The sequence below is a fragment of the Cellulomonas sp. PS-H5 genome, from assembly GCF_019265565.1.
Taxonomy (GTDB): Bacteria; Actinomycetota; Actinomycetes; order Actinomycetales; family Cellulomonadaceae; genus Cellulomonas.
This window is the reverse complement of the sequence record NZ_JAHVCI010000028.1, coordinates 1-53,201: the sequence shown is the minus strand read 5'-3', so window position 1 is coordinate 53,201 and position 53,201 is coordinate 1. Positions and strand designations below refer to the sequence as shown.

Genomic DNA, 53,201 nt, shown 5'->3' with positions numbered 1-53,201 from the left:
GGCGAGGGCGAGTCGGCCCCGGCCGCTCCCGCGGAGGCCTGAGCCTCCCGACGCACGACGACGAGGGCGCCCCGGCCACCCGGCAGGGGCGCCCTCGCACGTCCCGGGCGAGGTCGAGGGTTTCCGGGCGAGGTCGAGGGTTTCCGGGCGAGGTCGAGGGGTTCTCCGGGGGTCTGAGCAGCAAACACTCGACCTCGGCGCGCGCAGCGCGGCGCGTACGCAGCGCGGCGCGTACGCAGCGCGGCGGCGTCAGGCCGCGGCGTCCGCCGTCGGCGGGGCCGGGGTGGTCGCCAGGGCCCAGCGGATCAGCCGGGTGATGGCGTGCCCGCCCGCCGGCGCCAGCGTCGCGTCCAGCCACGGCACGTCCGGCAGCCCCAGCGGGGCCCGCGCCGCCCGCGGCAGGCCGGCGATCGCCGCCGCCGCGAGCACCCCGTACGGCAGCCGGACCGGCACGGGCAGGGGCGGGTCGGCGAGCAGGAACTCCGCGGCCTCCCGCGCCGCCGGCGTCCCGCGGAGCTCCGGCAGGTACGAGTCGAGCGCCGCGTGCAGCCCCGCGGCCGTCTCGGGCAGGTCCTCGGCGCCGAGCGCCCGCCCCACCCGCGCCGACTGCGCCACGTAGGCGTCGCAGCCCGCGGCGTCGAGCGGCCGCGCCCCGTACCGCTGGTGCGCGGTGAGGAACGCGTGCGCCTCCGTGATGTGCACCCAGCGCAGCAGGTGCGGGTCCGCGGCGGCGTACGGCTCGCCGTCCTCGGTGACGCCGGTGATCCGGTCGTGGATCGCCCGCACGGTCGCGACCGCCTGCGCCGCGTGCTCCGCGGTGCCGAACGTCGTGACCGCGAGGAACGTGCTGGTGCGCTGCAGCCGGCCCCAGGGGTCGCCGCGGTACCCGGAGTGCGCCGCGACGGCGGCCATCGCCAGCGGGTGCCAGGACTGCAGCAGCAGCGCGGTCAGCCCGCCGACGAACATCGACGCGTCGCCGTGCACCCGCCGGATCGCGTCGTCCGGGCCGAACCAGCGCGGCCCCGGGGTCAGGTGGATGCGGTCGCGCACCTGCGGGCCGCGCGGGCCGGCGACTCTGGCGAACAGCTCGTCGCCGAGCCGCCCGCGGAGGGAGGGAGTGCTCACGCGCCGATCCTCGCCCCGCGAGCCCCGCACGGCGACCCCGGCGCCGCACCGCCCGCGTCCGCGCCGCACCGAGCGAGCAACCGACGCGTCGAGGGAGTAGTCGGCGCGTACTCGTTCGACGTGTCGGTTACCCGCTCGACGGCCCGGCAGCACGGCGCCGGGCAGCGCGACAGCCCGGCAGCGCGACAGTGCGGCCGCGCGCTACGCCGCCTTGACGAACGCCGTCACCGCGTCCGCCACCAGCTGGACCGCGATCGCGGCCAGCAGCAGGCCCGCGATCCGCGTCACCAGCGTCGTGCCCGAGTCGCCCAGCAGCCGGTGGATGAACCCCGCGAACCGCATGGCCAGCCAGAGGCACACGTGCACCAGCACGATGCCGACCGCGATCGCCACCCAGTCGGCGAGGGTCCCGTCGCTCTGCTGCACGAACACCATCACCGCGACGATCGCGCCCGGCCCCGCGAGCAGCGGCGTCCCGAGCGGCACCAGCGCCACGTTGACCTTCGAGTTCCCGGACGGCTGCGGCTCCTCGGACTTGCCGGTCAGCAGCTCCATCGCGACGAGGAGCAGCAGCAGGCCGCCGGACGCCTGGAGCGCCGGGAGCGAGATGTGCATGTACGACAGCAGGCTCTGCCCGAACACCGCGAACGCGAGCACGACGCCGAAGGCCACGAAGATCGCCTGCCGGGCTGCCCGGTTCCGCTGCTGCCGGGTCATCGCGCCGGTCAGGCCGAGGAAGATCGGCACCGTCCCGGGCGGGTCCATGATGACGAACAGGGTGATGAAGACCTCGGACAGCAGCCGCCAGTCGAGCACCGCGCTCATCCGCGCACCACCGCCGTGCGGCCCCGGCGCTCGATCTCCGCGAGCACCTCCGGTGCCGTCGTGTTCTCGCCGAGCACGTTGTCCTTCCCCGTCCCGTGGTAGTCGCTCGACCCCGTGACCAGCAGGCCCAGCCGGTCGGCGAGCGCCGTCAGCCGCGCGCGCTGCTCGGGGGTGTGGTCCCGGTGGTGCACCTCGAGCCCCGCAAGGCCCGCCTCCGCCAGCTCCTCGATGTCCGAGTCCGGCACCACCCGGCCGCGGCCGTCGGCGCCGGGGTGCGCGAACACCGGCACCCCGCCGGACGCCAGGACCGCCTCGACGGCCTCGACCGCCTCCGGCGCGTAGTAGGGCACGTAGTACCGGCCGCGCGCGGACAGCAGGTCCGCGAACGCGGCCGTCCGGTCCGGCACGACACCCAGCGCGACCAGCGCGTCCGCGATGTGCGGCCGGCCGACGACCGTGCCGGGCGACTGCTGCGCGAGCACGTCGTCCCAGGTGATCGGCAGGTCCTCCGACAGCCGCTCGACGATCGCCCGGCCGCGGTGCAGCCGCGCGTCCCGGGTCTGCGCGACCACGTCCGCGAGCGCCGGGTGCGCCGGGTCCTGCAGGTACGACAGCAGGTGCACGCTGACGCCGCGCGACAGGGCGGACACCTCGGTGCCGGGGACGAGGGCGACACCGAGCCGGCGGGCGGCGTCGGACGCCTCGGCCCAGCCGGCCGTCGTGTCGTGGTCGGTCAGCGCGACGACGTCGAGTCCGGCCGCGGCGGCCGAGGCGACCAGCTCCCCCGGGGTCTCGGTGCCGTCGGAGACCGACGAGTGGGTGTGGAGGTCGATGCGCACCGCGCAAGGCTACTCACCGGTACCGGCGGCCTGCGCCGTCCGCCCCCTGGTCCCGCCCGCGGTGCCAGACTGGGCGCATGGCCACCGACCCCACGCCCGAGACCCCCGCGCCCGCCCTGTCCGAGCCCGCCGAGGGCGAGCAGACCCTCGCCGACCGCGGCTCGAACCGCAGCCAGCGCCCCCAGTCGGCCGCGTTCCTCGACTGGGTGACCTCCGGCTGGGCCGAGCGCCCGGCGAGCACCGCGGTCGCGGGCCCGGCGGCCCCGTTCACCGCCGCACGCCGCGCGCGCCTGGCCGCCGCCTTCCCGGGCGAGCGCCTCGTGGTCCCGGCCGGCTCCTACAAGGTGCGGTCGAACGACACCGACTACCGGTTCCGCCCGCACTCCGCGTTCGCCCACCTCACCGGGCTGGGCGCCGAGCAGGAGCCCGACGCGGTCCTGGTGCTGCACCCTGCCGCGGACGGCGAGGGCGACGAGCTGCCCGGCGGCGGCCGGTCGACGCACCGCGCCGTGCTGTACATGCGCCCGCTCGCGGGCCGGGACACCGAGGAGTTCTTCTCCGACGCGCGGTACGGCGAGTTCTGGGTCGGCCCGCGCCCGACGCTCGAGGACATGGCGACGGTCACCGGCATCGCGACCGCGCACAGCGACGACCTGCGCGACGCCCTGGCCAAGGACGCGGGCGCCGACGGCGTCCGGGTGCTGCTGGTCCCGGGCGTGGACGAGGCCGTCGAGGCCGTCGTCGAGGAGATCCGCGCGACGGAGGACGCCGGGGAGCGCGACGCCGCGCTGGTCGAGGCGCTGTCGGAGCTGCGGCTGGTCAAGGACGAGCACGAGGTCGCCGAGCTGCGCAGCGCCGTCGCCGCGACCGCCGAGGGCTTCGCGGAGGTCGTCCGCCGGCTGCCCGAGGCCGTGGCGCACCGCCGCGGCGAGCGCGTCATCGAGGGGACGTTCCTGTCCCAGGCGCGCGTCGAGGGCAACTACGTCGGCTACGAGACGATCGCCGCCGCCGGCCCGCACGCCACCACCCTGCACTGGACGGACAACGACGGGCAGGTCCGCGAGGGCGAGCTCGTGCTGATCGACGCGGGCGTCGAGGTCGACTCGCTCTACACCGCGGACGTGACGCGCACCCTGCCGGTCGACGGCACGTTCACCGACGCGCAGCGCCGGGTCTACCAGGCGGTGCTCGACGCCGCGGACGCCGCGTTCGCGGTCGCCGTGCCGGGCAACCGGTTCCGGGACGTGCACGCCGCCGCGATGGACGTGATCGCCGACCGGCTGGGCGCGTGGGGCATGCTGCCCGTCTCCGTGGAGGAGTCGCTGAGCCCCGAGGGCCAGCAGCACCGGCGCTGGATGGTGCACGGCACGAGCCACCACCTCGGGCTGGACGTGCACGACTGCGCGCAGGCCCGCCGGGAGATGTACCTGGACGCGGTGATCGAGCCGGGCATGGTGTTCACGATCGAGCCGGGCCTGTACTTCCAGGTCGACGACCTCCGGGTCCCGGAGGAGCTGCGCGGCATCGGCGTGCGGATCGAGGACGACGTGCTCGTGACGGCCGACGGCAACGAGAACCTGTCGGCCGCGCTCCCCCGCACCCCGGAGGACGTCGAGGCGTGGATGGCGGGGCTGCTCCCCCGCTGACGCCACGGTCCCGGCAGCACGACGGCCCGGTCCCCCTCCGCGCGAGGGGGACCGGGCCGTCGGTCGTCAGTCCTGCTTCTCGGCACCCGGCTGGGCATCGGGGGCGCCCGACGGCGGAGCGGCCGGCGGCTGGGGCGCGAGCTGCCCGTAGCGCGGCTCGGCCGGGGGCTGCGGCGCGAGCTGGCCGTACCGCGGCTGCGCCGGCGGCTGGCCGGGGGCGACCGGCGGCTGGCCCGGCGCGGGCTGCCCCGGCGCTGCCTGCGGGTACGCGGCGGTCGGGTCGGAGGGTCGCGCGCCCATCGGGTGCGCCGGCGGCACGGGAGTCGCCGCGCCCACCCGCACGCCGCCGACCTCGCGCAGCATCTGCCGCGCCTCGTGCGCGCGCTCGGCCCGGCACAGCACCGCGTACTGGGCGGCGACGATCTGGCTCTGGGACGTGAAGTCCCGCTTCCCGCGGCTGGTCGCGTAGACGAGCACCGCGAGCAGCAGGCCCGCCGCGCCGCCGAACAGCACGGCCGCGAACAGGATCCCGGAGGAGCCGCCGGACAGCAGGAACAGCAGGCCGATGAACACGCCGAACCACGCGCCCGACCCGAACCCGCCCATGGCGACGCGGGCGTAGGTCAGGCGGCCGGTGACCCGCTCGACCATGCGCAGGTCGGTGCCGACGATCGTCACCATCTGGACCGGGAACTGGTGGTCCGAGAGGTGGTCGACGGCCTTCTGCGCCTCGAGGTACGTGCCGTAGGACGCGACCGTCTCGCCCTGGGGCAGGGTGGGCGTCTGGGGGATGCGGGCACCGCCGGTGAACGACATGCGTCCATCCTCGCCCCCCGGGGGGTCGCGGCGCCAGGCGGCACGGCCGATACGCAGGGGTTTCATGGTCCGCGTCCAGGCTCCGGCCAGGGTCGCCCGGGCTCCGGGACCACCCGCGTCGCGGCGCGCCGCACGGCCGGGCGCCGTCTACGCTGACCACCGTGAGCGGCACCGGGACCCGAGTCTTCGTCGCGCGCCTCGCCGGCACCAACGTCTTCGACCCCATCGGCGACCAGGTCGGGCGGGTCCGCGACGTCGTCGTGCTGCTCCGCCCCAAGGGCGCCCCGCGCGCGGTCGGGCTGGTCGTCGAGGTCCCGGGCAAGCGCCGCGTGTTCGTGCCGCTGACCCGGGTGACCGCGATCGACGCCGGCCAGGTCATCTCGACCGGCCTGGTGAACATGCGCCGGTTCGAGCAGCGCCCGTTCGAGACCCTGGTGGTCGGCGAGCTGTTCGACCGCACGGTGCAGCTCGCCGACGGCTCCGGCTCGGCGACGGTCGAGGACGTCGCGATCGAGCGCCAGCGCAACGGCGACTGGCTGGTCGCCAAGGTGTTCGTCCGCAAGCACACGGGGCGCGGCGGGCTGCTGCGCCGCCGCGGGGTGCCCGAGCTGCTCGACATCGAGGAGATCGCCGGGCTCGCCCGCACGGCCGCCGACGCGCAGGGCGCCGCGCTGCTGCTCGCGCAGTACGACGAGCTGAAGCCCGCCGACCTCGCCGACGTGCTGCACGACATGGGCTCGACCCGGCGGATGGAGGTGGCGGCGGCGCTGGACGACGAGCGCCTCGCCGACGTGCTCGAGGAGCTGCCCGAGGACGACCAGGTCGCGATCCTGTCCCACCTCGAGCGCACCCGCGCCGCCGACGTGCTCGAGGCGATGCAGCCCGACGACGCCGCCGACCTGCTCGGCGAGCTCCCCGACGACCAGCAGGCCGAGCTGCTGGCCCTCATGGAGCCCGAGGAGGCGCGGGACGTCCGCCGGCTGCTCGCGTACGAGGACAACACCGCGGGCGGCCTGATGACGACCGAGCCGGTCGTCCTGGGCCCCGAGACGCCGATCGCCGCCGCGCTCGCCCACGTGCGCCGCAAGGACCTCACCCCCGCCCTGGCGTCGATGGTGTTCGTCGTCCGCCCGCCGCTGGAGACGCCCACCGGGCGGTTCATCGGCGTCGTGCACCTGCAGCGCCTGCTGCGCGAGCCGCCGCACGAGGCGATCGGCGCCCTGGTCGACACCGACATCGACCCCGTGCCCGCCGACGCGCCGCTGCTCGCGGTCACCCGCCGGCTGGCGACCTACGACCTGCTCGCGATCCCCGTCGTCGACGACGACCGCCGGCTGCTCGGCGCCGTCAGCGTCGACGACGTGCTCGACCACCTGCTGCCCGAGGACTGGCGCGAGACCGACGAGGAGGTGCAGCCCGTCCCGACGGGCGAGGTGCCCGCCGTCGGCGCCCGCGGCTCCCGCCCCGCGGCACGCCCGACCCCGAGGGGAGGCCGCCGTGGCTGACCGTCTCGACACCCCGAAGACCGCGCGCCGCAGCCTGCTGCCCAAGCTCGAGGACGACGCGTTCGGCAAGGTCTCCGAGGGCATCGCCCGCTTCATGGGCACGCCGAAGTTCCTGCTCTGGCTCAGCCTGTTCTGCGCCGCCTGGCTGGTCTGGAACTCCTGGGGCCCGGAGCACCTGCGGTTCGACAAGGCCGCCAACGGGTTCACCGCCCTCACGCTCATGCTGTCGCTGCAGGCGTCGTACTCCGCGCCGCTGATCCTGCTCGCGCAGAACCGGCAGACCGACCGCGACCGGGTGCAGGCCGAGCAGGACCGGCAGCGCGCCGAGCGGAACCTGGCGGACACCGAGTTCCTCGCCCGGGAGATGGCGGCCCTGCGCATCGCCCTGTCCGAGGTCGCCACGCGCGACTTCGTCCGGTCCGAGCTGCGGAACCTGCTGGAGGAGCTGGTCGAGGAGCGCGAGGCGGCCGCCGAGCGCGAGACCGGCGACGACCCCGCCGGTCCCCGCGAGCGCGAGCGGGACCGCGCGACGCCCTAGTCGCCAGGTCCCGGCGGGTCGACCCGCGGGCGCACCTACGATGGACGGCATGTCGCCCGCGCTGGACACCCGTGACCCCGAGGCCGTCGCCGCCGCCGTGCGGGAGGCCCTCACCCGGGTGCTCGACCCGGAGATCCGGCGGCCGATCACCGACCTCGGCATGGTCCGGTCGGTCGACGTCGACACCACCCCGGCGGCGGGCGCGGTCGTCACCGTCGGCATCGACCTGACGACCGCCGGGTGCCCGCTGCGGGACACGATCACGAAGGACGTCACCGCGGCCGTGCGGACCGTCGAGGGCGTCGCGGACGTCCGGATGGCGCTCGGGGTGATGAGCCCCGAGCAGCGCGCGGCCCTCACCGAGCGGCTGCGGGGCGGCGCGGAGCCCGTGATCCCGTTCAGCAAGCCGACCTCGCTGACCAAGGTGTTCGCCGTCGCGTCCGGCAAGGGCGGCGTCGGCAAGTCGTCGGTCACCGCCAACCTCGCCGTCGCGATGGCGCAGCAGGGGCTGCGGGTCGGCGTCGTCGACGCGGACATCTACGGCTTCTCGATCCCGCGGATGCTCGGCGTGACCCAGCCGCCGACCCGGGTCGACGAGATGCTGCTCCCGCCGATCGCGCACGAGGTCAAGGTCATCTCGATCGGCATGTTCGTCCCGCCGGGCCAGCCGGTGGTGTGGCGCGGGCCGATGCTGCACCGCGCGCTCCAGCAGTTCCTCGCGGACGTGTTCTGGGGCGACCTCGACGTGCTGCTGCTCGACCTGCCGCCCGGGACCGGCGACATCGCGATCTCGGTCGCGCAGCTGCTGCCGGGCTCGGAGCTCGTGGTCGTGACGACCCCGCAGCTCGCGGCGGCGGAGGTCGCCGAGCGCGCCGGCTCCATCGCCACCCAGACCCGGCAGGGCGTCGTCGGCGTCGTCGAGAACATGGCGTGGCTGGAGCAGCCGGACGGCTCCCGGCTCGAGCTGTTCGGGTCCGGCGGCGGCGCGCGGGTGGCCGAGGGGCTGTCCCGGTCGACCGGCACGACCGTCCCGGTCCTCGGCCAGGTGCCGCTCGACATCCGGCTGCGCGAGGCGGGCGACGGCGGCACGCCGGTCGTGCTGACCGACCCGGACGCCCCCGCCGCCGTCGCACTGCGCGGGGTGGCGACGACGCTCACGGCGCGGTCGCGGGGCCTCGCGGGGAAGTCGCTGGGCCTCACGCCCGTCGGCCGCTGACTGCACCGGGCGCTCCCCGGGCGTCCCGTCCGCGACCGGGGTCCGTCCCCGGTCGCGGCCGCGCGCACGCCCCCGGTCGGACGGCCGTGGCCGCGCGCCCCGGCGCCGTCCCCCCGCGGACGGACCCCGCTCGTCCGCGCGGGCGACCCGCGGCCGGCGCGGCGGGGCGGCCCGCGTCGCCCGTCCGGCCGACCCCGGTCCCGGCGATCTCAGGGGCGGTCCCGGGTCGTCCCCCGATGTGCCGCACCCCCGCTCCCCGGCAGTGTTCTCGGCATCGCAACCGACCGGAGGAGAGATGACGATGAACGGGATCTACGGCTTCATGTGGCGGCACGGCCTGGTCCGGCCGCGGGAGGGCCGGGTGCTCGGCGGGGTGTGCGCCGGGCTCGCCCGCCGGGTGGGCATCGGCGACTGGCCGATGCGCTGGCTCGCGCTGATCGTGCTGGTGGTGCTGCCGGGCACCCCGGTGCTCCTGTACCCGCTGCTCTGGGTCCTCCTGCCGCACCAGTCGTGGCTCGAGCGGTGGCACGGTCCCGAGGCGTACTCCCGGGCGTTCCCGCTCGCGCCGGCCGCGGCCGCCTGAGCCGGCGGCGCACCGCGGGCGTCCCTCCGGCCCGCGGTGCGCCGCCACCCCGGTCCGCGCACGTCGGCATGTTGGTTCGTGTGCGGTCCTGGTGGATACTGTCGCGGTGCTCGCCAGCCAGCGTCAGGACCGCATCCTCGCGGAGGTGCGCGCCCGCGGGGCCGTCCGGGTCGCCGACCTGGTCGAGCAGCTCGACGTCTCCGAGATGACCGTCCGCCGGGACATCACCGAGCTCGACCGCGCCGGCCTGGTGCGCCGGGTGCACGGCGGTGCCGTGGCGGCGGACGGCGGGGCCGGCCGACCGACCGACGAGCCCGGCTTCGCCGAGAAGAGCACCTGGGCCACCGCCGAGAAGCGGGACATCGCCGCGCTCGCCGCCCGCACCATCGAGCCCGGCCAGGCCGTCGCGCTGTCGGCCGGGTCGACCGTGCACCTGCTCGCGCAGCAGATCGCCGCCGACCCCGCGCTGCGGCCGCTGACGGTGGTCACCAACTCGCTGCCGGTCGCCCGGACGCTGCACGAGGCGGCGGGCGCGGCGGGCGGCGCGCTCGACGTGATCCTCACCGGCGGCAGCCGCACCCCGTCCGACGCCCTCGTCGGCCCCGTCGCCGACACCGCGCTCGCGACGCTGCGGGTCGACCGGCTGTTCCTCGGCGTGCACGGGCTCGACGAGTCGGGTCTGATGACCCCGAACCTCGCCGAGGCCGCCACCGACCGCGCGCTGCTGCGGTGCGCGGCCGCGGTGACGGTGCTCGCGGACCACACGAAGTGGGGCGTGGTCGGGCTCGCCCGGATCGCGTCCCTGGAGGAGGTGGACGTCGTCGTCACCGACGCAGGCCTCCCCGAACCCGCCCGGGCGGTGCTGGCCGACTCCGGCTGCGCGCTGCTCACCCCGACCGACCACCAGCCCGAGGAGCGATGACGCGCATGGAGCAGCAGCACGAGGACACCCCGGTGTGGGTCGGGGCCTGGGAGCCCGCCGCGGGGGCCGAGCGCGTCCGCGCGCTGTTCGCCGACCGGTTCGGCGCCGAGCCCGACGGCACCTGGTCCGCGCCGGGCCGGGTGAACCTCATCGGCGAGCACACGGACTACAACGGCGGCCTCTGCCTGCCGTTCGCGCTCCCCCACCGCACCTACGTCGCCGTGCGCCGCACCGACGGCGACACCGTGCGCCTGGTGTCGGCGCAGGAGAGCACCGGCGTCCGCGAGGTCGCGCTGCCCGAGGTCGCGCCCGGCGCGGTGAGCGGCTGGCCCGCCTACGTCGTCGGCGTCGCCTGGGCCCTGCGCGAGGCCGGCCACGAGGTCGGCGGCTTCGAGATCGCGGTCGACTCGTGCGTCCCGTACGGCGCGGGCCTGTCCTCGTCCGCGGCGCTCGAGTGCGCGGCGGCCGTCGCCCTCGACGCCCTGTACGGCCTCGGGCTCGCGGGCACCGCCGACGCGCCGGACGACGCCGGGCGCGCCGCGCTGGCCGACGCCTGCATCCGCGCGGAGAACGAGATCGCCGGCGCGAGCACGGGCGGCATGGACCAGGCGGTGTCGCTGCGCGCACGCGCCGGCCACGCCCTGCTGCTCGACTGCCGCGACGGGTCGACCCGGCACGTGCCGTTCGACCTGTCCGCGCACGACCTCGCGCTGCTCGTCATCGACACCAAGGCGGAGCACGCGCTCGTCGACGGCCAGTACGCCGCTCGCCGCGCCGCGTGCGAGGAGGCCGCGTCCCGCCTCGGGATCGCGACCCTGCGCGAGATCGACCTGGACGGGCTCGGCGACGCGCTGGCCGCGCTGGCGCACGGCACCGGGCCGGTCGGCGAGGGCCGCGACGAGGTCGAGGTGCTGGTGCGCCGGGTCCGGCACGTCGTGACCGAGATCGCGCGCGTGGAGGAGTTCGTCGGGCTGCTCGACGACGACCGCGTCGAGGAGGTCGGGTCGGCGATGGACGCCTCGCACGCCTCGCTGCGCGACGACTACGAGGTGTCCTGCCGCGAGCTCGACGTCGCGGTCGAGTCCGCGCGGGAGGCCGGCGCGCTCGGCGCCCGGATGACCGGCGGCGGGTTCGGCGGCTCGGCGATCGCGCTGGTGCGCGCCGACGCGGTGGACGCCGTGGCGGCCGCCGTCGCGGCGGCGTTCGCGGCCGAGGGCCTGCACGCGCCGGCGTTCCTGGTGGCCACGGCGAGCGCCCCGGCGGCCTGACCCCACGCCGGGCGTTCGCCGAGATCGGTGCTTCTCGCCGAGATCGGTGCTCCGGACCACCGATCTCGGCCCGGAGCACCGATCTCGGCGCCCGACGGCGCGGGCCGCGGGCGCCCGGTTCGTGCTCGTGGGAAGTCGGTGGCCGAAACCCGCCCCGGTAGTCCGCTTCGCGCGGTAGCGTTCGCCGCGAGATAGCGTGCGGCACCCCGGACCGCGCGCGTGGACCGGAGGAGGCGCCGTGGGCGTCACGCGCCGGATCGTGTTCCCCGCGATCCGCATCGTCCTGTGGGCGGTCATCGCCGTCGCCCTCGCGAAGATCGCGTTCGCGGGCGCCGACCGGGTGTCCGCGGCGGAGGACCCGCTGCAGCCGTCCGCCCAGGTCACCGAGCCGCAGGTGCAGGTCACCACCGGCACCGTCACCAACGCCGTGACCGTGTCCGCGTCGGTGGTCGCGGACGCCCCGAAGCCGGTGCGGGCGACGCTCGCCGGCACGGTGCACCGGCTGCTCGCGGAGGACGGGCAGGCGGTCGCCGCCGACACCCCGGTGCTCGAGCTGCGCTCGGAGACCCCGGTCGACCCCACGGTGACGACCGACCCGGAGACCGGGATGCAGACCGTCACCGAGAACAAGCCGAAGGTCACCCGGCAGACGGTGGTCGCGGGCACGGCCGGGACCCTGCGCCTCTCCGTGCTGAAGGACCAGGTCGTGGCCGTGGGCGACTCCGTCGGCAGCGTCACCCCGGGCACCCTGTCCGTCCAGGGCACGCTGACCCCGGACCAGCAGTACCGGCTGGTCGACGCGCCGGGCGAGGCCACCGTCACGCTCAAGGGCGGCCCCGCGCCGTTCACCTGCACCGGGCTGCGGATCGGCGCGGCCGCGCAGGACGAGCCCGCGGACCCGCAGACCCCCGACGCCGGCGCCTCCACCTCCGGGACCGTCTCGTGCGCGGTGCCGGCCGAGGTCACCGCGTTCCCGGGGCTGGGCGCGGACATCGAGATCGTGAACGGCACCGCCGAGGGCGCGCTCGTCGTGCCGGTGACGGCCGTGCAGGGCTCCGTGCAGAACGGCAACGTGTGGGTCGTCGGCGCGGACGGCGCGAGCGAGCAGCGCGCGGTGGTCCTGGGCCTCACCGACGGCAAGCAGGTGCAGATCGCCGAGGGGCTGGCCGAGGGCGACACCGTCCTGGAGTACGCCCCGGTGTCGAGCCTGACCGACGTCGACTGCACCGACCCCGCCACCGCTGACCCGAACGTGTGCGGCGGATGAGCCTCCTGGAGCTGACGGACGTCACCCGGTCCGTGCGGCTGGCCGACGACCGGGTGCTGCACATCCTGCGCGGCGTCACGCTGAGCGTGGACGCCGGCGAGCACGTCGCCGTCGTGGGGCGCTCCGGCACCGGGAAGTCGACGCTGCTCAACCTGCTCGGGCTGCTCGACTCCCCCACCGAGGGCGAGTACCTGCTCGACGGCACCTCGACCCGGCGGCTGTCCGGCCGCCGGCGGGCGCGGCTGCGCGGGGCGTCATTCGGGTTCGTGTTCCAGCAGTTCAACCTGCTGACCGGCCGGACCGTGCTGGAGAACGTCGCCGCGCCGCTGCTGTACGCGCGGGGCCGGCAGTTCTGGTCCCGGAACCGGCTCGCGGCCGAGATGCTCGAGCGCGTCGGGCTGGGCGACCGGCTGGACGACCTGCCCGACAGGCTGTCCGGCGGCGAGCAGCAGCGCGTCGCGATCGCCCGGGCGCTGGTCCGCCGGCCCCGGGTGATCCTCGCCGACGAGCCGACCGGCGCCCTCGACGTCGACACCGGTGGCGCGGTGATGACGCTGCTGGACGACATCGCCCGGGAGTCCGGTGCGGCGCTCGTGACGATCACGCACGACCTCGCCGTCGCCGCGCGGTCCAGCCGGCACTACCGGCTGGCGGACGGCGTGCTGGTGCCGGTGACCCTGGTGGCCCCCGACCGGCCCGGGTCGCTCGCCGAGTGGGTGGGCGACGTCCCGACGCTCGGCGCGACCGCCGACGGGACGCCGGCCGCCGTCGGCGCCAGCCCCGACCGCCCCGCGCTCCCCGGCGGCGCCGCGTGACCGGGCTGGCCGGCGCGCTCGTCGAGGCCTGGGACGAGCTGCGGGTCCACAAGCTGCGGGTGCTGCTGTCGCTGATCGGCGTCGCGGCGGCGGTCACCGCGATCACCGGCGTCACCGCCGCCGTCGACATGCTCGGCCAGGCGATGCGGGAGCAGACCGAGCGGTGGAACGGCCGGGAGACCACGATCAGCGTCTCCGCGTGGTCGATGACCGGCACGGCCGACGGCTCGGCCGCGTCCGCCGCGATGCTCGACGTCGTCGACCGGTACGCCGTCACCTACGCGTCGCGCACCACCTGGGGCCAGGTCGCCGCGGAGCTGCCGGGCGGCGCGCAAGTGCTGAACGGCCAGATGGTCGACCCCGCGTACGGGATCATCCACCGCATCACGCCCGCCGAGGGCCGGTACTTCGTGCCGGGCGACGCGGACCGGCTCTCGCCGACGCTCGTCGTCAACGAGGCGTTCCTCGCCGCGCTCGGCGCGGACGACCTGTCCGGGCACCCGACCGTCGTCCTGCAGGGCCAGCAGCCCGTCACGGCCGAGGTCATCGGGGTGGTGCCGAACCAGTACACCGACGAGCCGCCGACGTACACGGTGCTGTTCGACCAGGCCGACCGCTGGGGCCTGGCGGTCGACCCCTGGGGCCAGGGCTCCCAGCCGCCGACCCTCGAGCTGTGGGTGCCGCCCGCCGACGTGGACGCCCTGCGCGAGCGCGTGACCGCCGACCTGACCGCGGCGCTGCCCGGGTACCAGGTCGACGCGTACACCCCGGAGGGCGACCCCGCCGTGCTGGACGCCGCCTCGCGCTGGGTGGTGCTCGCGGTCAGCGGCTTCGCCCTGCTGCTCGGCGGGCTCGGGCTGCTCAACATCGCGCTGGTCACCGTCCGGCAGCGGATCCGGGAGATCGGCATCCGCCGGTCGTTCGGCGCCACGTCGGGCCGGGTGTTCTTCGGGGTGCTGCTCGAGTCGGTGGTCGCGACGCTGGTCGCGGGCGCGGTCGGCGTGGCGCTGGCCGTCGTCGCGCTCGACCTGCTGCCGGTCGACCGCATGTTCGGGACCGTCCTCCAGGACCGCCCGCCGTTCCCGCTGTCGGCGGCGCTCACCGGGCTCGCCTGCGCCGCGGGGGTCGGCGCGCTGGCGGGGCTGCTGCCCGCCGTCTGGGCGGTGCGGGTCAAGGTGATCGACGCGATCCGGTACTGAGCGGCTACCCGCGCGGGAGCCGGCCGGCGTCCTCGTGCAGGGCGAACAGGATCGAGTACGGACGGCCCTCCGGCGTCGGGCGGCGCGCGGCCAGCTCGCCGAAGAACGCGTCCACCCGGGACATGAGCTCGTCGTGCTCCGCCGGGCTGAGCCGGACCCCGAGCCGGGTCATCCGCACCGACTCGGGGTCCGCCTCGGCGACCTCCTCGAGGAACGTCGAGAGCATGAGCTGCCACATGCCGGGGAAGTCCGGGGCGTCCCACGACTTCCGGGTCGCCCGGTAGGGCACCTCGCGGGAGCCCCGCGCGCCGCGGCGCACCGGGTCGGCCGCGAGGAACCCGCGGTCGACCAGCGTGCGGACGTGGTGCAGCACGGTCGCGGGGTTCTTGCCGAGGCGGTCGGCGAGCTCCCGGTTGGTCAGCGGCTCGTCCAGGCACATCCGCAGGATGCGGAGCCGCAGCGTGGACGCGAGCGCGCGGGCGTCGGCGTCGAGCCCGGCGGTGCCCTCGGGGCTCGCCTCGGGACTCGCCCCGGGGCCGACCTCGGGCTCGGACGCGGGGTCGGGGGCCGGTGCCATGCTCCGATCCTAATCACTGATTGACTTCTCCCAATCAGTCGCGCCACCCTGGTGCCATGTCGACCCCCGCACCCGCCGGCCCGCCGCTCGGCAGCACCGCGCCCGTCGAGCCGGACCCGCCCGGCAGGCGGCGCTCGCTCGCGCGGCACCCGGACTTCCGGCGGTTGTGGGCCGGCGACGCGTTCGGCCAGCTCGGCTTCCAGCTGACGAGCATCGCGCTCCCGGTGCTCGCGGTGCGGGACCTGCACGCCACCGAGTGGCAGATGGGCCTGCTGACCGCCGCCGAGACCGCGGCGTTCCTCGTCATCGGGCTGCCGACCGGCGCCTGGGTGGACCGGATGCGCAAGCGCCGGGTGCTCATCACGGCCGACCTGGTCCGGGCCGCGGCGCTCTCGGTGGTCGTGGTGCTCGCGCTGACCGGGCACGCCTCGATGGCGGTGCTGTACGCCGGGGCGCTGGTCATGAGCGTCGCGACGGTGTTCTTCGACGTCGCGCACCAGTCGTACGTGCCCGGGCTGGTCGGGCTCGCGCACATCGGCGAGGGCAACGCGAAGCTCCAGGCCACCCAGTCGGTGGCGCAGGTCGCGGGGCCGGCGATCGGCGGTGCGCTGCTGCGGGTGGTGCTCGCCCCCGTGCTGCTCGCGGTGAACGTCGCGACCTACCTGGTGTCCGCGCTGGCCCTGTCCCGGATCCGCAAGGTCGAGGAGCTGCCGCCCCGCGAGCACCGCCGGCCGCTCAAGGAGGAGATCGCGGAGGGGTGGCACTTCGTCGTCCGGCAGCCTCTGCTCCGCCGGATCGTGGCCTGCACCGCGATCGGCAACCTGTTCACGGCCGCCGCGGGCGCGGTCACGGTGATCTTCGCGCTCCGCACGCTCGGTCTCGACGAGGCGGCGTACGGCACCGTGCTGTCCGCCTCGGCGGTCGGCGGCCTGCTCGGGGCGGTCGCCTCCGACCGGCTGGTGCGGTGGTTCGGCGAGGGCCGGGTGATCCCGCTGTCCGCGCTGGCGTTCGCGCCGGGCGCCGCGCTGACCCCGCTCGCGGCGGTGCTGCCGTTCCCGCCGCAGGCCACGCTCATCGCGGGCGGGGCGCTGTTCTTCTTCGCGGTCGTCGTCTACAACGTCGCGCAGGTGAGCTTCCGGCAGCGGGTGTGCCCGCCGCCCCTGCTCGGCCGGATGAACGCCTCGGTGCGGTTCATCGTGTGGGGCACGACGCCGATCGGCGGACTGCTCGGCGGCTGGCTCGGGCACACCTTCGGCGCGACCACCACGCTGTGGGTGGGAGCCGCCGGCGCCGTCGTCGCTGCCCTGCCGGTGCTGCTCTCGCCGCTGCTGCGGATGCGCGAGCTGCCGGGCGCACCCACCCCGGAGTGACGCGTTCCCGCACGTCAGCGACACGCCCGGTTTGAGATGCTTCGGGCAACTTGGGCAGAGTGGGGTCCGTGCTCCGCCTGCTGCTCTCCGCCGTCATCGGGTTCTTCGTCGCCTCGGTCGTCCTCCGGGTCGCCGACCTGGACGCCGGGTGGGAGTGGGCGTTCGGCGTCTCCCTCGGCGTGATGGTGCCGCTGATGGTCCTGGTGTCGATCGGGCGCACGTTCGCCGGCGCGCGGTCCGCCCGCCCGCAGGACGTCGAGGCCGCGCTCCGCGAGAACCGCGTCAGCCTGGCCAAGGTGCTCGAGACCCGGGCCACCGGCACCACGATCAACGACCAGCCGCTGTGCGAGATCCGGCTCGTCGTCGCGTCCCGCACCCGCCCCGCGTACACCACCACCACCCGGAGCGTCGTCAACCTGGGGCGGCTGCCCGGGCTCCAGCGCGGCGCGGTCGTCGTGGTGGCGCAGCTCGACGCGGAGCGACCCGACGTCGCGCTGCTCGACCCGGCCCCCGCGGGCTGGCAGGAGATCGCCGACCGCGACACGCACGTCCGCGACCTGCCCGAGGCGCCGGTCTGGGAGGCCGGCCCCGCGCGGGGCCGCGACCGCCGGGGGCTGATCCGGATCCCGGCGGTGCTGCTCCTGGTCCTCGCCCTGGTCGGGTTCGGCGCGCGGGTCTGGCCGGTCCGCGACGAGGCGCTCGCGCTGGTGCAGGGCACGCCGCTCGAGGAGGTGCAGGCCGAGGCCGGCGCGGCGAGCGGCCCGGTCACCGACACCGAGACCGCTGCACCGGTCGACCTGTTCGCGGCGGCGAATACGCGCGGGGCGGTCGACGACCTGGCCGCGGTGGCGGGCGGCACCCAGTTCACCGAGGTCGGGATCTACGGCGACTACATCGTGGCCGAGGGTCTCACCGCGCCGGGCGCGCCGACCACCGACCGGTACACCTGGCGGGACGGGGAGGCGGCCCGGGACGGCGCCGCTACGATCCAGCCCGACCCGGCCACGCTGCCCGACGAGCTGTTCGACGTGACCACCGTCGACTGGTCGCTGGTCGAGCCGCTCGTCGCGCAGGTGCCGGAGCTGACCGGGATCACCGCGCCCGACGGGCCGTCCGTGCTCGTGCGGCGGGCGACCGACCCGGCGGTCACCACCCCGGTCGAGTTCCACCTCTGGCTCGGCGACGAGTACTACGACGCCTACCTGACCGCCGACGCGACCGGGACGGTCGTGTCGATGCACGGCGGGCGGCCGGGCTCGCCGTCGGAGGCGTGGGAGGCGGCGCACGCCGGGTGACCTCGGCGCACGCCGGGTGACGCCGCGCGCGACCGACGCTCGCGGCACGGCGGCGCAGGCGGGCGGCGCCCGACGTCGCCCGCCCCGCCGCGTCGGTCAGACGTCGTAGGTGACGACCACCGGGGCGTGGTCGCTGAACCGCGCGTCGTACGTCGCGGCCCGGTCGATCTCCACCGTCCGGGCGCGGTCCGCGAGCGACGGCGTCGCCAGCTGGTAGTCGATCCGCCAGCCGGAGTCGTTGTCGAACGCCTGCCCGCGCCAGGACCACCACGTGTACGGGCCCGGGCCCTCGCCGCCGTGCTCGCGGCCCAGGTCGCGCCAGCCCTGCTCGTCGAACCAGGTGTCCAGGTACGCCCGCTCCTCGGGGAGGAAGCCGGCGGCCTTGCGGTTGCCGCGCCAGTTCTTGATGTCGACCTCGCGGTGCGCGATGTTGAGGTCGCCCGCGACGACCACGTCCGCGCCCTCGCCCGCGAGCTCGGCGAGCCGCTTGGTCACGACGTCGAGGAACGCGTACTTCTCGTCCATCTTCGGGGTGCCGGCCTGGCCCGAGTGCACGTACGCCGAGACGACGGTGAGCACCCGCGGCTCCGCCCCGTCGGCCGCGGGCAGCTCGAGGTCCGCCTCCACCCAGCGGCCGCTGTCGGCGGGCACGCCCGTCCCGATGCCGATCCGCACCGCGCGCATCGGCAGCCGCGAGGCGATCGCGACCCCCGCGCGCCCCTTGGTCTCGCTGGCCTCGTGCGCCAGGTGCCAGTCCGCAGCGGACAGGTGGTCGCCCAGGATCTCGTCCGAGGCGCGCACCTCCTGCAGCAGCAGGACGTCCGGCCGGCGGGCCTCGACCCAGTCGGCCATGCCCCGCTTGAAGGCGGCCCGGATCCCGTTCACGTTCACGCTCGCTACCGTCAGCACGCGGACCATCCAACCTCATGCCACCGACACGCACGGACCGCCCCGGTGGCCGCCGGGGTCACCCCGCCCCGGCCGCCCGCGCCTCCGCGCGGGCCACCACCGCCGCCACGCCGTCCAGCACGAGGCGGAGGCCCCAGTCGGGCCGGCCCTCGTCGTCCTCGGCCACCGAGTCGGCGTCGAACGCCCCCGCGTCGAGCGCCTGCGCCAGCACGGGGTGCTCCTGCGGGTCCGTCACCGCGCGCAGCAGGGAGGCGTAGTCGACCAGCGCCGGGTGCGCCGCCGGCCCCGGGGCACCGCCGTCGGCCTCCTGCGCCGCGGCCGCGGACGCCCGCTCCGCCTGCGCCTCCGCGGCGACGACCTGCCCCTCGGCGAGCAGGTGCAGCGACAGCCGGCCGACCACCGCCGTCCGCTCCGACCAGCTCAGCGGCGTGCCGTCGAGCGCCCGCAGCCCGCGCTCGAGGAACGCCACCCGCGCCGGACCCGGGAGCGCCGCGGCCGCGGGGGTCTGGACCGCCCAGGGGTGCCGCCGGGCCAGGTCGAGCTGGTCGGCGCACCAACGCTCCAGCGCGGCCCGCCAGGCCGGGACGTCGTCGGGGGCGACGGCGCCGGCAGCGTCGCCCGCGCCGGGCTCGCCCGCGGGCGTCACCGCCTCGGCGAGCGCCGCGTCGAGCATCACGGCCAGCAGGTCGTCCTTGCTCGACACGTACCGGTAGAGCGCCATCGTCGTCACGCCGAGCCGCTCCGCGACCCGCGCCATCGACACCGCGCCCAGCCCGTCCGCGTCGGCCAGCGCGATCGCCGCCTCGGCGATCCCGGCGACCGTCAGCCCCGGGCGGGGGCCGCGGCGCCCGACCGGGGCCGGGCGCCAGAGCACGGCGAGTCCGGGGGGCAGGTCCGGGCCCGCCTCCTCGTCCCCCGGCTCCCGTGCCGCGAGCGCGCGCAGCCGCGCCCGCTCGACCTGCCGGGCGGCGCGCTGCGCGGCGAGCTGCGCGTCGAGCGCGGCCCGCTGCGCCTCGCGCTCGGCCCGGTCGGCCTCGCGCTCGACCTCGCGGACGGCGCGCTCCTGCTCGGCGCGCAGCCGCTCGGCCTCCTTCTCGGCCGCGCGGGCGGCGCGGTCGCGGTCGCGCTGCGCCTTCTCGGCGTCCTTGCGGGCCCGCTCCCGGTCCTTCTCGGCCCGGGCGGCCTCCTTCTGCGCGGCGCGCTCGGCCTTCTCCCGGTCGCGCCGCAGGGCCTCGGCGTGCTTGCGGGCGTCCGGGTCGACCGGATCGGCTCGGTCAAGGTCGGAGGCGGTCGCGTCCGGGTCGGCCGGCCGCTCGTCGTCGGGCTGCATCAGGCTCCTTGACCGTGGGCGGATCAACTGTGTACAACATACACACCCCACCATCCGTGTACGACGTAGACAGAAAGGAGCCGGCGATGGACACCCCGATGATCGAGACCCGGGCGCTGCGCAAGGCGTTCGGGTCGACCACCGTGCTGACCGGCGTCGACCTCGCGGTCCCGCAGGGCCAGGTGCTCGCGCTGCTCGGGCCGAACGGCGCGGGCAAGACCACCACCGTCGAGATCCTCAGCACGCTGCTGCGCCCCGACGGCGGCACCGCGTCCGTCGCCGGGCACGACGTCGTTCGCGAGCCCGACCGCGTGCGCGAGGCGATCAGCCTGACCGGCCAGTACGCCGCGGTCGACGAGCTGCTGACCGGCCGGGAGAACCTCCGCCTCATGGCCCGGCTCGCCCACCTCCCGCGAGCCGCCGGGCGGGCCCGCGGCGACGAGCTCCTCGAGCTGTTCGACCTGGTCGGAGCCGCCGACCGGCTCGTCCGCACCTACTCCGGCGGGATGCGCCGGCGGCTCGACCTCGCCGTGGGGCTGCTCACCCGCCCGGCCGTGCTGTTCCTCGACGAGCCGACCACCGGGCTCGACCCGCGCAGCCGGTCCGACCTGTGGGCCGTCATCCGCGACGTCGTCGCGCAGGGGGCCACCGTGCTGCTGACCACGCAGTACCTCGACGAGGCCGACGCCCTCGCCGACCGCGTGGCCGTGCTCGACCACGGCCGGGTCATCGCGCAGGGCACCGGCGCGGAGCTCAAGCGCGAGGTCGGTGCCGCGCACGTCGAGCTGCAGCTGGCCGACGGGCGGACCGAGCGGGTCCCGACCGACGCCTCCGTGCCGGACGTGCGCCGCATCCTCGCCGACGTCGAGGTCCGCCGGCTGCCCGTCGAGTCCTGGCGGGTCGCCGTGCCCACGCTCGACGACGTGTTCCTCACCCTCACCGGCCGCCCGGCGGACGCCGCCCCGGCCGCCGACGCGCCCGCGCCCGACACCGCGGACCTGCTCACCCGGGAGGCGTCGTGACCGCCACCACCCTCGCGCCCACCCGCACCGCCACCCGCCCGCCGGCCGGCGGGTGGGCGCTCCAGGACACGGCCGCGATGATCGGGCGGAGCCTGCGCCGGTCCCTGCGGACCCCCGACACCCTGATCATGGGCATCGCCCTGCCGGTGATCCTCATGCTGCTGTTCGTCTACGTGTTCGGCGGGGCCATCCAGACCGACCAGGCCGCCTACGTCGACTACGTCGTGCCGGGCATCGTGCTGCTCTGCGCGGGCTACGGCGCCGCCACGACGGCCGTCTCCGTGGCGTCCGACATGACCGGCGGCCTGATGAACCGGTTCCGCACCCTCCCCGTGCGCCCGGTCGCCGCGCTGACCGGCCACGTCGTCGAGTCCGTCGTCCGCAACGCCGTGTCGACGGCGCTCGTCGTCGGCGTCGCCTACCTCACCGGGTTCCGGCCGACCGCCGGACCCGCGGAGTGGCTCGCGACCGCCGGCCTCGTGCTGCTGTACGTGCTCGCCCTGACCTGGACGGCCGTCTGCATCGGCATGGTGTCCTCGGGGCCGGAGGCCGCCAACGGGTTCACCTTCGCGATCATGTTCCTGCCCTACGTGTCGAGCGCGTTCGTCCCGCCCGAGTCCATGCCGCGGGTCCTGGAGTGGATCGCGACGTACCAGCCCGTCACACCGGTGACCGACACCGTGCGCGCGTGGCTGGTCGGCGCGCCGGGCGGGCAGCCGCTCGTGGCGCTGGCGTGGTGCGCGGGGCTGCTCGTGGTCGCACGACTCACGGCGGCCTGGCTGTTCCGGCGGCGCGCGGCGCGCTGACCCGCGTCAGGGACCGCCGGCGCGCCGTGCCGGCGGTCCCCGACGTCACAGCGCGACGCCGAGACGCGCCGCGAGCCGCGCGGTGTCCGCGCGGTGCCGGGAGCCCTCGTCCTGGAACTCCAGGCACCACAGCAGCTGCTGGACCGCGGCGCGGTCGTCGGCGTCGTCGGACGCCCCGGGCATCCCGTCCCAGAGGGCGGCCCTGGCCGCGTCCGCGTCGGCCGGTCCGGCCCACGCGCTGTCCCAGTCGAGCACCGCCGCCAGCCGCCACCCAGGACCGTCCGGCCGCACCAGCACGTTGCCGTGGTGCAGGTCGCCGTGGACGAGCACCGCCCCGCCCGACCCGTCGAACAGCGCCCCGTACCGGTCGAGCGCCTGCTCGGCCGCCCGCGCCCGCCATCCCGCCGGTACCCGCGCACGGGTCCGCCCGCGCAGCGCGTCGAGCTCGGCGGCCCCGGGTGCCCCGAGGTCGCCGAACCCGGCCTGCGCCACCCCGCGCAACCGCGCCAGCACGTCGACGAGCGCGTCCTGGACCGCCCGCCGCCTCGCATCCGCCACGGAGGGATGCACGTCGGACCACCGCGACCCAGAGACATGCTCGGTCACGTGCACCTGGGTACCGCCCACCACCCGCGCCGCCACCGTCCGCGGCACCGGCACCCCCGCACGGCGCGCCGCCTCCTGCGCGCGAGCCGCCCGGAGCAGGTCGGGCGCCGCGCCCGCGGGCGCGGTCTTCACCACCAGCGGCTCACCGGCGGCGCCGGTGACCGCGCGCACCTCCGCGCCGCCGTCCCCCGCGAGCACGGCGGTCACCCGCGCGCGGCCTCCGAGCACCGCTGTCAGCACCGCGTCCACGGATCACCTCCCGGTCTGCCCCTCATCGTGGCAGCCACCCGACCGCGACCGGGAGCCCGCGCCGCGGCGTCGTCCGCGCGGACGCGAGCCGGGGGCCACGCCGTCGTCCCCAGGCTCGCGCCGGAGGGGGTGACCGCGAGCGTCCGCGGTGGTGGGATGGGGCGCATGACCCTCCCTCCCCCGGCGGGCGCCGCACCCGCCACCGGCCCCGGAGCCGCTCCCGACGCCGAGCCCGGCGGCGCCGTCCCGCCCGGCCGCGCGCTGGCCGTCGAGTCCGCCGGCGTCGACGTGATCGCCGACCGCGACCGCAAGGGCACCCCCCGCCAGCTGTTCTGGCCGTGGTTCGCCGCCAACGTGTCCGTGCTCGGCCTGTCCTACGGCGCGTGGGTCCTCGACTTCGGCGTGTCGTTCACCCAGGCCGTCGTCGCGAGCGTCGTCGGCATCGTGTTCTCGTTCCTGCTGTGCGGGATCGTCGCGCTGGCCGGCAAGCGCGGGTCCGCCCCGACGATGGTGCTGTCCCGCGCCGCGCTCGGCGTGCAGGGCAACCGGGTCGCCGCGGTGCTGTCCTGGCTGCTCACCGTCGGCTGGGAGACGATCCTCACCGCGCTGGCCACCCTCGCCACGGCCACCGTCGTGGAGGCGCTCGGCTGGGGCGGCGGCACCGGCGTGCAGGTCGTGGCCCTCGTGGTGGTCGCGGCGCTCATCATCGCGGGCGGCGTGTTCGGCTTCGACCTGATCATGCGCATGCAGACCGTCATCACCGTGGTCACCGCCGTGCTGACCGTCGGCTACGTGCTGCTCGTCCTCGACCACGTCGACACCGCCGCCGTCACCGCGCTGCCGTCCGGCACCGCCCAGGCGTTCATCGGCGCGCTCGTGTTCATGATGACCGGGTTCGGGCTCGGCTGGGTCAACATGGCCGCCGACTACTCCCGGTACCTCCCGCGGCACACCTCCGGCCGCGGCGTCGTCGGGTGGACCACGTTCGGCGCCTCCCTCGCCCCCGTCGTGCTGCTGCTGTTCGGCCTGCTGCTGGCGGGCTCCGACCCGGAGCTGCGCGCGGCCATCAGCGACGACCCGATCGGCGCGCTCACCACCATTCTGCCGACCTGGTACCTCGTGCCGTTCGCGGTCGTCGCGGTGCTGGGCCTCATCGGCGGGGCCGTGCTCGACATCTACTCGTCGGGCCTCGCGCTCGTCTCGACCGGCCTGCCGATCACGCGGCCCGTCGCGGCCGGGATCGACGGCGTGATCATGGTGCTCGGGACGATCTACATCGTGTTCGGCTCCGACACCTTCTTCGGCGTGTTCCAGGGCTTCCTCATCACCCTCGGCGTCCCGATCGCGGCGTGGGCGGGCATCATGATCGCCGACGTCCTGCTCCGCCGGCGCGACTACGACGACCTCGACCTGTTCGACCCGCGGGGTCGCTACGGACGGGCCGCCGGCGTGCCGCTGACGCTGCTCGGCCTCGGCACGGTGCTCGGCTGGGGGCTCGTCACCAACGCGTCCGCCGGGTGGCTCTCCTGGCAGGGTTACCTGCTCGGGCCGTTCGGGCTCGGCGGGACCTCGGGGGCCTGGGCCTACGCGAACCTCGGGGTGCTGGTGGCGCTGGCCGTCGGGTTCCTCGGGACGCTGCTGCTGCGACGCGGGGCGGTGCGACGGCAGGAGGCGCTGCCGCCGACCGGCGGCGCGCTGGGTGCAGGTGCGGGCGCCGACGCGGGGGTGGCGCGGTGACGGCAGGGCAGGGGCGGGGGGAGGCGGGCGGCGCAGCGGTGACCGGCGAGCGCGGCGCGGCGGCAGCCGGCGACCATGGCAGGGCGGGCGCAGCGGCGGCCGGCGAGCACGGCGCAGCGGCAGCCGGCGACCATGGCAGGGCGGGCGCGGCGGCGGCCGGCGAGCACGGCGCAGCCGGCGCGACGCCCGGGCGGGCGGTGCTGGTCGTGATCGACATGCAGCCCGTGTTCGCCGACCCCGGCAGCCCGTGGGCAGCGCCACGGTTCGCCGAGGCGCTGCCCGTCGTCCGCGCCCTCGCGGAGCGGGCCGGCGCCGACCGCACGGTCTTCACGCGGTTCGTCGCCCCGGAGCGCCCCGAGGGCGCGTGGGTGGCCTACTACGCCGACTGGCCGTTCGCCCTGCAGCCCGAGGACGCCCCGGCGTACGCGATCGTCCCGGAGCTGGCGGACCTCGCCGCGGCGTCGGCCGTCGTCACCGCGACGACCTTCGGCAAGTGGGGCCCGGACCTCGCGGCGCACGTCCGCCCGGGCGACACCATGCTGCTCGCCGGCGTCTCGACGGACTGCTGCGTGCTGTCGACCGCGCTCCCGGCGGCCGACGCCGGCGTGGCCGTGCGCGTGGTGGCGGAGGCGTGCGCGGGCGCCGACGACGCCAGCCACGCGCGCGCCCTGGACGCGATCCGCCTCTACGCCCCGCTGGCCGACGTGATCGACGCGACCACGGCGGGCGCGATCCTGGCGACCACGACGGCCCCACCGGACTGACGCGGCACCCCGCGGTACACCCCTGTCCGGCTCCCTCGTCAGCCGGTGACCTGCGTACGCGCGACCTCGCCGATCGCACCGACCGCGCCATCGCGCCGATCGCGCCACCGCGCCGGTCGCACCGATCGCGCCACCGCGCCGGTCGCGCGGACACCGCGCTGCGCCGCGCGGCGGCCTCGCGGGCCCGCCGCATCTGAGACCCCCGCGAGGTCGGCGGTTCCGCCCGAGGTCGGCGGTTCCGCACCGGTCGCCGTGGCCGCAACCGCCGACCTCGGCTGGCGGTGACGACCTCGCACTGCACCCCGCACGCCGAACGCCGGGTGACGCCCCGCCGGAAGCGCGACGCCCGGGTGCGCGGCCGGCCCCGTGGGACCGGCCGCCCACCCGGGCGTCGGCGATGCGTGCCGTCAGGCCTGGCGCTCGGCGGACTCCACGACGTTCGCCAGCAGCATCGCGCGCGTCATCGGCCCCACCCCGCCGGGGTTCGGGCTCACCCACGCGGCCACCTCGGCCACGCCGGCGTCCACGTCGCCCGCGATGCGGCTCTTGCCGGTCTCCGGGTCCGACACCCGCGAGACGCCCACGTCGACCACCACGGCGCCCGGCTTCACCAGGTCGGCCGTGAGGATCCCGGGCACGCCGGCGGCGGCCACGATCACGTCGGCGTTGCGGGTGTGCTCGCCGAGGTCGGCGGTGCCGGTGTGCGTGAGCGTCACCGTGGCGTTCACGGCCCGCCGGGTCAGCAGCAGCCCGATGGACCGCCCGACCGTCGTGCCGCGCCCGATGACGGTCACGTCGGCCCCCGCGAGGGAGACCCCGTGCCGGGTGAGCAGCTCGATGATGCCGCGCGGCGTGCAGGGCAGCGGGGAGTCGATCTCCTCGTTGACCCGCAGCACCAGGCGCCCGAGGTTGGTCGGGTGCAGGCCGTCGGCGTCCTTGTCGGGGTCGACGAGCTCGAGCACCCGGTTGGTGTCGATGCCGCGCGGCAGCGGCAGCTGCACGATGAACCCGGTGCAGACCGGGTCCTCGTTCAGCCGCTGGACCGCGGCCTCGATGTCCTCCTGGGAGGCCTCGGCGGGCAGGTCCTCGCGGATCGAGGCGATGCCCACCTCCGCGCAGTCCCGGTGCTTGCCGGCGACGTAGGACACCGAGCCCGGGTCCTCCCCCACCAGCAGCGTGCCGAGCCCGGGCGTGATGCCGCGCTCGGCGAGGGCCGCCACCCGCTCCTTGAGCTCGCCCTTGATCGCGGCGGCCGTGGCCTTGCCGTCGAGCGTCTTCGCCGTCATGTCGCGGCCCCGGTCAGTACTGCTGGAGGCCGGGGTACAGCGGGAACGCGTCGGCCAGCTTGGCCACCCGCGCCCGCAGGCCCTCGACGTCGGCGGACGCACCGGCGGTCAGCGCGGTCGCGATGATGTCCGCGACCTCGGTGAACTCGGCGTCGCCGAACCCGCGGGTCGCGAGCGCCGGGGTGCCGATCCGCAGGCCGGAGGTGACGCGCGGGGGGCGCGGGTCGAACGGCACCGCGTTGCGGTTCACCGTGATGCCGACGTCGTGCAGGAGGTCCTCGGCCTGCTGGCCGTCGAGCTGCGAGTTCCGCAGGTCGACCAGCACCAGGTGGACGTCGGTGCCGCCGGTCAGCACGGACACGCCCGCGGCCGCGACCTCGGGCGAGACGAGGCGGTCCGCGATGATCCGCGCGCCGTCGATCGTGCGCTGCTGGCGGTCCTTGAAGTCCTCGCCGCCCGCGATCTTGAACGACACGGCCTTGGCGGCGATGACGTGCATGAGCGGGCCGCCCTGCTGGCCCGGGAACACGGCGGAGTCGATCTTCTTGGCGTACTCCTCGCGGCTCAGGATGAAGCCGGAGCGGGGACCGCCGATGGTCTTGTGCACGGTGGACGACACGACGTCCGCGTACGGCACGGGCGACGGGTGCAGGCCCGCGGCGACCAGGCCGGCGAAGTGCGCCATGTCGACCCACAGCTTGGCGCCCACCTCGTCGGCGATCGAGCGCATCGCCGCGAAGTCGAGGTGCCGCGGGTAGGCGGACCAGCCGCCGATGATCACGGCCGGGCGGTGCTTGAGCGCGGCCTCGCGGATCGCCTCGGGCTCGATGAGGAAGGTGTCCGGGTTCACGCCGTACGCGCCGACGTCGTAGAGCTTGCCGGAGAAGTTGATCTTCATGCCGTGCGTCAGGTGGCCGCCGTGCGCGAGCTCGAGGCCCAGGATGCGGTCGCCGGCGTTGGCGAGGGCGTGCAGCACGGCCGCGTTCGCCGTGGCTCCGGAGTGCGGCTGGACGTTCGCGTGCTCGGCGCCGAACAGCTCCTTGGCGCGGGTGATCGCGAGGGTCTCCGCGATGTCGACCTGCTCGCAGCCGCCGTAGTACCGGCGGCCCGGGTAGCCCTCGGCGTACTTGTTGGTGAGCACGGAGCCCTGCGCCTGCAGGACGGCGCGCGGGACGAAGTTCTCGCTCGCGATCATCTCGAGCGTGCCCTGCTGGCGGGCGAGCTCCCCGTCCAGGACCGCCGCGATCTCCGGGTCCACCTGGGACAGGTTCTGGTCGAGCAGGGGCGTGTTCTCGGCGCTCATGCGTCTCCTCGGCAGTCGGCGGGCGCGGTCTGTCGACCGCACACCGATCGATGGTGTGGGGTGACCGCGGGGCCCAGGCGTCCGACCCGACGTCGTGCTGCTGCGTCGCTCCCCGGTGGTGACCCACCTGTGCGCCAGTCGCGACCGGGTCAGCCTAGCAACGTCCCCGCCGGGGCGGGGCGGGCCGTCCGCGGACCGGTCGCGGGACGAGGATCACGCCGAGGCGGGCGCCTCCGCGTCGGCCTCGCCGAGGATCCGCCGCAGGTACGCGTACGTGAGGTCCCCGACCGTCTGGTCGTGCTCGTGCGTGTAGCCGTGCTTCTCGTACAGCGCGAGGTTCTGCACCGAGTCGCGCCCGGTGAACACCCAGATCTCCTCCACGTCCTCCGGCAGGTGCGGCAGGATCGCGAGCAGCAGCTGCGTCCCGATGCCGTGGCCCTGCTGGTCCGGCGCGACCGCGAACCGGCCGAGCGTGGCCTTCTTCCCCTCGAGCACGACGCGGATCGAGCCGACCAGGCGGTGACCGGCCCAGGCGCCCAGCGTGACGACGCCCTCGGCCGCGAGGTCCGCGCGCAGCTCCGACAGGGTCTGGGTCAGCGGCGGGATGTGCGGGTCGTCGTACTGCTGGGCCTCGGTGACGAACGCCGCGCGGCGCAGCGTCAGGAGCTCGCCGGCGTCGGCGTCGGCGATGGGCCGGATGGTCACCTCGGTGTCGCTCATGCCCCCATCGTCTCAGGACGTGCGCGAGGTCGACAGCCCGGAGGTCCCGATGTCGCCCGGATTCCACCCGGTGGACACCTCCGGCCCGCGGACGCCCCGGGCTGCCGCGCGTCGCGCGCGGGTACCCTCCCCTGCGTGACGACCTCGACCCCTGCGGCCACCTCCTGGGTGCTGTCGCTGTCCTGCCCCGACCAGCCCGGCATCGTCGCCGCCGTCGCGGGGCTGCTCGCCGAGCACGGCGGGAACATCACCGAGTCGCAGCAGTTCGGCGACCCGCTGTCGGGGCTGTTCTTCATGCGCGTCGAGGTCGCCGCCGAGCGGACCCGCGAGGAGCTGGAGCAGGCCCTGGCCGCGCTCGCCCCGCGGTTCTCGATGGACTGGTCCCTGGACGTCGCCGGCCGCAAGGTCCGCACCCTGCTGCTCGGCTCGACCGCCGCGCACTGCGTGAACGACCTCGCGTTCCGGCAGCGGTCCGAGGGACTGCCGATCGACATCGTCGGCCTGGTGTCGAACCACACCGCGCTCGCCGACCTGGCGGCGTTCTACGCCATCCCGTTCCACCACGTGCCCGTCACGAAGGACACCAAGGCGGCGGCCGAGGCCCGGCTCCTCGAGCTCGTCGAGGAGCTGGACGTCGAGCTCGTCGTGCTGGCCCGGTACATGCAGATCCTGTCCGACGACCTGTGCCGCGCGCTGGCCGGGCGGGTCATCAACATCCACCACTCGTTCCTGCCGTCGTTCAAGGGCGCGCGCCCTTACGCGCAGGCCCACGACCGCGGCGTGAAGCTCATCGGCGCGACCGCGCACTACGTGACCGGCGACCTCGACGAGGGCCCGATCATCGAGCAGGACGTCGAGCGCGTCGACCACACCCGCGGGGTCGCGGACCTGGTCGCGCTGGGCCAGGACGTCGAGCGCCGGGCGCTGGCCCGCGCGGTGCGCTGGCACGCGGAGCACCGGGTGCTGCTCGACGGGCACCGGACGATCGTCTTCCGCTGACTCAGGTCTGATCCCCACCCGATCGTCGCGCTGCCGGCCGATCGATCGGGTGGGCGGGCGACGATCGGGTGGGGATCAGCGGGCACCGCGACGAGCGCTGCCCCGGGTGGTGACCTAGAGCGTCGCCGGCCGGGTCGTCGGCCGCGCCGCCCGCCCCGTCGGCGTGATCCCCGTGATCGCCGCGATGAGGTCCTCGTACGAGGCGTGCTCGGCGTCGAAGTCGCCGTTGATCCTCCCGAGTCGCAGCACGACGATCCGGTCGGCGACGGCCTGCACGTCGACCATCGAGTGGCTGATCATCACGACGCCGAGGCCGCTCTCGCGGAGCCGCTCGACCATGTTGAGCACCTCGGCGGTCTGCGAGATGCCGAGCGACGCCAGGGGCTCGTCCAGCACGACGACCCGCGGGTTCCCCACGAGGGTCCGGGCGACGGCGACCGCCTGCCGCTGGCCGCCGGACAGCGCACGCACCGGCGCCCGGACGGAGGGCACGCGGGCGGCGAGCTGGCTGAGCACCTCCCAGGCCCGGCGCTCCATCCGCCGCTCGTCGAGGATGCCGGCGCGGCGGAGCTCCTGGCCGAGGAACAGGTTCTGCACCACGTCGAGGTTCTCGGCGAGCGCGAGGTCCTGGAAGACCGCCGCGATGCCGAGCTCCCGCGCGGCGCGCGTGGACGGCATGGTCACGGGGACGCCGCCGACCTCGATGTGGCCGGAGTCGGGGGCGAGGGCGCCCGACATCACCCGCGCGAGCGTCGACTTGCCGGCGCCGATGTCGCCGACGATCGCCACGACCTCGTGGGCGTGGATGTCGAGGTCCACGTCGACGAGCGCGCGCACGGCGCCGTAGTTGCGGGACACGCCCCGCACGGACAGGACGGGGGTGCCCGGTGCCCTGGTCATCGGTCCTCCTCCGCTGCGTCCTTGCCGCGTGCCCTGCTGCACCGGCTCATCCTGCCACCGCCATGGACTGGGCAATACCGGCGTGGTCGAGCGCGAGCGCCAGCGCCCCCCGCACCTCGGCCGCGGTCCCGAGCTCGGACACGACCACCTCGACCGGCCCGGCGGTGCTCGGCAGGGTCCGCTGCGCGAGCACGCTCCGGAACGTGTCCAGCAGGATCGGACCCGCGTCGGCGAGCCGCCCGCCGACGACGACGAGCTCCGGGTCGAACAGGTTGCAGGTGTTCGCGGCCGCGACCGCGAGCAGCCGCCCGGCGTCCGAGATCACCCGCCGGCAGCCGGGGTCGCCGTCCTGGGCGCGGGCGATGACGTCCGACAGCGTGAGGTGCCCGTGGCTGGACTCGAGCATCCGCAGCAGGGCGGGCGCGCCGATGAGCGCGTCGAGGCAGCCGCGGTTGCCGCACCGGCAGATCGGGCCGTTGTCGTCGATGGTGATGTGGCCGAACTCGCCGGCCGCGCCCGTTCGACCGTGGAAGACGCGCCCGTCGACGATCAGGCCGCTGCCGACGCCGTGCGAGACCTTGAGGTACGCGACGTGCCGCTTGCCCCGGGCGGCGCCGTGCCGCAGCTCGGCCAGCGCGCCGAGGTTGGAGTCGTTGTCGACCTGGACGGGCACGCCGAGCCGGCGCTCGAGTACCTCGGGCACGGACACCCCGTCCCAGCCGCGGAGGACGCCCACCGACACGATCCGGCCGGTGACCGGGTCGACGGGGGCGGGCACCCCGACCCCGACGGCGAGCACCTCGGACATGGTGGCGCCGACCGAGTCGACGAGCTCGGTGAGCAGCAGCGACGCGCGCTCCAGGCCGGCGTCGGCGCGGTGGTCCGGGGGCAGCGGCATGCGCTGGTCGGCGACGACGCGCTGGGCGACGTCGGCGATCGTGACCCGCAGCGACCGGGAGCCGAAGTGGATGCCGCCGACCAGCCCGAGGTTGCGCGCGAGGGTGACCTGCTGGGCCCGGCGACCGCTGCGGGAGGTGGGCGCGGTGGCGAGCACGCCGGCGCCGGTGAGCTCCTTGACGATGTTCGACACCGTGGCGGGTGACAGCCCCGTGACACCGGCCAGCTCGACCTGCGTGAGTGAGCCACGCTGCTGGACGGCACTCACGATCCGGGCCCGGTTGGCTTCACGGAGTGAAGATTGCGATCCCGGGGTCACTCTCTCGGTGCCCACGTAGCCGAGGATACAGGCGCCACGACCCCGATCCGCACGCCGCGCACCACCCACGCAGATGCGTTCGAGAGGTGACGGCACGCGCACGGTGCTCCGCCGGGCAGGGGAGTTGGTACCGTGGTGGTACCAACCCCCGCGAGGAGGCACCCATGGCCCGAACCCTGCGTCTGTCCGCCGAGGCCGAGCGCGCCGTCGCCGCGATCGCGGAGGCCGAGCACATCTCGCAGAACGAGGCCGTCAACCGGGCCCTCGTCGACTACGCGCGCAAGCGGAGCGAGGTGCGCGACGCCCTCATCGCCTCCATCGTGGCCGAGGACGCCGCGATCCTCGACCGCCTCGCCTGAGACGTGCCGACCTTCCTCGGCCCCGAGGACCTGATCGCGATCGGCCGCGCCGTGCTCGGCGGCCCGCCCCCGCTCCGGGACGCCGGCGCACTGGTCGCGGCCGCGGGACAGCCGGCCGCCACCTGGGACGGCGTCGCGCTGTACCCCACGATCGACGACCAGGCCGCCGCCCTCCTGGTGTCGGTGGTGAGCAACCACCCGTTCGTCGACGGCAACAAGCGCGTCGGCTGGGTCGGCGCGCGCCTGTTCTACGCGCTCAACCAGCACGAGCTGCGCATGCCCGAGGACGACGCCGTGGCACTCATGCTCGCGGTCGCGGACGGCAGCGTCCGGGACGTGCCGCTCGTGGCCGGGGCTCTCAGCCGGCACCGCCGTCCGACCGGGTGACGCACACGGCGACGGCCGCCGCCCGCGGGGTGCGGGCGGCGGCCGTCGAGGTCGTCCGGCGCGGGCGTCAGCCCAGGCGCGCGGCCAGGTTCTCGTCGAGGGCCGCGAGGAAGCCCTCGGTGGTCAGCCACTCCTGCTCCGGGCCGACCAGGAGCGCGAGGTCCTTGGTCATCTTGCCGCTCTCGACCGTCTTCACGACGACGTCCTCGAGCGTCTCGGCGAACTGGGTCACCTCGGGGGTGCCGTCCAGCTTGCCGCGGTGCTTGAGGCCGCCGGTCCACGCGAAGATCGACGCGATCGGGTTGGTCGACGTCGGCTTGCCCGCCTGGTGCTGGCGGTAGTGCCGGGTGACGGTGCCGTGCGCGGCCTCGGCCTCGACGGTCTGGCCGTCCGGGGTCATGAGGACGGAGGTCATCAGGCCGAGCGAGCCGAAGCCCTGCGCGACGGTGTCCGACTGGACGTCGCCGTCGTAGTTCTTGCAGGCCCAGACGTAGCCGCCCTCCCACTTCATCGCCGAGGCGACCATGTCGTCGATGAGGCGGTGCTCGTAGGTGAGGCCGGCCTCGGCGAACGCTGCGGCGTACTCGGCGTCGAAGACCTCCTGGAACAGGTCCTTGAACCGGCCGTCGTAGGCCTTGAGGATCGTGTTCTTGGTGGACAGGTACACCGGGTACTTCCGCTGCAGGCCGTACGCGAACGAGGCGCGCGCGAAGTCGCGGATCGACTCGTCGAAGTTGTACATGGCCATGGCGACGCCGCCGCGGTCCGGGTACGTCACGACCTCCTGGCGGATCGGCTCGGAGCCGTCCTCCGGCGTGAAGGTCAGGGTCAGCGTGCCCGCGCCCTTGACCACGAAGTCGGTCGCCTTGTACTGGTCGCCGTGGGCGTGGCGGCCGATGATGATCGGCTTGTTCCAGCCCGGCACCAGGCGCGGGATGTTGCTGATGATGATCGGCTCGCGGAAGACCACGCCACCGAGGATGTTGCGGATGGTGCCGTTCGGGGAGCGCCACATCTTCTTGAGGCCGAACTCCTCGACCCGGGCCTCGTCCGGGGTGATCGTGGCGCACTTGACGCCGACGCCGTGCTCCTTGATCGCGTGCGCCGCGTCGACCGTGACCTGGTCGTCCGTCGCGTCGCGGTTCTCGATCGACAGGTCGTAGTAGCGCAGGTCGATGTCGAGGTACGGATGGATCAGGCGGTCCTTGATGAACTGCCAGATGATCCGCGTCATCTCGTCACCGTCGAGCTCGACGACCGGTCCAACCACCTTGATCTTCGCCATGCGGCCCAGATTACTTGACGTCGAGAGACTTCGCGGGCGGGCCGGGCGCGAACCGGCCCGCATCCAGGCGACGCACAGCGATCGGTGGCATGCTCGAACCGTGTGCCCGACCGGGCGGCGCGCTGCGCGCCCGCAGGTCGGACCCGGTGCGGGGCCGCCGAACGGCGCGGCCCGCGCCCGTCATCGCACCCGGACGAACGGATGATCATGTCGCAGGACAAGCCCGAGCCCGACGAGGCCCCGGACGCCCCCACCGGCGCGACCGACCCGCAGCAGAGCGCCCCGGCCGAGCCCACGGCCCCGGCCGGCCCCGTGACCCCGACGCCGTCCGCGCCGCCCGCCGGCTCGGCCGTCCCCGCGCCGGCGCCGGCGAGCGCCCCGGCGCCCACCTCCGCGGCCCCGGCCGCGGCTCCCACCGCAGCCCCCGCGCCCGCGGCGGCCCCGGCCCCCGCGGCGATCCCGGTCGGCTACGGCGCGGCCAGCGGCTACGGCACGGCGTCCGCCGTCGCCGACGAGGACGAGGTCGGGATCGAGGCGGTCCGCGCCACCCTGACCGGGCCGTCGCTCGTGGCCCGCGTCGGCGCCGAGGTGTTCGGCACGTTCGTCGTCGTCCTCGCGGGCGTCGGCTCGGCGCTGTTCGCCTCGGTCAGCGGGGCCGGCCCCGTCGGCATCGCGCTCGGGTTCGGCTTCGGCACGATCGCGGCGTTCGTCGCGGTGTCGCACGTGTCGGGCGGGCACTTCAACCCGGCGATCACGCTCGGCAGCACCCTCGCCGGCCGCACGCCGTGGTCGCACCTGGTGCCGTACTGGCTGGCGCAGCTCGTGGGCGGGGCGCTCGCGTCCGCCGTGCTGTTCGTGACGGCGACCTCGCTGCCCGCGCTCGAGGGCAACGAGCGCACCTTCTTCAGCAGCACCGCCAACGGCTACGGCGCGCACTCCCCGATCGCCCAGTCGACCGGCGGCGAGGGCTTCAGCATGGTCGCCGCGCTGCTGCTCGAGGGCGTGCTCGCCGCGGTCCTCGTCGGCGTCTACCTCGGCGCCACCGACCGTCGGGGCCGCACCCGCCAGCAGGCCGCGTTCGCCGTCGGCCTCACCATCGCGTTCGGGATGCTCGTGGCCTACCCGGTCACCGGCGGTTCGCTCAACCCGGCCCGCTCGACGGCCGCGGCGCTCTTCTCGGACTCGTGGGCCTGGGGCCAGGTCTGGGTGTTCTGGGTCGCGCCCCTGGTCGGCGCCGCGCTCGCCGCGCTGCTGTACCGCGCGTTCGCGACCGCCCCGGCGGACGACGACCTGCTCGACGAGGACCTCGAGATCGACGAGGTCGAGGTCGAGGTGCAGCCGGCGCGCTGACGCCCGCACGCCCCCGCGCAGGGCGGCGATCCCGGACGGGGTCGCCGCCCTGCGGCGTCCCCGGGGCCAGGCGCCGGCCCGCGCCCCGGTTCGGTGGTTCTCGCCGGGTTCGGTGGCAGGAAGCACCGAACCGTGCTGGATGCACCGAACCCGCGGACGGCGAGCCGTGCCCGGGTCAGAGCGAGGGCACGACCTGCGACAGGACGCCGATCGCGAGGGCCAGCCCCGCGAGCACGGTCACGTCCACGGCGCGCCGCCGCACGACCAGGGCCGCCGGCGACTTCCGCACGACCGCACGGACGACCGCGCAGCAGGCGAGGAAGCAGGCCAGGGCGAGGGCGCCCGTCGGGGTGCCGGCCGCGAGCGAGAGGGCGACGCAGAACAGCACCGCGCCGGCGATCACCCACAGCGACCAGTTCCGGTCGGCGGCCAGGGACGCGCGCGCGATCGCGCGCGGGTCGAGCGGCTCCCCGTCGGGGCCGAACCGCTCGTCCTCGGGGGACGGCCGGTCGACGGGCGGGGTCAGCGGCGGGAGCGCGGGCAGGTCGGCGGCGGGCACGGACGCGGTCCGTGCGGCGGGCGGCACGGCGCCGTCGTGGGTCACGCGCGTCTCCCTCCCGCGGCGCGCGAGGAGCCGCGCACCGTCACCGACGAGGCTACCGCGCCCCGCCCGCACGCCCGGCGCGGCCCGCGTCGCCGCAGGCTACGGTGGCCGGGTGCCTGAAGCCGGTCCCGCCGCCGCCCGCCCCGACCACGGCTCCGGGACGCCCGGCCCGCCGGGCTCGGTCGTGGTGGTGGGCGCCGGCATCGCGGGCGCCCGGACGGTGCTCGAGCTGCGGGCCCAGGGCTTCGACGGCCGGGTGACGCTTCTCGGCGCCGAGGGGGTCGCCCCGTACGACCGGCCGCCGCTCTCCAAGCACCTGCTCGACCGGCCCGCGCCCGCGTGGCTGGCCGACGAGCTCGGCGCCGACGCGCTCGCCGCCGCCGACGACGTCCGGCTGGCCGCACCCGCGACGAGCCTCGCGGTCGACGACGACGGCGTCCGGGTCGGGACGGCGGCGGGCGACGTGGCCGCCGACGCGGTCGTCGTGGCCACCGGGGCCGCCGCCGTCCGGCCGCCCGGGTGGGAGCACGCGGTGACGCTGCACACCGCGGCGGACGCCGAGCGGCTGCGCGCCGCGCTCGGGTTCCCGCACGGGCTCGCCGCGACCGGCAGCCCGGCGACCGGCCGCCCGGACGAGGGAGGTCCCGGCGCGACCGCCGCGGGCACCGCCACCGCCCGGCGGCTCGTCGTCGTCGGCGCGGGCTGGGTCGGTGCGGAGGTGGCGACGGTCGCCGCCGCGGCCGGGGTGGACGTGACCGTCGTCGAGGCCCGCGAGGCGCCGCTGATGACCGCACTCGGCGCGGAGGTCGGCGCGCTGACGGCGCCGTGGTTCGCCCGGGCGGGCGTCCGGCTGCGGACCGGGGTGTCCGTCGCCGCGGTCGAGGCCGGCGCGGTGCGGCTGGCCGACGGGTCGGTGCTGCCGGCGGACGTCGTGCTCGCCGCGATCGGCGCGCGCCCGGCGACGGGCTGGCTGGCGGGCGCGCTCCCGCTGGAGCCCGACGGGTCGGTGGCCGTCGACGAGCGGCACGCCCCGGTCGGCGGGTCGTGGCGGGTGCGGGTGGTCGGCGACGCGGCCCGGCGCCGGTCCGCCCGGCACGGCTGGGTGCCGGGCGGGCACTGGGACGCCGCGCTGCGCGGCCCGGCCGTCGCGGTCGCCGGGCTGCTCGGCCGGCAGGCCGCCGAGTCGGACCTCGCCCCGTACGTGTTCTCGACCCAGCTCGGGCACGAGCTCGCGCTCTACGGGCTGCCGGGCGCCGCGGACGACGTGGTGCTGCGCGGCGACCCCGCCGGCGAGGACGGCTGGACCGCGCTGTGGTTCGCCCCGGGTCACCCCGAGGGGACCGGCACGCTGACGGCGGTGTTCGCGGTCGACCGGCCCCGGGACGTGGGAGCCGCGCGCCGGCTGCTGGCGGGCGCCGCGCTCCCGGTGCTCGACCGGGCGCGGGCGGCCGACCCCGCGGTGCCGCTGGCCCAGACCCTCGCGGGCTGAGGCCCGGCCCCGTCGCCCCGCGCGCGGCCCGGTTCCAGCGGTCTGCGTCCCCGCACTAGGGGGCGGTCGTCTCCGTAGCCGACGCGGACGGCTCCTGGGACGCACCCTCGATGGGCGACTCCGTCGGCGACGCGCTCGGCGAGGCGGACGCCTCGGCCTCCGCGGCCTCCGCGGCGAGCTGCGTGCTCACCCCCTCGATGAACGCGAGCAGCGCGTCGGCGTCGCCGAGGTCGCCGGTGTACTGCTGGCCGCCGACCAGCACGACCGGGCTCGTGGTGACGCTGCCGACGTCGTACGGCACGGAGTCGGCCGCGCGGGTGGTCGCCTCCTGCGCCCAGTCGGTGAAGTCGCCGTTCGTCACGCAGTCCGCGACGGCCGTGTCGGTCACGCCGGCGTTCTGCACGAGCGCGACCAGGTCGTCATCGGCGAGGCCGTCCTCGTCGAGGTCCGGCTGCGCCGCGAGCAGGGCGTCGTGCACGGCGAGCACGCTGTCCGGGGCGGTGTCGGCCACGCACGCGAGCGCCCCGGCGGCACGGGCGGAGTAGTCGCCCGTGGTCTGCATGGTGCCGAGCAGCGAGTCGTCGGCGGACGCGGAGGCGGTCGCGGACGGTGCCGGGGACGCCGTCGCGGAGGGCGACGGCGAGGCGCCCGTGCCCGTGCTCACCGCCGCCCCGTCGAGCAGCGCCAGCGGGTGGATCTCGAGCGTCGCGTACCCCGCGGTCACCCACTGCTCGACCGATGCCGAGTTCGCCGCCCAGAACGTCTCGGCTTCGGGCGACCGGTAGTCGAGGTAGAGCACGAGGTCGAGCACGCCGCTGCTCCGGTCCACCACCGTCGCGACCGGCGAGGCCCCCGGGTCGAGCGCGCTCGTGCGGCTCGCCGCGACCGCGCTGCCGTCGCCGGTGAGCACGAGCCCGTCCGACAGCATGTTGTGCGGCCCGACCTGCCCGGCGCGGACCGACGCCTGCACCGCGAGCGCCGCGATCACGCCCACTGCGACGACGGCCGTCCCCGCGCCGGCCCAGCCGAGCCGCCGGTTCCGCCGGCGGCGCTGCGCCTGGCGCTCGCGCTCGAGGCGCGCGAGCTCCCGGGCGAGCGCCTTGCGGTCCTTCTTGGGCAGCTTCTCCTGGGCCGGGGGTCGAGAGCTCATCGGTCGCTTCCTGTGCGGGGGTCGGGCGTCGGGGCGCGCCGCCGCACCGCGTCGTCACGCTCACCGGCGCCGACGCTCCCGCCCGCACCTGCCGGGACGCTGGGCCGCGCCTGGGCGCGACCTGTGCGTCCCTGGCGCGGCCGCCCGCACGCCCCGCCACCGCACCGTCCCCCGCCACCGCCACCGCCACCGCCGAGATAGGACCGTCCCGCCGAGGTAGGACCGTGGACGGCCCTATCTCGGTGCGGAGGTCCTATCTCAGCGCAGAGGAGACGAGCCGGGCCAGGAACCCGGCGGCGCCCCTCAGGCCCGGCGGAAGCGGAGGGTGACGAGCTGGAACGGCCGGAGGTCGAGCGCGACCGCCGCGCCCGCCGCCCCGGCCGCCCCAGCAGCCTCGTCGCCGACCCCGGCCACCACGGCCCGCGGCTCGACCTCCCGCTCGAGCAGGTCCACCTCGGTCACCCCGGCGGCGTCGAAGCCCGCGGTCACGGTCGCCCGCGTCCTCCCGCCGTGCGCCTCGTACAGCCGGACGACCACGTCGCCCGAGCCGTCGTCCGCGAGCTTGACCGCCTCGACGACCGCCCCCGGCCCGTCGACGGTCACCAGCGGCGCGACGTCCCGGCCGCCGCGGACCTCGCGCACCGGCAAGTTCGCCCGGTACCCGTCGACGACCGCCTCGGGGATGCCCGCGCCGACGTGCAGCACGGACAGGAACCGGTGCCGGCCCTGGTCGGCCTCGGGGTCCGGGAACAGCGGCGCGCGCAGCAGCGACTGCCGGAGCACGGTGGCGGTGCCGCCGTCCTCCCCGACCGCGCGCGTGACGTCGTGGCCGTAGGTCGCGTCGTTGGCGACCGAGACCCCGTACCCCGGCTCGCCGACGTGCAGCCAGCGGTGCGCGCAGATCTCGTACCGCGCCTCGTCCCAGGAGGTGTTGGTGTGCGTCGGCCGGTGCACGTGACCGAACTGGGTCTCCGCCGCGGACCGGTCGGCGTGCACGTCGAGCCCGAACGCGAGCTTGAGCAGCCGCTGCCGCTCGTGCCAGTCGACCTCGGTGACGATCTCGACCGCGCGGGTGCCGGGCCGAAAGGTCAGCTCCTGCACGATCGTGGAGCCGCCGACGGTGCGCGAGGTGCGGACGACGGCGCGGTCGGGCTTCTCGGCGACCACCTCGACCGAGTCCGCGTCGCGCAGGTCCTCGACCGTCCGCCGGTACTCGGCGTCGATGTCCCAGGCGTCCCACTGCCGGGGCACGTCGCGGTGCACCTGGAGCAGATTCGCCAGGTGCCCGGGCGCGACGGCCTCCCGGTCGGCGGCCAGGTCCCGCACCGACGCGAGCTGCCCGCCGGGCGTGAGCCGCACGTCGAGCGCGTCGGTGCGCACCCGCAGGGCGTCGCCCTCGCGCAGCACCTCGACCGCGCCGGCCGGGCCGCCGACCGCGCCGTCGACCGCCACCGTCCCGCCCAGCGCCGGCACCCCGTCCCGCGCGTGCGGCGCCGCGTTCAGCCGCACCGTCCGGTCGCCGTCGCCGACCAGGGCCGCGAGCGCCGCGTCGATCAGGACCGTCGCCCGGGCCTCGACGTCGGCGTACGCCTCCTCCGCCTGCCGGTACACCCAGCCGATCGACGACCCCGGGAGGATGTCGTGGAACTGGTGCAGCAGCACGACCCGCCACAGCGCGCGCAGCTCGTCCGCCGGGTAGGCGGCACCGGTCCGCACCGACGCGGTCGCGGCCCACAGCTCGGCCTCGCGGAGCAGGTGCTCGCTGCGCCGGTTGCCGCGCTTGGTCCGCGCCTGGGAGGTGTACGTCCCGCGGTGGTACTCGAGGTACATCTCCCCCGACCACGCCGCGGGCGGTCCCCCGGCCGCCGCGAGCTCGGCCTCGGCGCGCTCGAAGAACGCGTTCGGCGACCCGAGCTCGACCTCGGGCAGCCCGCCGAGCGACCGCGCCCGGTCGGCCGCGGCCAGCATCTCGCGCGTCGGCCCGCCGCCGCCGTCGCCCCAGCCGAACGGCACCAGCGACTCGGAGGCGACGTCCTTGTCCGCGAAGTTCCGCTCGGCGTGCGCGAGCTCCTTCGGCGACAGGTCGGAGTTGTAGGTGTCGACCGGCGGGAAGTGCGCGAGCACCCGCGACCCGTCGATGCCCTCCCAGTGGAAGGTGTGGTGCGGCATCCGGTTGGTGTCGTTCCAGGACAGCTTCTGCGACAGGAACCACCGCGACCCCGCGGCCCGCACGATCTGCGGCAGCGCGCCCGTGTAGCCGAACGAGTCCGGCAGCCACACGTCCTGCGTCTCGACCCCGAGCTCGTCGAGGAAGTACCGCTTGCCCTCGACCATCTGCCGCGCCAGCGCCTCGCCGCCGGGCATGTTGGTGTCCGACTCGACCCACATGCCGCCGACCGGCACGAACTGGCCGGCGGCGACCTTCTCCTTGATCCGCCCGAACAGCTCCGGGTGCCGCTCGGCCACCCACGCGTACTGCTGCGCCGACGAGCACGCGAACACGAAGTCGGGCCGTTCGTCCATCAGCGCGACGACGCTGGCGAAGGTCCGCGAGCACTTCCGCACGGTCTCCCGCGCCGGCCACAGCCAGGCCGAGTCGATGTGCGCGTGCCCGGTCGCGAGCACCCGGTGCCCGCCCGGCGCGGCGGGCACCTCGAGCACGGGTCGCAGCACCGCGCGCCCCGCCGCGGCCGTCCCGGCGACGTCCGCCGGGTCGACCGCGTCCACGACCAGGTCCAGCGCGCGCACCACCCGGGCGTACCGGGTCGAGGCCGGGTCGACGACCTCGACCAGCCCGAGCACCGCGAGCAGGTCCTGCCACAGCTCCCAGACCTCGACGTCCCGCAGCACCACCTCGGCGGACCGCAGCGCGTACAGCGGGTCCGTGCCGGCGGTGAGCGGGTCGCCGAGCGGCGTCGGCCCGTACCAGGTGCTGCTGCCGACGTCCGGGTTGCCCGCGGCCTCGACGTAGACGTCGACCCGGTCCTCGGACCACGGCACCGCCTGGTTCCGCGGTGACAGCCCCTTGACGGCGACTCCGTCCGGTCGGAGCACGAGGCCCTCCGCCTGGAAGCCCGGCTGCGTCGTCGTGAACCCGAGGTCGATCGCGAGCTCGACCGCGTGCCGGCCGGCGCGCACCTCGTCGGAGCCGAGCCAGCCCGCCGGCACGTCGCCGGTCATCCGGAACCACGTCGTGCTCCACGGCGCGCCCCACGGCGTCCCGGGCGGCGCCGCGGCGTACTGCTGCGCGACCGCCGTGTCGAACGGCACCGGCTCACCCGGCGCGGTCCAGGCCGTGACGTCGAGCGGCGCGCGGCCGGCGACGACCGCCGGGGCGAGCCGCTCGTGCAGGAACCGCTGGACGCGCTGGACGACGGCGGCGGAGTGCTCGACGGGCATGGTGGACCTTCCTGACGGCGTGCGGTGATCAAGTCGAGAGGGCGGGGGCGGGCGTCAGCCCTTGACGGCCCCGGACATGGCGAACGAGCCCCCGGAGAACCGCTGCACCAGCAGGTACAGCACGAGCACGGGGACGGAGTAGAGGATCGAGAAGGCCGCGAGCCGGCCGTACGCGACCGTCCCGTAGGTGCCGAAGAAGCTGTAGATCGCGACGGCCGCCGGCTGGTTGTCGGGCGAGAACAGCAGCACGAAGGGGACGAAGAAGTTCCCCCACGCCTGCGTGAACACGAAGATGAACACCACGGCGATGCCCTGGCGCATCAGCGGCACGACGATCCGGCGCAGCGCGGTCATGGACCCCGCGCCGTCGACCCAGGCGGCCTCCTCCAGGGACACCGGGACGGAGTCCATGAAGTTCTTGGTCATCCAGATCGCCATCGGCAGCGACGTCGCCGCGAGGAAGAAGATCGTCCCGGGCACCGAGTCGAGCAGCCCCAGGTACACGAACAGCGCGTAGACCGGGACCATCATCGCCGTGATCGGCAGGCAGGTGCCGAACAGGATCGAGTACAGGAACGGCTTGCGGAACCGCATCTGGTACCGGGACAGCGGGTAGGCCGCGAGCACCGACGCCAGCACCGTGAGGACGCCGGTGCCCAGCGACAGCACGAGCGAGTTCCACAGCGGCCGGAACGTGGCCTCCCAGGTGAGGATCTCGGTGAAGTTGTCCGTGGTGATCGACTCGGGCAGCTTGACCGACACCGTCGCGGCGGGGTCGAGCGACGCCAGGACGATCCACGCGAGCGGCACCAGGAACGCGATGCCGACCAGCACCAGGGCGAGCGTGACGAGCAGCCGGCCGGTGCGGCGCCGGGGCGACGCGACGGACGGGACGTTGCGGCCGGCGCGCCGGCGGGCCGACGACGCGACCGGGGCGGTGGGGGCGGTGAGCGCGGCCATCAGTCCACCTCCGGCTTGAGCACGCGGATGTACACGATCGAGAACACGGCTCCGACCAGCAGCGTCACGGTCGCGATCGCCGTGCCGTAGCCGACCTGCGCGAACTTGAACGCCTCCTGGTAGGCCAGCACGGGCAGCGTCGAGGAGTCCGTGCCGGGCCCGCCGCCGGTCATCACCCAGATCAGGGTGAACACCGCGAGGGTCTGCAGGGTCGTGAGCATGAGGTTGGTCGAGATCGACCGTCGTATCATCGGCAGCGTGATCCGGAAGAACCGCTGCGGGCCGGTGGCGCCGTCGATGGCGGCCGCCTCGGTGACGTCCGGCGGGACCTCCGACAGCGCGGCGCCGTAGACCATCATCGAGAACGCGGTCCCGCGCCAGATGTTCGCCAGGATCACCGCGAGCATCGGCACCGAGATGAGCCAGGTCGGGCCCTCGAGCCCGAACCACCCGAGCACCTGGTTCAACGTGCCGTCGGTGGAGAAGAACGCGTACAGCGCGAACGCCGCGACGATCTCCGGCAGCACCCAGGCCACGACGACCAGTGCCGACACCACGGCGCGCAGCGGCTTCGCGGCGGCCCGGAGCAGCAGCGCGAGCGCCATGCCGAGCACGTTCTGCCCGATCACGGCGGACGCCCCGACGAACACCACCGTCAGGACGACCGCCTTCCAGAAGCCGTCGTCGGTGAGCAGCTCGGCGTAGTTGTCCAGGCCCACGAACTCCGGGTTCGCCGCCTTGTAGCCGGTCAGCGCCTGGTTGGTCAGCGAGCCGTAGAACGACCACAGCACCGGGCCGGCCAGGAACACCAGCATGAGCGCGACCGCGGGCAGCAGCGGCAGCAGCCGCAGCGCGGTCCGGCCGGGCCGGCGGCGGGGGCGGCGGAACCCGCCCCTCGACGCCGGCAGGGCCGGCGTGCCAGCCGTCATCAGCCGGCGGCCTGCGTCGCGTCGTCGCCGACGATGGAGACCAGCCCGTCGTCGTAGGTCGCCGCGGCCTCCTCGGCCGTGGCCTGCCCGGTCGCCACCGACTCCGCGGCCACCTGGATGTTCGACGAGATCTGCGAGTAGTCCGGGGTCGCCGGGCGGAAGTGCGTGTAGTCGACCAGCGAGCTGAAGAACTCGAACGACGGGTTGAAGCCCAGGTACTCCGGGTCCTCCGCGACGTCGGTACGCACCGCGATCTGGCTGTTCTCGGTGTCGTACTTGAGCGAGTTCTCCTTGTTCAGCGCGGTGGCGATGAAGTCGAACGCCGCCTGCGGGTCGCCGGCGTGCGCGCCGACCGCGAGGGTCCAGCCGCCGGACATCGAGGTGAAGCCGGGCTCCTGCCCGTCCTGGGTCGGCATCGCGGCCATGCCCAGGGTCTCCTCCCACTCGGGCCAGGCGTTGTCGCCGGTGATCCAGCCGCCGGGCAGCCACGAGCCGTCGACCGCCATCGCCAGCTTGCCCTGCGGCAGCAGCTCGGTGGCGACCCGGGCGCCGACCGACGCGTCGAGCGCGATGTCCAGCGACGGCGCGAGGCCCTCTCCGTAGATCGTCTCGAGGAACGCCAGCGAGTCGGTGAAGCCCTGCGAGCCGGTGATCCACTTCTGGGTGTCGGCGTCGTAGAGCTCGTCGTCCGTGCCGTAGAGCAGCATCTCGAAGCCCTGCATGGTCGTGGCCTCGCCCGCGGCCTTGCCGGCGTACACGTTGATCGGGGTGACGTCGGGCAGCTTGTCCTTGATCGTGCGCGCGGCGGAGAGGATGTCGTCCCAGCTCTCCGGCTGCCAGTCCGTCGGGAGGCCGGCCTGCGCGAACAGGTCCTTGTTGTAGTAGAGCCCGCGGGTGTCGGTGCCCATCGAGACGCCGTACACCTTGCCGTCGTCGCCGAGGCCGGCCTGGCGCGCGGTGTCCGGGAACTGGTCCCAGTCCTCCCACGCCTCGACGTACTCGTCGATCGGCTGCAGGTACCCCGCCGCAGCGTCCGAGCGGATCTGGAACGTGTCCTCGTAGATGACGTCGGGCGCGGTGTCCGCCGAGCCGTTCATCAGCGCGAGCTTCGTGAAGTACTGGTCCTGCTCCGCCTCGATCGGCACGAGGTCGACGGTCATGCCCTCGTTCGCGGCCTCGTACTCGGACTTGGCCTTCTGCAGCAGGTCGTCGAGCTGCACGAACTGCGCGGTCTTCTGGTACGCGACGGTGATCGTCGAGTCGTCGGCGGCGCTGTCGCCACCCCCGCTGCTGCACGCGGCGGTGAGGCCGAGCGCGACGACGGCCCCGGTTGCGATGACGGTCCTCTGCAGACGCATGGATGCTCCTTTGCTCCACGTGCACGGCCCCGGGCGGCGCTGCCCCGGACCCGATAACTACAACGTCTGGATGAATTGCTGTCAAGGGTCCGGGGCGCGCCGAGACGCAACCGTGACGCGCGCCCGACCCGTCGCGACGACACCCGCGCCGCCGGCGAGGGCCGCGGGCGTCAGCTGACCAGCAGCAGGTCCGTCGGCCGCGGGGTGAACGCGCGGCCCAGCAGGATGCAGCCCGCGCCCACGGCGCCGACCTGCGGCCCGAACGCCGACGAGGCGACCGTGAGCGCGTGCCCCCCGGGGACGACGTGCGCCGCGATCTCGGCCTCCAGCGCCGCGGCGGCGTGCGGGGCGATCCGGTCCCACAGCGGGCCGCCCACCAGCACGGCCGGGACGTCGAGCAGGTCGGTGAGCACGCCGGCGGCCATGCCGACGCGCCGGCCCGCGAGCGCGAGCACCTCGCGCGCGCCCCGGTGCCCCGCGTCGGCGGCGGCGCACAGCGCGGTCACCGCGTCGTCCACCGCGCGCGGGTCGGTGCCGTCGCCCCAGCCGGGGAGGTCGACGCCCGCCGCGCGGCCCTGCTCCGCGAGCGCCTCGGCCCGCAGCACCGCGCCCAGGCAGCCGCGCCGGCCGCACCAGCACCGGGCACCCTCGGGGTCGGCGACCAGGTGCCCCGACTCCCCCGCGTTGCCGGACACGCCGCGCACCACCTCGTCGTGCAGCACCGTCGACACGGCGACGCCGGTGCCGAGGTAGAAGAAGACGAAGTCCGACGCGTGCTCGCCGGGGTGCCACAGGTGGGCGCTCGCCGCGGCGATCACGTCCTTGTCCAGCACCGCGCGCAACCCGGTGCGCTCGGCGACCGCGTCCCGCAGCGGCACGTCGTGCCAGCCGGGCAGGTGCGGCGGGTCGAGCACCACGCCGGCCTCGACGTCGATCGGCCCGGGCGCCGCGATGCCGACGCCGAGCACGCGGTCCCGGTCCACGCCCGCCCCGGCGATCAGTCCCTCGATCTCGGCCACCAGGCCGGCGACCACCGCCTCGGGGTCCTCGGGCACCGGCGTCGGCACCTGCGCCCGCGCGACGACCTCGCCCGACAGGTCGAGCAGCACGAACGTCATCGTCGCCGGGTCCAGGTGCACGCCGACCGCGAACCGGCTCACCGGGTTGAGCCGCAGCAGCGTTCCGGGCCGGCCGGGACCGCGGCGCGCCGCCTCGCCCTCCTCGACCACCAGGCCGAGGTCGAGGAGGCGGCGCGCCACGTTCGTCACGGTCTGCGGGGACAGCCCGGTCCGGCGGGCGACCTCGGCCCGGGCCAGGCCCCCGCCGGCGCGCCGCACCACGTCCAGGACGACCGTCTGGTTGAAGTCGCCCATCCGCGGCAGGTTGGTCCCGCGACGCATCCGTGCCTCCGTCCGTCACCCGCCCCGGGGCGCGGCAGCGCGCGCCGGTCGGTCCGACGCATCATGGCAGACGGTCGGCCACCCCCTCGCGCGCGGCCGTGGCCGCGGACCGGGCCCGCGCGCGGACCAGCAGCGTGCCGCCGCCGACCGCCGCGAGGGCGGCGAGCAGGCCGAGCAGCAGCTGCGGGCCGGTGACGGCGAGGCCGCCGCCGGTGCCGGCCGGGGCCGACGCGGCGGGGTCGCCGGCGCTGCCCGGGGCACCGCCGGGGGTGCCGGGCGCGCCCGGGTCGGCAGGGCCGGGGTCGACGGGGCCGGGGTCGACGGGGCCCGGGGTGTCGTTCGGCCGGACCAGCACCGCGACGGTCCGCGCCGGCACGGTCACCGTCCCGGTCGCCGCGTCCCAGGTGGTGGTCCGCACGACGTCGTCCGCGCCCGCGGCCTGCACCGGCGACAGCGCGTAGGTCGCGCCGGCCAGCGCCGGGAGCTCCTGCGTCACGGCGTTCGGGGACGCGTTGAACACCACGAGCAGGCCGTCGAGGTCCGCGTCGACGTCGGGGCCGACCGTGTCGTCCACGTGCATCACGATCACGCCCGGGGTGGCGTCCGCCCCGGCGTCGGGGAACGTCAGCTTCTGCCGGATCAGGTCGGCGTCGCCGAGCCGGAACAGCGGGGTGGAGAACCGCAGCCGCAGCAGGTCGTCCGCCGCCGCGCGGGCCGTGGCGATGTGCGCGGCGGTCGGCTTGAGCGCCGGGTCGGCGAGCAGCGGGCGCATCGGGTCCCACTTCTCGGCATTCGCCCACGCGCCCGGCAGGCCGCGGCCGAAGCCGTTGTCCTGGCCCGTCCAGTCGATGGCGTTGAACCAGTCGCCCGAGTCGTAGCTGTCCCGGTCGAGCGACTTGGACCGCAGCTGGTCCGTGCCGGCGTGCCAGAACGACACCGTCTGGGACAGGGCCGCCGTGGCCTGCGACAGCGTGTTCATCCGCACCCGGTCGTCCATCGAGGTGGTCTGCGGCAGCTTGATCGTCAGCAGGTCGAACAGCGTCTCGTTGTCGTGCGCGTCGACGTAGCTGACCACCTCCTCGGGCGAGTCCGCGTACCCGGCCGGCGCCCCGCGGTAGTCGATCTGGTCGCCACGCAGCACCTCCCCGGTGTGCGTCGGGAGCAGGTAGTCGCGCAGGTTGCCGGCCAGCCCGAGCCGGACCACGTCGGTCGCGAGGCCGAGGTCCTCGAACTCGGCGGCCGACCCCGTGTTCACCGAGGCCGCGTCACCGAGCTGCGCCTGCTGCCCGTTCGGGTCAGTCGCCAGGCCGGTGCCGAAGCCCTGCGTGAACATCGACGAGCCCTCGACCGGCGACCCGCCGTGCACCGCGTCGCGGAGCCGGTCGGAGAACGTGCCGATCCCGGTGCCGCCGAGCTGCCCCTGCGTGGCCTGCTCGAACAGCGCGTTGCCGGCGACCTCGCCGAAGTCCCAGCCCTCGCCGTACAGGTACACCGCCGAGCCGTCGACGCCGTCCGCCTCGACGGTCAGCGCGTCCAGCGCCGCCCGCACGGCCAGCATGTTCTCCCTCGAGTGGTGGCCCATGAGGTCGAACCGGAAGCCGTCGACCTTGTAGTCACGGGCCCAGGTGACCACCGAGTCGACCATGAGCTTCTCGGCCATCGCGTGCTCGGTCGCGACGTTCTGGCAGCAGGTGCTGGTCTGCACCTGGCCGGTGCCGTCGAGCCGGTGGTAGTACCCGGGCACGACCCGGTCCAGCACCGACTTCGCGTCCTGCCCGCTCGCCGCGGTGTGGTTGAACACCTGGTCGAGGACGACGCCCAGACCCATGTCGTGCAGCGCGCCGACCATCGTGCGGAACTCGGCGACGCGGGCGCCGCCGTCCGGGTCGGTGGCGTAGGAGCCCTCCGGCGCGGTGAAGTGCCAGGGGTCGTAGCCCCAGTTGAAGCCGTCGCGCTCGCGGATCGCGCCGACGGCGGCCTGCTGCTCCGTGCCCGCCGGGCCGAACCCCGTGAGGTCGCCGGTCACCGCCTGGGCGGCCCGGTCCTCCTCGATCGACGCGATGTCGAACGTCGGCAGCAGGTGCACCGTGGTCAGCCCCGCGTCGGCGAGCTCGCGCAGCCGCGCGGTGCCGTCCGAGTCCCGGGCGAACGCCAGGTAGGTGCCGCGCTCGGCCTCGGGCACGGTCTGGTCCGCGATCGAGAAGTCGCGGACGTGCAGCTCGTAGATCGTGTGGTCCACGGCCCGCTCGACGACCGGCTGGGCCGTGTCGGCCCACAGCGCCGGGCGGTACGCCGGGTCGGCCAGGTCGACCGCGACGGCGTGCGTGGAGTTCAGCGTCAGGGCGACGGCATACGGGTCGGTGACGACGTTGGTCTCGACCCGGCCGGTCGACGGCACGTAGACCTCGACCTCGTACCGGTAGCGGGCGCCGGCCCAGGTGGCGTCGCCGGACGCGGACCAGGTGCCGTCCGCGGCCCGGGTGGTCGTGACGCGGGTCGGGGCGGTCGCGAGGTCCGCGCCGGGCGCCCAGGTCAGCAGCGTGACGTCCTGCGCGGTCGGGGCCCAGAGCCGGAACGTCGGGGCGCCGCCGGACCAGGTGACCCCGAGGTCCGCGTCGGCGGCGGAGGCGTACAGGTCGTCGAGCACGCCCGGGACCTGGACGCCGGTGAGGGCGGTCAGCCCGTCGGCGTCCGCCTGGGAGACCTGGACCTCGCCGGTGAGCAGCGCGGCCGCGTCCGTCCCGGGCGCGACGCGGAGCGCGACGGCGCCCGCGAGCGCCGGGAAGTCGGCCCGCACGTCCGCGGGCAGCCCTGCCGCGTCGTAGGTCAGCGGGACCTCGCCGGCGCCCACGGGCCCGGTCACAGCGCCGTCGGTCACGCCGATCCCGCCCTCGGCCGCGTGGTGCAGCGCCCAGGTCAGGCCCGCCGGGTCGGCGCCGCCGAGCAGGTCGCGCGGCCAGGCGAGCAGGTCGGCGCGCACCCAGTGCGCCCGCTGCTGCCCGACGCCGGTGAGCGGCGGGTTCTCGACGGTGATCTCCAGCAGGTGCGTCGCGACGTCGTACGCGAACGACACCTGCTCGCCGTCGGACGTCGCGAACGTGTAGTTGTCGCCGCCCACCGCGCCTCCCTGGCCGTAGTTGACGTCCCACGACATCCCGTGGGCGACCTTGACCTGGTACGAGCCTGCCGGGATCTGCGTCGTCGACCACTCGTACACGCCGTCGCCGTCCGGGTCCTTGGCCCAGGTGGCCAGGCAGTCGGGGGCCCAGTCGGCGGGGCAGCCGACCGCGGCCTGGTACGACCCGGGCAGCGTGACGACCGGCCCCTGGGCGGTGTTCTGGAAGTCGCCGGACACCGGGTCCCAGTAGAACGTCACGTCGACGGGCGCGCCTTCCGGGTCGCCGGGCACGGTGTACGCCACGTTCGCGCCACCCACGACGCCGCCGGCGCCGTAGGCCACGTCCCACGTCCCGTCGAGGGCGACCTTGTACTCGTAGTCGCCCGGCAGCAGCGCGAACGTGCCCTCCCAGACGCCGTCGGGTCGCTCGGTGAGCTGGGCGTCGTCGCAGTCGGGCTGCCAGTCGCCGGCGCAGCCCATCGCGGTGTTGTGGCTGCCGGGGACGGACACGGAGGTGAACGCGGGCGCCGGGTCGGCGGCCACGGCGGCCGCGGGGTCGTCTGCGCCGGCGGTCGCGGCGCCGGAGACCAGCAGCGCGCCGGCGGCCAGCAGGGCCAGGACGCGGCGCCGGGCGCCGCGGGGTTCGAGGGGTGTCCGGGGCGCCACGGAAGGGCGCCTACGGGCGTGCGTCATCACAGGACTCCATCGTCGGGGGTGAGCGTCAGCAGCGCGGCTACCTGCGACTGTATCCGCTTGCAGAAAGGTGCTGCAACGACTTGCAGGTACCGGCTGCAAGCCCGACGGCACGAGGCCCACGCCTTCCGGCGCGACCCCCCGAGATCTCGGGGGCGCGGCCGGAAACCGTGGGCCTCGTGCGGGACCGCCCCGCGTCAGTGGGCGAAGTGCCGCGTGCCCGTCAGGTAGAGGGTCACGCCCGCCGCGGCCGCCGCGGCGACGACCTCCTCGTCCCGGACCGAGCCGCCCGGCTGCACGACCGCGCGCACGCCGGCGTCCAGGAGCACCTGGAGGCCGTCCGCGAACGGGAAGAACGCGTCCGAGGCCGCCACCGCGCCGCGCGCCCGCTCGGCGTCGCCCGCGTTCGCCCGCTCGACCGCGAGCCGGCACGAGTCGACCCGGTTGACCTGGCCCATGCCGACCCCGACCGACGCGCCGCCGTCGGCCAGCAGGATGGCGTTCGACTTCACGGCCCGCACCGCGCGCCAGGCGAACGCCAGGTCCGCGAGCGTCGCGGGATCGGCGGCCTCCCCCGCGGCGAGCGTCCAGGTCGTCGGGTCGTCGCCCTCCGCGTCGATGCGGTCGACCTGCTGCATGAGCAGCCCGCCGCTGATCGGCCGGAGCTCGACACCGGCGGACGGCGCGCCCTCGACCACGAGGAGGCGGATGTTCTTCTTCCGGCTCAGCACCTCGAGCGCCTCGGGCTCGTACGCCGGCGCGACGACGACCTCGGTGAACACCTCGGCGATCTGCTCCGCCGCCGCCCGGGTCACCGTGTCGTTGGCCGCGATCACGCCGCCGAACGCCGACACCGGGTCGCAGGCGTGCGCCTTCGCGTGCGCGTCCGCGATGTCCGCGCCGACCGCGATGCCGCACGGGTTGGCGTGCTTGATGATCGCGACCGCCGGGCCGTCGTGGTCGTGCGCCGCGCGCCAGGCCGCGTCCGCGTCGACGTAGTTGTTGTACGACATCGCCTTGCCGTGCAGCTGCTGCGCCTGCGCCAGCCCGGCCGCGCCGTACCCGGAGGTGTAGACCGCGGCGCGCTGGTGCGGGTTCTCGCCGTAGCGCAGCACGTCCGCGCGGTCCCAGGTCGCGCCGACCCAGGCCGGGAAGCCGGTGCTCACGCCGTCGACCTCGTCGGTCGTGGTGGCGACGTTGCCCATCCAGGACGCCACCGCGACGTCGTAGGTGGCGGTGTGCACGAACGCCTGCGCGGCGAGCCGGGTCCGCTCGGCCAGCGTGAAGCCGCCGCCCTGCACCGCGGCGACGACCTCGTCGTACCGGGCGGGGTCCACGACCACCGCGACGCTCGGGTGGTTCTTCGCCGCGGCGCGGACCATCGACGGGCCGCCGATGTCGATCTGCTCGACGCACTCGTCAGGCGTCGCGCCCGAGTCGACCGTCTGCGTGAACGGGTACAGGTTGACGACGACCAGCTCGAACGGGGCGACGCCCAGCTCGTCGAGCTGCGCCAGGTGCTCCGGACGGCGCGTGTCGGCGAGGATGCCGGCGTGCACGCGCGGGTGCAGCGTCTTCACGCGGCCGTCCAGGCACTCGGGGAAGCCGGTCAGCTCCTCGACCCGGGTCACCGGCACGCCGGCGGACGCGATCGTCCCGGCGGTCGACCCGGTGGACACGAGCTCGACGCCCGCGGCGTGCAGGGCGGTCGCGAGCTCGACCAGGCCGGACTTGTCGTAGACGGACAGCAGCGCGCGGCGCACCGGGCGGCGGGTGCTGTCGGCGGTCGGGTCGGCGACGGGCTCGACGGGCGGCAGGGCGTGGGACATGGCGGTCCTCCGTGTGGTCGGTCGGGCACCACGGGGGTGCCGCTCGGGACCTGCGCACCCAGGCGGACGGTGCATCGGCGGGACTGCCTCGGCCGCTCCCTGGTGGTCAGTTCCACCTCGACGCCAGTCACGACCGGGGACGAGCCTAGCCGACCGCGCCGCCGGCGTCGGCGGCTCAGTCCGTCCGGCGGCCCTTGGCGAAGTAGGCGATCGGGCCGACCCAGTTCACCAGGATCGCGAGCCCCCACGCCGCCTTCGGGCCGTTGACCTGCGCCTGCGGCCGCTTCGCCAGGTCGCGGTAGGCCGCGGCCGTCAGCGCGAGCTGCGCCGCGGTGAGGACGACCGTCCCGACCTTGCGGCGTGTGCTGAGCTCGGACCAGTGCTTCCCCGCGCGTGCGTGTCCCATGGCCCGACGCTACGCGGGCGCCTCGCCGCGCGGCAGGGGCCGGAGGTCCCGCACCGGGTGCGGCCCTAGCCGACCGTGACCGTCCGGCCGTCGACGGTGAGCCCGCCCGCGACGATCCGGCCGACCCAGTCGACCAGCAGGCGGCGCTCCGCGACCTTGATCCGCTCGTGCAGCGTCGCCTCGTCGTCGCCGGGTTCGACCGGCACCGCGACCTGCGCCACGACCGGCCCGGTGTCGACCCCGGCGTCGACGACGTGCAGCGTGCACCCCGTGACCTTCGCGCCGAACGCCAGCGCGTCCCGGACGGCGTGCGCACCGGGGAACGCGGGCAGCAGCGCCGGGTGGGTGTTGACGACCCGCCCGGGCCACCGCTCGAGGACCGCCGCGCCGAGGATCCGCATGAACCCGGCCGACACGACGAGGTCCGGCCGGAACACCGCGATCGCCTCCGCGAGCGCGCGGTCCCAGGCGGCGCGGTCGTCGAAGTCGCCGGGCGCCACGACCGCGGTCGGCACGCCCGCGGCGCGCGCGAGGTCCAGGCCGCCGGCCGACGCGCGGTCGGCCACGACGCCGACCACGCGGCCCGGGTAGGCGGGGTCGTCGTGCGCCGCGAGCAGCGCCGCGAGGTTGGTCCCGCCGCCGGACACCAGCACGACGAGCCGGCCGGCGGCGCGGGTGGCGGGTCGGGGCGCGTCGGGGGTGCTGGGGGTGGGGGCGGCCATGACCGCACACCCTAACCGCGCGCCCCGACCGCCCGGGCACACCCCCACCGACCTGCCCGCTCACCTGCCTGCCCCCACCTCCGCCGAGATGGCAACTCTCGGCTGCGCCG

46 protein-coding genes and 2 riboswitches are annotated in these 53,201 nt (G+C 75.6%); of the genes, 21 read left to right on the top strand and 25 right to left on the bottom strand.

Annotated features, from left to right (window positions below; all coding sequences use genetic code 11):
• Positions 1-249: 249 nt before the first annotated feature.
• The 3 genes from J5O08_RS12180 to J5O08_RS12170 form a co-directional block, all read right to left on the bottom strand.
• Positions 250-1,125, bottom strand: a complete 876-nt coding sequence (locus J5O08_RS12180; RefSeq protein ID WP_218707143.1) for an oxygenase MpaB family protein — start codon at positions 1,123-1,125, stop codon at positions 250-252.
• 201 nt (positions 1,126-1,326) lie between these two features.
• Positions 1,327-1,950 carry a MarC family protein gene (locus tag J5O08_RS12175; RefSeq protein WP_147794239.1) on the bottom strand — a complete coding sequence of 208 codons (624 nt, stop codon included), beginning with the start codon at positions 1,948-1,950 and terminating at the stop codon, positions 1,327-1,329.
• Positions 1,947-2,789 (bottom strand): PHP domain-containing protein, encoded by an 843-nt coding sequence (locus J5O08_RS12170; RefSeq protein WP_217616200.1) that lies wholly within the window; start codon positions 2,787-2,789, stop codon positions 1,947-1,949. Before J5O08_RS12170 ends, J5O08_RS12175 begins: the two co-directional genes overlap by 4 nt.
• Before the next feature lie 77 nt (positions 2,790-2,866).
• Here J5O08_RS12170 and J5O08_RS12165 point away from each other — a divergent pair, with 77 nt between their 5' ends.
• The gene (locus J5O08_RS12165; RefSeq protein WP_218707142.1) at positions 2,867-4,435 is read left to right on the top strand and encodes an aminopeptidase P family protein; all 1,569 of its coding nucleotides are present in this window, start codon (positions 2,867-2,869) and stop codon (positions 4,433-4,435) included.
• A 66-nt stretch (positions 4,436-4,501) separates the two neighbouring features.
• Here the strand turns inward: J5O08_RS12165 and J5O08_RS12160 are convergent, their stop codons facing one another.
• The gene (locus tag J5O08_RS12160) at positions 4,502-5,251 is read right to left on the bottom strand and encodes a general stress protein (RefSeq protein WP_218707141.1); all 750 of its coding nucleotides are present in this window, start codon (positions 5,249-5,251) and stop codon (positions 4,502-4,504) included.
• Between the two features lie 161 nt (positions 5,252-5,412).
• Between J5O08_RS12160 and J5O08_RS12155 the strand changes: the two genes are divergently transcribed.
• From J5O08_RS12155 to J5O08_RS12115, 9 genes are all read left to right on the top strand, one after another.
• Positions 5,413-6,756 carry a magnesium transporter MgtE N-terminal domain-containing protein gene (locus J5O08_RS12155; protein WP_218707140.1) on the top strand — a complete coding sequence of 448 codons (1,344 nt, stop codon included), beginning with the start codon at positions 5,413-5,415 and terminating at the stop codon, positions 6,754-6,756.
• Complete coding sequence (locus J5O08_RS12150) at positions 6,749-7,294, top strand: DUF1003 domain-containing protein (RefSeq protein ID WP_218707139.1); 546 nt, start codon at positions 6,749-6,751, stop codon at positions 7,292-7,294. Before J5O08_RS12155 ends, J5O08_RS12150 begins: the two co-directional genes overlap by 8 nt.
• A 49-nt stretch (positions 7,295-7,343) precedes the next feature.
• Positions 7,344-8,510 carry an Mrp/NBP35 family ATP-binding protein gene (locus J5O08_RS12145; protein WP_218707138.1) on the top strand — a complete coding sequence of 389 codons (1,167 nt, stop codon included), beginning with the start codon at positions 7,344-7,346 and terminating at the stop codon, positions 8,508-8,510.
• A gap of 301 nt (positions 8,511-8,811) precedes the next feature.
• Entirely contained in the window at positions 8,812-9,093 is a 282-nt protein-coding gene (locus tag J5O08_RS12140) for a PspC domain-containing protein (protein WP_218707137.1), read from the top strand.
• A 106-nt stretch (positions 9,094-9,199) separates the two neighbouring features.
• Positions 9,200-10,015 (top strand): DeoR/GlpR family DNA-binding transcription regulator, encoded by an 816-nt coding sequence (locus tag J5O08_RS12135; protein WP_218707136.1) that lies wholly within the window; start codon positions 9,200-9,202, stop codon positions 10,013-10,015.
• Positions 10,016-10,020: 5 nt separating this feature from the next.
• Positions 10,021-11,283 (top strand): galactokinase, encoded by a 1,263-nt coding sequence (galK, locus tag J5O08_RS12130; protein ID WP_218707135.1) that lies wholly within the window; start codon positions 10,021-10,023, stop codon positions 11,281-11,283.
• A gap of 238 nt (positions 11,284-11,521) precedes the next feature.
• Positions 11,522-12,550, top strand: coding sequence for a secretion protein HlyD (locus J5O08_RS12125; RefSeq protein ID WP_218707133.1), 1,029 nt, complete (start codon positions 11,522-11,524; stop codon positions 12,548-12,550).
• On the top strand, positions 12,547-13,365 hold the full coding sequence (locus J5O08_RS12120) for an ABC transporter ATP-binding protein (protein ID WP_218707131.1): 819 nt from the start codon (positions 12,547-12,549) through the stop codon (positions 13,363-13,365). Before J5O08_RS12125 ends, J5O08_RS12120 begins: the two co-directional genes overlap by 4 nt.
• The gene (locus J5O08_RS12115; RefSeq protein ID WP_218707130.1) at positions 13,362-14,564 is read left to right on the top strand and encodes an ABC transporter permease; all 1,203 of its coding nucleotides are present in this window, start codon (positions 13,362-13,364) and stop codon (positions 14,562-14,564) included. The genes J5O08_RS12120 and J5O08_RS12115 overlap by 4 nt, the downstream gene beginning before the upstream one ends.
• A gap of 4 nt (positions 14,565-14,568) precedes the next feature.
• On the opposite strand, the gene J5O08_RS12110 is transcribed toward J5O08_RS12115, so the two are convergent.
• Positions 14,569-15,141, bottom strand: coding sequence for an ArsR family transcriptional regulator (locus J5O08_RS12110; RefSeq protein WP_218707129.1), 573 nt, complete (start codon positions 15,139-15,141; stop codon positions 14,569-14,571).
• Between the two features lie 56 nt (positions 15,142-15,197).
• On the opposite strand from J5O08_RS12110, the gene J5O08_RS12105 reads away from it, so the two are divergent.
• Entirely contained in the window at positions 15,198-16,511 is a 1,314-nt protein-coding gene (locus J5O08_RS12105; protein WP_147794250.1) for an MFS transporter, read from the top strand.
• 68 nt (positions 16,512-16,579) lie between these two features.
• On the top strand, positions 16,580-17,806 hold the full coding sequence (locus J5O08_RS12100) for a hypothetical protein (protein WP_218707128.1): 1,227 nt from the start codon (positions 16,580-16,582) through the stop codon (positions 17,804-17,806).
• Positions 17,807-17,902: 96 nt separating this feature from the next.
• Here J5O08_RS12100 and J5O08_RS12095 read toward each other — a convergent pair whose 3' ends face one another.
• Together J5O08_RS12095 and J5O08_RS12090 are read right to left on the bottom strand one after the other, a co-directional pair.
• The gene (locus J5O08_RS12095) at positions 17,903-18,715 is read right to left on the bottom strand and encodes an exodeoxyribonuclease III (protein WP_218707127.1); all 813 of its coding nucleotides are present in this window, start codon (positions 18,713-18,715) and stop codon (positions 17,903-17,905) included.
• Positions 18,716-18,773: 58 nt separating this feature from the next.
• The gene (locus tag J5O08_RS12090) at positions 18,774-20,045 is read right to left on the bottom strand and encodes a TetR/AcrR family transcriptional regulator (protein WP_218707126.1); all 1,272 of its coding nucleotides are present in this window, start codon (positions 20,043-20,045) and stop codon (positions 18,774-18,776) included.
• A gap of 86 nt (positions 20,046-20,131) precedes the next feature.
• Between J5O08_RS12090 and J5O08_RS12085 the strand changes: the two genes are divergently transcribed.
• Together J5O08_RS12085 and J5O08_RS12080 are read left to right on the top strand one after the other, a co-directional pair.
• Complete coding sequence (locus J5O08_RS12085) at positions 20,132-21,067, top strand: ATP-binding cassette domain-containing protein (protein WP_218707125.1); 936 nt, start codon at positions 20,132-20,134, stop codon at positions 21,065-21,067.
• A complete protein-coding gene (locus J5O08_RS12080; RefSeq protein WP_218707124.1) occupies positions 21,064-21,873 on the top strand; it encodes an ABC transporter permease in 810 nt (269 codons plus the stop codon). The genes J5O08_RS12085 and J5O08_RS12080 overlap by 4 nt, the downstream gene beginning before the upstream one ends.
• A gap of 45 nt (positions 21,874-21,918) precedes the next feature.
• Here the strand turns inward: J5O08_RS12080 and J5O08_RS12075 are convergent, their stop codons facing one another.
• Positions 21,919-22,728 carry a phosphotransferase gene (locus J5O08_RS12075; protein WP_218707123.1) on the bottom strand — a complete coding sequence of 270 codons (810 nt, stop codon included), beginning with the start codon at positions 22,726-22,728 and terminating at the stop codon, positions 21,919-21,921.
• 165 nt (positions 22,729-22,893) lie between these two features.
• Here J5O08_RS12075 and J5O08_RS12070 point away from each other — a divergent pair, with 165 nt between their 5' ends.
• Both J5O08_RS12070 and J5O08_RS12065 read left to right on the top strand, forming a co-directional pair.
• Entirely contained in the window at positions 22,894-24,465 is a 1,572-nt protein-coding gene (locus tag J5O08_RS12070) for a cytosine permease (RefSeq protein ID WP_218707122.1), read from the top strand.
• A complete protein-coding gene (locus tag J5O08_RS12065; RefSeq protein ID WP_308281591.1) occupies positions 24,462-25,229 on the top strand; it encodes a cysteine hydrolase in 768 nt (255 codons plus the stop codon). Before J5O08_RS12070 ends, J5O08_RS12065 begins: the two co-directional genes overlap by 4 nt.
• Before the next feature lie 407 nt (positions 25,230-25,636).
• On the opposite strand, the gene J5O08_RS12060 is transcribed toward J5O08_RS12065, so the two are convergent.
• The 3 genes from J5O08_RS12060 to J5O08_RS12050 form a co-directional block, all read right to left on the bottom strand.
• On the bottom strand, positions 25,637-26,515 hold the full coding sequence (locus tag J5O08_RS12060) for a bifunctional methylenetetrahydrofolate dehydrogenase/methenyltetrahydrofolate cyclohydrolase (RefSeq protein ID WP_218707120.1): 879 nt from the start codon (positions 26,513-26,515) through the stop codon (positions 25,637-25,639).
• Positions 26,516-26,528: 13 nt separating this feature from the next.
• Positions 26,529-27,818 (bottom strand): serine hydroxymethyltransferase, encoded by a 1,290-nt coding sequence (gene glyA, locus J5O08_RS12055; RefSeq protein ID WP_218707119.1) that lies wholly within the window; start codon positions 27,816-27,818, stop codon positions 26,529-26,531.
• A 64-nt stretch (positions 27,819-27,882) separates the two neighbouring features.
• Positions 27,883-27,970: riboswitch (ZMP/ZTP riboswitch) on the bottom strand.
• 61 nt (positions 27,971-28,031) lie between these two features.
• Positions 28,032-28,538 carry a GNAT family N-acetyltransferase gene (locus J5O08_RS12050; protein ID WP_147794258.1) on the bottom strand — a complete coding sequence of 169 codons (507 nt, stop codon included), beginning with the start codon at positions 28,536-28,538 and terminating at the stop codon, positions 28,032-28,034.
• Positions 28,539-28,673: 135 nt separating this feature from the next.
• On the opposite strand from J5O08_RS12050, the gene purU reads away from it, so the two are divergent.
• Positions 28,674-29,537, top strand: a complete 864-nt coding sequence (gene purU, locus J5O08_RS12045) for a formyltetrahydrofolate deformylase (protein WP_217616222.1) — start codon at positions 28,674-28,676, stop codon at positions 29,535-29,537.
• A gap of 114 nt (positions 29,538-29,651) precedes the next feature.
• Here purU and J5O08_RS12040 read toward each other — a convergent pair whose 3' ends face one another.
• Complete coding sequence (locus J5O08_RS12040; RefSeq protein WP_217616225.1) at positions 29,652-30,437, bottom strand: ATP-binding cassette domain-containing protein; 786 nt, start codon at positions 30,435-30,437, stop codon at positions 29,652-29,654.
• Between the two features lie 46 nt (positions 30,438-30,483).
• Positions 30,484-31,602: an ROK family transcriptional regulator gene (locus J5O08_RS12035; RefSeq protein ID WP_308161079.1), complete on the bottom strand. Its 1,119-nt coding sequence runs from the start codon at positions 31,600-31,602 to the stop codon at positions 30,484-30,486.
• A 215-nt stretch (positions 31,603-31,817) separates the two neighbouring features.
• Here J5O08_RS12035 and J5O08_RS12030 point away from each other — a divergent pair, with 215 nt between their 5' ends.
• The gene (locus tag J5O08_RS12030) at positions 31,818-32,012 is read left to right on the top strand and encodes a hypothetical protein (protein ID WP_218707118.1); all 195 of its coding nucleotides are present in this window, start codon (positions 31,818-31,820) and stop codon (positions 32,010-32,012) included.
• Positions 32,013-32,015: 3 nt separating this feature from the next.
• Complete coding sequence (locus J5O08_RS12025) at positions 32,016-32,399, top strand: type II toxin-antitoxin system death-on-curing family toxin (RefSeq protein ID WP_218707117.1); 384 nt, start codon at positions 32,016-32,018, stop codon at positions 32,397-32,399.
• Between the two features lie 67 nt (positions 32,400-32,466).
• On the opposite strand, the gene J5O08_RS12020 is transcribed toward J5O08_RS12025, so the two are convergent.
• Positions 32,467-33,684: an NADP-dependent isocitrate dehydrogenase gene (locus tag J5O08_RS12020; RefSeq protein ID WP_217616226.1), complete on the bottom strand. Its 1,218-nt coding sequence runs from the start codon at positions 33,682-33,684 to the stop codon at positions 32,467-32,469.
• A gap of 207 nt (positions 33,685-33,891) precedes the next feature.
• On the opposite strand from J5O08_RS12020, the gene J5O08_RS12015 reads away from it, so the two are divergent.
• Complete coding sequence (locus J5O08_RS12015; RefSeq protein ID WP_218707116.1) at positions 33,892-35,034, top strand: MIP/aquaporin family protein; 1,143 nt, start codon at positions 33,892-33,894, stop codon at positions 35,032-35,034.
• A gap of 175 nt (positions 35,035-35,209) precedes the next feature.
• Here the strand turns inward: J5O08_RS12015 and J5O08_RS21660 are convergent, their stop codons facing one another.
• Positions 35,210-35,638: a DUF3017 domain-containing protein gene (locus tag J5O08_RS21660; protein WP_218707115.1), complete on the bottom strand. Its 429-nt coding sequence runs from the start codon at positions 35,636-35,638 to the stop codon at positions 35,210-35,212.
• Positions 35,639-35,750: 112 nt separating this feature from the next.
• Here J5O08_RS21660 and J5O08_RS21655 point away from each other — a divergent pair, with 112 nt between their 5' ends.
• The gene (locus J5O08_RS21655) at positions 35,751-37,127 is read left to right on the top strand and encodes an FAD-dependent oxidoreductase (RefSeq protein ID WP_218707114.1); all 1,377 of its coding nucleotides are present in this window, start codon (positions 35,751-35,753) and stop codon (positions 37,125-37,127) included.
• Between the two features lie 55 nt (positions 37,128-37,182).
• On the opposite strand, the gene J5O08_RS12000 is transcribed toward J5O08_RS21655, so the two are convergent.
• The 10 genes from J5O08_RS12000 to purN form a co-directional block, all read right to left on the bottom strand.
• Positions 37,183-38,277: a thioredoxin domain-containing protein gene (locus J5O08_RS12000; RefSeq protein ID WP_218707113.1), complete on the bottom strand. Its 1,095-nt coding sequence runs from the start codon at positions 38,275-38,277 to the stop codon at positions 37,183-37,185.
• A 303-nt stretch (positions 38,278-38,580) separates the two neighbouring features.
• Positions 38,581-41,676, bottom strand: a complete 3,096-nt coding sequence (locus J5O08_RS11995; protein WP_218707112.1) for a glycoside hydrolase family 38 C-terminal domain-containing protein — start codon at positions 41,674-41,676, stop codon at positions 38,581-38,583.
• Between the two features lie 54 nt (positions 41,677-41,730).
• On the bottom strand, positions 41,731-42,636 hold the full coding sequence (locus J5O08_RS11990) for a carbohydrate ABC transporter permease (protein ID WP_217616975.1): 906 nt from the start codon (positions 42,634-42,636) through the stop codon (positions 41,731-41,733).
• Entirely contained in the window at positions 42,636-43,565 is a 930-nt protein-coding gene (locus J5O08_RS11985; RefSeq protein ID WP_218707111.1) for a carbohydrate ABC transporter permease, read from the bottom strand. The genes J5O08_RS11990 and J5O08_RS11985 overlap by 1 nt, the downstream gene beginning before the upstream one ends.
• Positions 43,565-44,923, bottom strand: coding sequence for an extracellular solute-binding protein (locus J5O08_RS11980; RefSeq protein ID WP_218707110.1), 1,359 nt, complete (start codon positions 44,921-44,923; stop codon positions 43,565-43,567). Before J5O08_RS11980 ends, J5O08_RS11985 begins: the two co-directional genes overlap by 1 nt.
• Positions 44,924-45,093: 170 nt before the next feature.
• Positions 45,094-46,323, bottom strand: coding sequence for an ROK family protein (locus tag J5O08_RS11975; RefSeq protein ID WP_218707109.1), 1,230 nt, complete (start codon positions 46,321-46,323; stop codon positions 45,094-45,096).
• Positions 46,324-46,384: 61 nt separating this feature from the next.
• Entirely contained in the window at positions 46,385-50,107 is a 3,723-nt protein-coding gene (pulA, locus tag J5O08_RS11970) for a pullulanase-type alpha-1,6-glucosidase (RefSeq protein ID WP_308281589.1), read from the bottom strand.
• Positions 50,108-50,331: 224 nt separating this feature from the next.
• A complete protein-coding gene (gene purH / locus J5O08_RS11965) occupies positions 50,332-51,963 on the bottom strand; it encodes a bifunctional phosphoribosylaminoimidazolecarboxamide formyltransferase/IMP cyclohydrolase (RefSeq protein WP_218707107.1) in 1,632 nt (543 codons plus the stop codon).
• 49 nt (positions 51,964-52,012) lie between these two features.
• Positions 52,013-52,104, bottom strand: a riboswitch (ZMP/ZTP riboswitch).
• Positions 52,105-52,138: 34 nt separating this feature from the next.
• On the bottom strand, positions 52,139-52,369 hold the full coding sequence (locus tag J5O08_RS11960) for a PLDc N-terminal domain-containing protein (RefSeq protein ID WP_218707106.1): 231 nt from the start codon (positions 52,367-52,369) through the stop codon (positions 52,139-52,141).
• Positions 52,370-52,434: 65 nt separating this feature from the next.
• Positions 52,435-53,091, bottom strand: coding sequence for a phosphoribosylglycinamide formyltransferase (gene purN, locus J5O08_RS11955; RefSeq protein ID WP_218707105.1), 657 nt, complete (start codon positions 53,089-53,091; stop codon positions 52,435-52,437).
• Positions 53,092-53,201: the final 110 nt, after the last annotated feature.

Excerpts from the sequence above, each read along its gene's own strand:
- J5O08_RS12175 (WP_147794239.1), bottom strand. The coding sequence starts at position 1,950 with ATGAGCGCGGTGCTCGACTGGCGGCTGCTGTCCGAGGTCTTCATCACC.
- J5O08_RS12165 (WP_218707142.1), top strand. The coding sequence starts at position 2,867 with ATGGCCACCGACCCCACGCCCGAGACCCCCGCGCCCGCCCTGTCCGAG.
- J5O08_RS12160 (WP_218707141.1), bottom strand. The coding sequence starts at position 5,251 with ATGTCGTTCACCGGCGGTGCCCGCATCCCCCAGACGCCCACCCTGCCC.
- J5O08_RS12145 (WP_218707138.1), top strand. The coding sequence starts at position 7,344 with ATGTCGCCCGCGCTGGACACCCGTGACCCCGAGGCCGTCGCCGCCGCC.
- J5O08_RS12140 (WP_218707137.1), top strand. The coding sequence starts at position 8,812 with ATGAACGGGATCTACGGCTTCATGTGGCGGCACGGCCTGGTCCGGCCG.
- galK (WP_218707135.1), top strand. The coding sequence starts at position 10,021 with ATGGAGCAGCAGCACGAGGACACCCCGGTGTGGGTCGGGGCCTGGGAG.
- J5O08_RS12120 (WP_218707131.1), top strand. The coding sequence starts at position 12,547 with ATGAGCCTCCTGGAGCTGACGGACGTCACCCGGTCCGTGCGGCTGGCC.
- J5O08_RS12110 (WP_218707129.1), bottom strand. The coding sequence starts at position 15,141 with ATGGCACCGGCCCCCGACCCCGCGTCCGAGCCCGAGGTCGGCCCCGGG.
- J5O08_RS12105 (WP_147794250.1), top strand. The coding sequence starts at position 15,198 with ATGTCGACCCCCGCACCCGCCGGCCCGCCGCTCGGCAGCACCGCGCCC.
- J5O08_RS12090 (WP_218707126.1), bottom strand. The coding sequence starts at position 20,045 with ATGCAGCCCGACGACGAGCGGCCGGCCGACCCGGACGCGACCGCCTCC.
- J5O08_RS12085 (WP_218707125.1), top strand. The coding sequence starts at position 20,132 with ATGGACACCCCGATGATCGAGACCCGGGCGCTGCGCAAGGCGTTCGGG.
- J5O08_RS12070 (WP_218707122.1), top strand. The coding sequence starts at position 22,894 with ATGACCCTCCCTCCCCCGGCGGGCGCCGCACCCGCCACCGGCCCCGGA.
- J5O08_RS12060 (WP_218707120.1), bottom strand. The coding sequence starts at position 26,515 with ATGACGGCGAAGACGCTCGACGGCAAGGCCACGGCCGCCGCGATCAAG.
- glyA (WP_218707119.1), bottom strand. The coding sequence starts at position 27,818 with ATGAGCGCCGAGAACACGCCCCTGCTCGACCAGAACCTGTCCCAGGTG.
- J5O08_RS12050 (WP_147794258.1), bottom strand. The coding sequence starts at position 28,538 with ATGAGCGACACCGAGGTGACCATCCGGCCCATCGCCGACGCCGACGCC.
- J5O08_RS12040 (WP_217616225.1), bottom strand. The coding sequence starts at position 30,437 with ATGACCAGGGCACCGGGCACCCCCGTCCTGTCCGTGCGGGGCGTGTCC.
- J5O08_RS12030 (WP_218707118.1), top strand. The coding sequence starts at position 31,818 with ATGGCCCGAACCCTGCGTCTGTCCGCCGAGGCCGAGCGCGCCGTCGCC.
- J5O08_RS12020 (WP_217616226.1), bottom strand. The coding sequence starts at position 33,684 with ATGGCGAAGATCAAGGTGGTTGGACCGGTCGTCGAGCTCGACGGTGAC.
- J5O08_RS12015 (WP_218707116.1), top strand. The coding sequence starts at position 33,892 with ATGTCGCAGGACAAGCCCGAGCCCGACGAGGCCCCGGACGCCCCCACC.
- J5O08_RS12000 (WP_218707113.1), bottom strand. The coding sequence starts at position 38,277 with ATGAGCTCTCGACCCCCGGCCCAGGAGAAGCTGCCCAAGAAGGACCGC.
- J5O08_RS11995 (WP_218707112.1), bottom strand. The coding sequence starts at position 41,676 with ATGCCCGTCGAGCACTCCGCCGCCGTCGTCCAGCGCGTCCAGCGGTTC.
- J5O08_RS11990 (WP_217616975.1), bottom strand. The coding sequence starts at position 42,636 with ATGGCCGCGCTCACCGCCCCCACCGCCCCGGTCGCGTCGTCGGCCCGC.
- J5O08_RS11985 (WP_218707111.1), bottom strand. The coding sequence starts at position 43,565 with ATGACGGCTGGCACGCCGGCCCTGCCGGCGTCGAGGGGCGGGTTCCGC.
- J5O08_RS11980 (WP_218707110.1), bottom strand. The coding sequence starts at position 44,923 with ATGCGTCTGCAGAGGACCGTCATCGCAACCGGGGCCGTCGTCGCGCTC.
- J5O08_RS11975 (WP_218707109.1), bottom strand. The coding sequence starts at position 46,323 with ATGCGTCGCGGGACCAACCTGCCGCGGATGGGCGACTTCAACCAGACG.
- purH (WP_218707107.1), bottom strand. The coding sequence starts at position 51,963 with ATGTCCCACGCCCTGCCGCCCGTCGAGCCCGTCGCCGACCCGACCGCC.
- J5O08_RS11960 (WP_218707106.1), bottom strand. The coding sequence starts at position 52,369 with ATGGGACACGCACGCGCGGGGAAGCACTGGTCCGAGCTCAGCACACGC.
- purN (WP_218707105.1), bottom strand. The coding sequence starts at position 53,091 with ATGGCCGCCCCCACCCCCAGCACCCCCGACGCGCCCCGACCCGCCACC.